We start from the raw sequence: 57,671 nt of genomic DNA on the forward strand, positions 1-57,671 counted from the left end.
ACGAACCCGCGCGGCCGCATCGTCTTCACGGGCGCATCTACCGAGCCCTCCCGATAGCGGAACGTGGTCTCGATCGTCCCGTCTTCGGCCAGCCGATAGCCCTCGATCGCATTGACCGCGCTTCGTTCCGGACGAGAAGGCACGTGGGCGATCACGTACCAGTCGCCCATGAATCGTTGCAGGTCGACGTGGTCGACCGGCGCGAGTTGCGCGTGACCACGGCAGCCTGCGGCGGCCAGGGCCAGCGACGCCACGAGGGATCGGGCCAGGCGACGCGCGCTCATGCCGGCTTGCCGAAGCGGTAGTGCGCGACCATCCATTCGCTGCCACCGGCGTATCCGAACAGCTCCGCACACGCCATCCAGAACATGCGCCAGCGTTGCGTCCAGAGTGTCGCGGCGTCGCCGTACGCGGCGCGCATCACTGGAGCGAGCGCAGCGCGCGCGCGGTCCTGGTTGCGCAACCAGTGTTCGGCGGTGCGCTGGTAGTGGCGGCCGTCGACGAGCCAGCGGCGTTCGACGTTCAGGGAGCGCTGGAACCAGAGCAGGGTGTCCGCCGATGGCATGAGGCCGCCCGTGAAGAAATGCCGCCCCATCCAGTCGTGCTCGCCTTCGGTCTCGAACGGATACATCAATGTGCGATGACAGAAGATGTGCACGAACAGCTTGCCGCCCGAGCGCAGCCAGCCCGCGATCCGCGCGAGCAGCGCATCGTAGTTGCGCATGTGCTCGAACATTTCCACGGAGACGCACCGGTCGTAGCTCGACTCCGCGAGTTGCAGTCGATTGACGTCGCAGGTGACGACCTCGACGTTCATGAACCCGCGCTCTCGGCAGCACGCCTCGATGAACGTGCGTTGCGAACGCGAGTTCGACACCGCTGTGATGCGCGCATCCGGATAGCGCTCGGCCATCCACAACGTCAGCGAACCCCATCCGCAGCCGAGCTCGAGGATGTCCTGGCCGTCGGCGAGTTCGGCGCGCTCGGCGTAGCGTTCCAGCATCGAAGTTTCCGCCTGCGCGAGCGTTTCGTCGCCGTGCTCGAACCAGCAGGCCGAGTACTTCAGGCGCGGTCCCAGACAGTGGCGGAAGAACTCCGGCGGCAGTTCGTAGTGCTGCCGGTTCGCCGCATCGACGTCGATGGCGAGCGGGCTCTCCCGCAAGGAAGCGACCACCTGCTGGAACGCGAGCTCGGCAACCTCGATGCCGTTGGCGCGTCCTTCGCGCAGCCGCGACGCACACAACCGCCGGATGCCGACGCGGACGAGCGCGTCGGGTAGAAGGCGACGTTCCGCCAGGCCGAGCAGCCCGGAGGCTGGCCGCTCCGCCGGCAGCGGGACACGACCATCGTCGATCGCGGGCGTACTCATCATTCGCTCCTCGGGAACCATGGAATCAGCATCGGGGTACTGCGCTGGTAGGCGCGATAGTCGTCACCGCGTGAACGCAACGCTTGCGCCTCGGTGAAGGGAATGCCGCTGATCCAGCGCAGGAACACGTACATCACCAGCGGGCCCGACCAGGCCATCCACGCGAGCGGCGAGCCGAGTGCCAGGAAGACGTAGGCGAACCAGTGCAACCATTCGAAGAAGTAGTTCGGATGACGCGAATAGCGCCACAGGCCAGCGCGGCATGTCCTGCCCCTGTTCGCCGGATCAGCGCGGAAGTTCGCGAGTTGCGCGTCGGCGGCGGATTCACCGGCGACCGCGAGCAGCCAGATCGCTGCCGCTGTCGCCAGCGCGGCGGCACGGACGTCGGGATTCGCCGCGACGGCGACGAACGGGACGGCGAACATGGCGACGAGCAGTGCCTGGAACTGGAAGAACGCGAACCAGCGGTACGGATCGTTGCCCCAGCGACTGCGCAGGTGCGCGTAGCGACCGTCCTCGCCTTCAGCGCGCACGCGTCGCCATAGGTGCAGCGCGAGACGCAAGCCCCAGCTGCCACCGAGCATCGCGAGCGCCGCGCGTGGCCAACGCGCGCCGTCACCGATGGCGGCCAGCACGATGGCCGAACCGCCCACGCCGGCGGCCCAGACGACGTCGACGATGCCGGCGTTGCGGTGGTGGCGTTGCCACGCCCAGGCGCAGCCCTGCGCCACCGCCGCGATGGACCAGACCAGGAGCAGGGAGCCGGCCGCATTCACGCCGTCACCTCCACCGCATCGGCAGTGCGCGACCGCTCCGAGAGCAGAGGGAGAGCCACGGCCCACGTCATTCCCACCGCGAGCAGCCCCGCGCCGTCCACGCGTATCGCGTCGACGCGCGCCGCGGCGAGATAGGCGAGGGGCGCGCCTGCCGCGCCGAGCGATGCGGCGAGCCAGGGGCGTCGCTGCAGGAATGCGAGCGAATGACCGAGGGTCAGGCCGAATGCAGACCAGATCGCGAGGATCCACAAGGGTGCGACGAGCGCGGGCAGCGGCGTCGCGTAGACGACGAGCCCGGTGTGCGCGAGCGCGCCGTCGACGACGATGCCGGCTGCGATCGATGCCGCCGCGGTCCGCAGGTCCGCGCGGCGTCGTCGCGAGAGCGACAGCTGCAGCGTGCCGAATCCGACCAGCGCCACCACTGCGGGCCACGACGATGCGCGCGCTGCACCGAACACGGCGATGAACCAGACGCATTGATAACCGACGATGTTCGCCAGCGCGCTCATTCAGGCCTCCACGCGCGAAAGACCGGCGAAGTAGCCGACTTCGCGTCGTTTCGGCTTGGCGAGCACGAGTTGCGCGACACCGATCGCGCGCTCGCGGAAGCCGCCTTCGCAGTAGGCCAGGTAGAATTCCCACATGCGGATGAAGTGCTCGTCGTAGCCGAGGTCGCGCACCTGCGGCAGGTGCGCAAGAAAGCGCTGTCGCCACGCCAGCAGCGTCGTCGCGTACGATTCGCCGAAGTCTTCCAGGTGCGTCAGCGCGAGATCGCAGCTGCGCGCCTTGGCCGCGACGAGTGCGGCGATCGACGGGATGAAGGAACCCGGGAACACGTGACGCTTGATGAAGTCGACCGAGCGCAGCGCCCGCTGGTAGCGATGGTCCTCGATGGTGATCGCTTGCAGCACGGCGAGTCCGTCCGGCGCGAGCAGATTGCCGAGCGCGCGGAAATAGGTATCGAGCCAGCGCGCGCCGATCGCCTCGACCATCTCGATCGAGACGAGCCTGTCGTAACGCCCGCGCAGGTCGCGGTAGTCCTCGAACAGTACGTCGACACGATCCCGCAGCCCGGCACGGGCCACGCGCTCGCGCGTCAGGTCGTATTGCTCGCGCGATATGGTCGTCGTGGTGACGTGGCAGCCGTGGCGTGCGGCGGCGTGCAGCGCGAAGCCGCCCCAGCCCGCCCCGATCTCGAGCACGCGATCACCGGGGCGCAGGCGCAGCTTGTCGCAGATTCGTTCGAGCTTGCGCGTCGACGCATGCTCGAGCGGCTCGGAGTCGTCGGCGAACAGGGCCGACGAGTACATGAGATCGTTCGACAGGAACAGGCGGAAGAACGGATTGCCGAGGTCGTAGTGCGCCGCGATGTTGCGCCTCGCGCCTCGGCGCGTGTTCCCGCGCATGCGATGCAATGCGCGCATCGCCCATCCGCCGATGCGCGCAGCGCCGCCCTCCATGCGGTCCAGTAGTTCGCGGTTTCGCAGCAGGAGGCGCACGAGGCCGACCAGGTCGTCGCAGCGCCAATGACCTTGCATGTACGCCTCGCCCGCACCGACGGTACCGTTGGCGGCGACCATGCGGTAGAACGCGGGATCGTCGACCGCCACGTCGACGCAGGGATGGCTCGGGTCGGCTGTGCCGAGCCGGATCTCACCGCCCGCGTCCCGCACGACCAGCGCGCCGTCCTGCAAGCCGCCGAGACGCTCGAGCAGGAACCGGCGCAGGCGGCGGTCGAACCAGCCCAGGCGAGCGGGCGCGTCGTCGATCAAAGCGTTCATGGGGTTCCCCGGAAATGGCGCGGATGGTCGTAGACGGGATTGCGCTTGAGCCACAGTCGCAGCGCCTGCCAGTGGATCGCCGCCAGCACCTGCAGGGTCATGGCCGGATAGCGACCCAACACGTGGGCGAGCGAGCGACCGTCGATCGCTCGTCGCTGCATCACGAGGTCGGCGTCGAACTCGCGGTCACCTGCGCGAAGCACGTTCATGCGCACGCGCAAGTCATCGGCGGGCGTCGTGAAAGACCAGCGGTAGCGACGCTCGATCGGCATGAAAGGTGATACATGGAAGCGCTTGTCGAAATCCCAGTGAAGGGCGCGCCCCCTGCGTTCGGCGGCACCGATGGGCAGGACGTAGGCGTGCCGTTCGCGCCATGGCGTGTTGGTGATCTCTGCAAGCACGCACTGCAGCTCGCCGCCGGCATCGTGGCAGTAGTAGAAGCTGACCGGATTGAAGACGTGGCCGAAGTAGCGAAGATGCGTGAGCAGGCGGATCGGCCCCTCGGGCGGCTCGAAGCCCTGCGACGCAATGCGTCGCCTCACGGCTTCCGCGAGGGATACCTCCACCGGTCCGAGGTAGTCCGCGCGGCGAAACTCCGCGAGGTTCGGGCCGTGGGCCGACCACAGCCAGCGCTGAGCGAAGATCCGGTCGATTTCCTCGAGGTCGAGGTACAGCTGCGCCATGCGGTACCGGAATGCGTGCGGTGCCGGCACGTGCCGCCGGTGCCGCACGACACCCTCGTAGATGCAACTGGCGAGCGGGGCGTCGTTCACGTGGGCGCCCACGCGACGTCCCGGTTGCTGGCGTCGACATGCGCCGCGGCGGACGCGGGGCTCCAGTGTACCCCGAGCGCATCCGCGATCTCGACGGCACTGCGCATGCCGTCCTCGTGGAAGCCCCAGCCCCAGTAGGCACCGGCGAACCAGGTCCGCCGCTGCCCCTGGATTTCGGACTTGCGTCGCTGCGCCGCGACGGCCGCGTGCGTGAACACCGGATGGTGGTAGCGCATGCGACGCAGCACGCGTGCGGGATCGATGTCGGCCGTGCGGTTGAGGCTCACGACGAAGGGCACCGGTGCATCGAGCCCTTGCAGGAGATTCATGCAGTAGCTGACCGTGCACGAGCCCTCGCCTTCGCGCGGCACATGAGCGTTCCAGGCCGCCCAGGCCTTGCGGTGGCGCGGCAACAGACGCGCGTCGGTGTGCAGTACGGCATCATTCGCCTGGTACCCGATCGCGCCCAGGACGTCCTGCTCGCGCTCGCTCGGGTCGCCGAGCAGCCCGATGGCCTGGTCGCTGTGGCAGGCGAGGACGACCTGGTCGTAGCGTTCGGTCGCGCCGTGCGCCTCCACGTCGACGCCGGCAGCGGTGCGAAGGACGCGATGCACGCGCGCGCCGATGCGCGCCTCCACGCGCCAACGCGATGCCATCGCGTCGACGTAGCTGCGCGAGCCGCCGCGAACGACGCGCCACTGCGGGCGGCGCGTGATCCGCAGCATCGCGTGGTTGGCCATGAATTCCGCCAGGTGCCGTGCGGGGAATTGGAGTGCCTGCGAGGAAGGCGCGGACCAGAGCGCCGAGGTCATCGGTACGAGGTGATCGTCGCGGAATGCGTCACCGAAACGATGCCGCAGCAGGAATTCCCCGAGCGTGGGGCCGTCCCCGGATTCGACGAGCAGCGAGGGCGCCAGGCGATAGAAGCGCGCGAGGTCGCGCAGCATGCCCAGGAACCTCGGCGACGCGAGGTTCCTGCGTTGGCAGAACAGGGTGTCGAGCGTCGCCGCGCTGTATTCGAGGCCGGTGCGCTCGTTGCGCACCGAGAAGCTCATCGTCGTCGGCTGCGTGGCCACGCGGAGTTCGTCGAGCAGTCGCGTCAGCAACGGGTAGTTGGCGTGGTTGTGCACGATGAAGCCGCTGTCGATGCGATAGTCGCGACCTTCCCAATGGATGTCGTGCGTGTGCGTGTGCCCGCCCAGGCGCGTGTCCGCTTCGTACAGCACGACGTCGTTCTCGCGCGAGAGCAGCCAGGCCGAGGCGAGGCCCGAGATGCCGGAACCGACGACGGCGATGCGCACGTCAGGGCCTCGCCTTTGCAAGCACCCATCCGGGCACGGGTTTCAGACGGCGAACGAGACCCAGCGCCGCGAGCAGCCGCAGTCCGTACCAGGTCACGTCGACTTCCCACCAGCGGAAGCCCTGGCGTGCCGAGCCCGGGAAGAAGTGATGGTTGTTGTGCCAGCCTTCGCCGAACGTGAGCAGCGCGAGCCAGCCGTTGTTGCGGCTGTCGTCGCGCGTGGCATAGCGCCGCGTACCGAACCGGTGCGCGAGCGAGTTGATCGTCACGGTCGCGTGGAACAGCGCGGTGGTCGAGACGAAGAAGCCCCAGACGAGCATCTGTGCCCCCGTCGTGCCGAGCGCCGGGGCGAACGCGTCCAGGAGTACGCCGGCCAGGTAGAGCAGGAGCGCGAGCACGACAGGAGCGGCGACGTCGTAACGGTCGAGCCAGCGCAGTTCCGGGTAGCAGGCGAAGTCGTTCACGCGCTGCCAGTCCGTGCGGAAGGCGGACGGGGTGAGGAACCAGCCCATGTGGCTCCACAGGAAACCGCGCAAACCGGGAGAGTGGGGGTCGAGGGCAGTGTCCGCGTGTCGATGATGGTTCCGATGGTGAGCGGCCCACCACAGCGGCCCCCGTTGCGCGGCCGTGGCACCGATCAGTGCGAACACGAACTGCACCATGCGCGACGCTTCGAACGTCCGATGCGAAAAGTAGCGGTGGTAGAAGGCCGTGATCGCGAACATGCGCGCCACGTACAGCCCGACGGCGGTCCAGACGGCGACGGCGGAGACGCCGACGAAGAAGACGCACGCGCATGCGAGGTGCATCGCCACGAACGGCGCGACGCGCAGCCAATCGATGCGCTGTGCCGCGTCACCGACTGGCTCGTGGCGAGCACTTGCATCGAACCAGGCGCGCAACGACCGCAAGCGGGCAGCAGCGGCGCTCCACCGACTTGCGTGCCCTGCCGTCATCGTCGGCTCCTCTTCCCGTTTCGACATAGGTCATACGGGCGAGGACGCGCGGCGGATGCAGCGCCGAGCCGGGATGATTTCCGGACATGCCGGCGGCACGCCCGGGTCGATCACGGCGCGCAGCGCCCAACCAGTTCCGTGCGCGCCGCGGCGACCCACGCGGTGTCGTCCGCTTCGGCGACGCGTTGGTCCCGCGGGAAGCGGATGACGACCTCCCGGTTGCGTCCATGATCGTCGCGGATCGTGCCGATGCCGCGGAATTCACGCAGGCGGCGGTCTTCGTCGTACACGAGCCACATCGTCGGCAAGGCGAAGGCATACCAGGCATCGAGCCGCACCTTCATGCGGCGTAGACGTGCCGCGCGATCGGCTGCGGTGGTGCCGTCCTCGATGCGCACGTCCACCGTGGCGAATCGGCTCGGCAGCAGCAGGTGCGCGTTCAGCGGGACGCCGGCCCAGAGCGAATCCCCGTGCGAGCGGATGAAGGCATCGAAACCGGCATCGATGACCACATCCAGTCCCGGGTGGAGCAGCTGCGTCCTCAGCGGCGTGCCGCTGCGCTCCTGCCAGTAGACTTCGCGCCCACGCGGAGTGGGGCGCACGCCTTCGCGATGTCCGTCGCGACCATCGGTGAATTCGAAGTCGGGTCGACTGGCGCCATCGACTTCGCGCAGGGTCTTGCGCGCGAATGCGCGACCGTCCGGGCAGCGATAGAGGACGAGCCGCGCCGGTACGCCGTCGTCACGATGGAGCCAATGCGTCTCGCGATACAGCAGGTTCGTGCCGTCGGCGCCATAGGCGTAACCTTCGTAGCGCAGGACGTCGCCGTTCGACCGTTCGGCCGGACGAACCTCGAAAGACGCAACGATGAGCACCGCGAGGGCAACGCAAACGCTCGCGCGGCGCGTCGATGGCGCGATTCCCGAGTGGCCGGCAGGTGACGTCATGGCCCTTCGATACGCAACGCAGAGCAATGCGGATGCGTCGGCGACGTTCAGTCGTCGCCATTCTTGTGCCGCACGGCATCGTAACCCGCGAGCGCAGCGCCGCGACTGGCGGCGAGGTCGATCATCGGCATCGGATAGCCGCAGCGTCGCAGCGTCGCAGGGTCGGTCCAGGGCCGGTGGATCGAGCGAGCGTCGATCGCCGAAAGTTCCGGCACCCAGCGGCGCACGTAGGCGCCGTCGGGATCGAAGCGCTCGCTTTGCGTGACCGGGTTGAAGATGCGGAAGTACGGCGCGGCGTCGGCGCCGGTGCCTGCCGTCCACTGCCAGCCCTGCGTGTTGTTGGCGAGGTCGGCGTCGACGAGCGTGTCCCAGAACCAGCGCGCACCCACGAGCCAGTGCTGGCGCAGGTTCTTGGTCAGGAACGAAGCGACGAGCATGCGCACGCGATTGTGCATCCAGCCCGTCGCCCAGAGTTCGCGCATGCCGGCGTCGACGATAGGGATGCCGGTGCGTCCCCGTTGCCAGCGCCGGACCTGCCGTGGTGCCGCGGGTGCCCACGGATAGGCGTCGAACGCGGGGTTGAGATTCCGTTCGGCGCTGTGCGGGAAATGGAACAGCAGGTGGTGCGAGAACTCACGCCAGCCGAGCTCGCGCAGGAAACTTTCCTTGCCGCCGCAGCGCGCCTGCTCCAGCTCCCACGCGATGCGCATCGGCGCGATCTCGCCGAAATGCAGATGTGGCGAGAGACGCGACGTGCCAGCCAGCGACGGCACGTCGCGCGCGGACGCGTAGTCGCCGATCGCTTCGTCGAGAAAGCGCTGCAACGCCGCTTCTGCGCCCGCTTCGCCGGGTTGCCAGGCGGCGTCAAATCCTGCGTCCCAACGGATGCGCGGCAGCAAGCCGAGCGCATCGATCGTCGACGTCGCCGCGCTCGCGGTCGGGATGCGCTTCGGTGCGGGCAGCGGCGGGTGCGGCTGCAGGCGCGCGCGCAGGTTGCGCCAGTACGGCGTGAAGACGCGATACGGGCCGTTCGATGCGGTCGCGATTTCCCAGGGTTCGCACAGCAGCGCGGCGTTGAAGCTCTTCGCGTCGATGCCAACGTCGCGCAATGCCTGCTTGATGTCGACGTCGCGGGCGATCGCCGCAGGCTCGTACACGCGGTTCCAGTAGACCGCGCGCGCGCCGGTCGCGACGACGAGGTCGCGCAGTTTCGCGAGGCTGTCGCCGTCCTGCACGTGCAGCGCCGAGCCGCGTGCACGCAGGTCGCGGTCGAGTGAGTTGAGCGAGTGATGCAGCCACCAGCGGCTTGCCCCGCCCGGCGACCAGGGGGCTTCCTCGTGCGGCGCATGCACGTAGACCGGCACGATGCACTCGTGCGCGGCGAGCGCCGCCGACAGCGCGGGGTTGTCGGCGAGGCGCAGGTCGCGGCGGAACCAGACCAGCGCGGTATTCATCCGGCAGACGGTCGGTTCGTGCAGACAGGTTCGGCGCGCATCGGCAGGAATCGCAGGAGATGTACGAACCTACGCAGCGGCGTGCGTTCCGGATGCAGGTCAGGACGCCTGCAGATCCTCCACGCGCGCGGCGCAGATGAGGTCGTTGAGCGAGAGTCCGCCGACGTCGTGCGTCGAGTAGTGCACGGCGCAACGGTTGTAGTGCACTTCGAGGTCGGGATGATGGTCTTCGCGATGCGCGATCGAGGCGACCGCGTTGACGAACGCCATCGTCCGGAAGTAGTCGGGGAAGCGGAACTCCTTGCGGATGCCGCTGCCGTCCGGCGTACGTTGCCAGCCGGGCAGGGCGGCGAGACCGGCAGCGACGTCGGTGGCGGCGAGGGCGGCATCCTTGCCCTTGCGCGGCACGCAGTGCTGCGCGCGCAGTGATTCGATCGAATACGGCATGTCGGAATCCCGTTGCGGAGGCGATGCGCGAGTATAGGCGGATGACGCGCGCCCAATTCAGGACTAAACTGGTGCTGTTTCTTTGCGGACGTCGTGTCCGCGAAGGAAAAGCGGCCATCCTTGGCCGCACTCTTCATCAAAAGCACAAGATCAAGGGCGTGGGCATCATGATTTCGTTGTCGGCTTCCGCGCAGGAGCACTTCCGCAGACTCGTCGAGCAGCAGGCGTCACCCGGGCTCGGCATCCGTGTCGTCGCGGTCGACGCCGGTACGCCGAAGGGTGACTGCCAGCTCGAATTCAGCGAGCCGTCCGATCGCGACGGCAGCGAGTGGGAAGTCGAGTGCGACGGCTTTTCGCTGTTCGTCGACGCGCACAGCGTGCCGTTCCTCGACGGTGCGACGATCGACTTCGCGCGCACCGCGACCGGCGGCGAACTCACGATCCGCGCGCCCGCCCTGCGCGGCAGCGTGCCGGGCGAGGACGCGAGCGTGGTCGAGCGCGTGCGCTACGTGATCGAGAGCGAGATCAATCCGCAGCTGGCCTCGCACGGCGGCCGCGTGAGCCTGCGCGAAGTGACCGCCGACGGCGTCGTCGTGCTGCAGTTCGGCGGTGGTTGCCACGGTTGCGGCATGGTCGACAAGACCTTGCGCGGCGGCGTCGAGCAGACGCTCAAGACGCGCGTGCCCGAAGTGACGGGCGTCGCCGATGCGACCGATCATGCGAGTGGAAGCACGCCTTACTACAAGCGCCAAGCCAACGCCTGAGCGGATCGAAGCGAGGGATCGGCGGGGTAGAGATCATCACGCCGCGCGGGGTTACCCGCGACGGCGCGAGGGGCGCGGCGTCGCGCCGCGCCTCGACGAATCAGTCGCCCTGCACCTTGTCGTGCAGGTCGGTGAGCTTGGTGCCCGGCAGGCTGGCGAAGTATGCCGACACGTTGACGATGTCCTCTTCGGACAGCGTCGTCGCGAACCCGGCCATGATCGGGTTCTTGCGCTCGCCGGTCTTGTACTCGCGCAGCGCGCGCTCGAGGTAGTCGTGGTATTGCCCGGCGAGGCGCGGGTACTGCGGGTCGGCGGCGTTGCCGTCGGCACCATGGCAGGCCTGGCACGGCACGGACTTGGCCTTGCCGGCTTCGATGTCGCCCTTGGCGAAGGCGGGCGTCGCGCAGGCGGCGAGCGTCGTGATCAACAGCGATGCGTGGAAACGCTTCATCTCGTGAAGTCCTGGCTCAGGGCGTGAGGCTGGAAAGGTAGGTGGCGATGTCGCGGATGTCCTGCTCGGACAGGCTCTCGCCCTGCGCGCGCATCGTCGGGTGGGAGCGCTCGCCCTTCTTGTATTCGTTCAGTGCGGTGACGAGGTAGTCGTAGTTCTGGCCACCGATCCGCGGCACGTGATAGTTCGGGTACGGGTTCTTCCAGCCCGGGATGCCGTGGCAGCCGGCACAGGTATAGACCTTGGTTTTGCCCGCGGCGGCGTCGCCTTTGTCGGCGGCGAAACAGGGCAGGGAAGTGATCAGCAGGGCAGCGGCAAAGAGAGGCGCTCGGGTCATTTTCGTTCCGGTGCGACGTTGGTTGAACTTCTCGGGCGTCAAGCCTGTGGAGTATAGCGGCCAACCGCCGTCGCCGGCCACCGCTCGCATGCATGAAGCGCGCCTCGCGCAGGCAACGTACGCGACCGTGCGAGGCGTCGGCTCGCGCAACTCTTTTGCCTCCTCGTGCATCCAAGGCCGCACGCACGTCGCGGCGTGACTACCGGCTCACGACTTCGCGCCGTTTACGGCGCAGCATCGCTGCCAGGAATCGTTACCCCCGCTGCAACGGCGGGGCAGCAAGGAAGCACGACCCAGGGGTCGAACTGCCGGGCTGCCCAGGCTATTGCACTAAGATAGTGATGTAGTCTACTATAACACCAAGTCAACCCCTCCCCAGGCCGACTCCGATGCTCCCGAACTTCGCCGTCACCCCGAATTACCGCGGTTTCCGTTTCCTGCGCACCTCCACCCTCGCGGCCGCGATCGCCCTGCTCGCCGCCTGCGGCGGCGGTGGCGACGGCATGGGCAAGGACGCCAATACCCAAGCCTCGATCCCCGTCGAAGTCGCGCCGGCGGCGCACCAGACGATCACAGCGAACTACTCCGGCACCGCCACGCTCGAGGCGGTCGGCGACGCGCAGGTCGTCGCCAAGACCACCGGCATCGTGCTGAAGCTGTTCGTCGAGGAAGGCACGCACGTGCAGAAGGGTCAACTGCTCGCCGAACTCGACAGCGACACGGCGCGCAACAAGCTCGCGCAGGCGTCGGCGACCTTGAAGAAGGCGCAGGCTGCCTACGACAAGGCCGACAAGGGCTTCGCGTTGAAGATCACGCCGAAGGCCGACTACGACAGCACCAAATACGACCTCGAGGCGCAGAAGGCGATCGTCGACGGCGCGCAGCTCGACCTGTCCTACACGCGCATCGTCGCGCCCATCTCCGGCGTGATCGCGAAGCGCTCGGTCAAGCTCGGCAACCTCGTGCAGCTCAACCAGGCGCTGTTCCAGATCGTCGACCTCGATCCGCTCGAGGCGGTGCTGAACGTGCCGGAGCGCGATCTCGACACGCTCAAGGCGGGCCAGCCCGTGCGCATGCGCGTCGACGCGCTCGGCGGCAAGCCGTTCGACGGCTCGATCGCGCGCATCGCGCCGGTCGTCGACGCGGCAAGCGGCACGTTCCGCGTCACCTGCACGTTTCGCGACACCACGTCGACGCTCAAGCCCGGCATGTTCGGCCGCGTCGAGGTCACCTACGACCAGCGCCACGACGCGCTCGTCGTGCCGCGCAATGCGATCGTCGAGGAAGACGGCGTGAGTTCGGTGTTCGTGATCGAACCGGCGCCGCCGAAGAAGGACGACAAGAACGACGGCAAGGATGCGAAGGGCGCGGTGAAGGGCAAGGCGGGCGAAGCGGTCGCGGCCGAATCGGCGAAACCGGCGCTGCCCGCGTTCGTCGCCAAGCGTCGCGTGGTCAAGACCGGCTACGCCGAAGGCGACCGCATCGAGATCCGTGACGGCCTCGCCGACGGCGAGCGCGTGATCACGATCGGCCGCAACGCCGTGCGCGAAGGCACCGAAGTGCAGGTGCTCGAGAACGCCACCAAGAGTCCCGACGCGATGGCGTCGGTCGCGTCGACGGAGAAGCATTCGTGAACCTGCCCGAGCTGGCGACCCGCCGGCGCGTCACGATCGGCATGCTGACCGTGACGCTGGTCCTGTTCGGCCTGATCGGCCTGACGGGCCTCAAGGTCAACCTGCTGCCGGACCTGTCGTATCCGACCCTCACGGTGCGCACCGACTACGAAGGCGCGGCGCCGCTCGAGATCGAGAACCTCATCAGCCAGCCGATCGAGGAAGCGGTCGGCGTGGTGAAGAACGTGCGCAAGGTGCATTCGGTCTCGCGCACGAGCCAGTCCGACGTCGTGCTCGAGTTCGCCTGGGGCACCGACATGGACATGGCGAGCCTCGAGGTGCGCGACAAGCTCGACACGGTGCAGTTGCCGCTCGAAGCGAAGAAGCCGCTGCTGCTGCGCTTCAACCCGTCGACCGACCCGATCATCCGGCTCGGCCTCACGGCGAAGGGCGAGACCGACGAGGCACGCCTCAAGCAGCTGCGCCGCTTCGCGGACGACGACCTCAAGAAGCACCTCGAGCCGGTCGCCGGCGTCGCCGCGGTCAAGGTCGGCGGCGGCCTCGAGGACGAGATCGAGGTGCTGATCGACCAGCAGAAGCTCGCACGCCTCGGCATCGACATCAACGACGTCAACACGCGCCTCAAGAACGAGAACGTGAACGCGTCGGGCGGCCGCATCGACGAGGGAAGCCAGCGCTTCCTCGTGCGCACGATCAACCAGTTCAAGACACTCGACGAGATGCGCGAGCTGCTCGTCAAGATCGACGGCAACGTGCCGATCCGCCTCAAGGACATCGCCGAGGTGCGCCAGGGCTTCAAGGAGCGCGAAGGCATCGTGCGCATCGACGGCCACGAGGCGATCGAACTCGCGATCTACAAGGAAGGCGACGCCAACACGGTCAGTGTCGCCAACTCGGTCAAGGCCGAGATCGGGCGCCTGAAGAAGACGCTGCCGTCCGACGCGAACCTCGCCATGATCGAAGACCAGTCGGTCTTCATCGAAGGCGCGCTCAGCGACGTCAAGAAGGACGCGCTGATCGGCGGCGTGCTCGCGATCCTCATCATCTTCTTCTTCCTGCGCGACTCGTGGAGCACGTTCATCATCTCCCTGTCGCTGCCGGTCTCGCTGATCGCGACGTTCTTCTTCATGGACCAGTTGCACCTGTCGCTCAACGTGATGTCGCTCGGTGGCCTCGCGCTGGCGACCGGCATGGTCGTCGACGACTCGATCGTCGTGCTCGAGAACATCGCTCGGCTGCGCGAGAAGGGCGCATCGATCCTCGAGGCGGCCGTGCGCGGCACCGCCGAAGTCGGCATGGCGGTGACGGCGTCGACCCTGACGACGGTCGCGGTGTTCTTCCCGCTCGTGTTCGTGCAGGGCGTCGCCGGCCAGCTGTTCCGTGACCAGGCGCTCACGATCACGTTCGCGATGCTGACCTCGCTCGTCGTCGCGATGACGCTGATCCCGATGCTCGCTTCGCTCAAGGGGCGCTCGCCGCTCGCTTACAAGGACGAGTCCGTCGATCCGGAATCGCTGTGGAACAAGGCGCGTCGCGGCGCGTGGGCGATCATCACGTGGCCGTGGCGGCGCGACTGGCCGCGTGCGCTGCGCATAGCTGCGCTGGTGGTTTCGTTGCCCATCAGCGTGGCCGTGGCGGCGATCTTCTTCATCGTGCTCGGCGTGATGATCGCCATTTCCGCGCTCATGCGCTACGCCACGCTGCTGGTGTTCTTCGCGTCCGGGCTGGCGCTGGGCAAGCTTCCGCTCTCGTTCGACTACGCGCGTTCGACGCTCGCCTGGGGCGCACGCAGGGCGGTCTGGCCGCTCGACGACGATTCGCCGAGGTTCCAACGGCTGCTGTGGTTCGTCGTCGCGTTGCCGGTGAAATTCGCGCTGCTCTTGCCGTATCTGGTTGCGCTCGTGCTGTCGGTCGTTTTGTTGGTACTCGTTCCGCTGGGCTGGCTGTTCCGCTTCGTCATCAAATGGGTGGGCTGGCTCGTGCTGTGGCCATACGAGCGCGCGGCGAAGGCCTACCATGGCTTCCTGCCGAACGCGCTCGCGCGTCCGTGGCCGGTGCTCGGCTTCGCCGTCATCGCGCTTGGCGCGACGCTCGCACTCGTGCCGACGCTCGGCCTCGACCTCATCCCGCAGCTCGCGCAGGGTCGCTTCAACATGACGGTCACCCTGCCGCCGGGCACGCCGCTCGCGGAGACGGACAAGGTCGTCGACGAGATCTCGACGCGCCACGCGAAGGATGCGGGCGTCGAATCGATCTACGGCGTCGCCGGTACCGGCACGCGCCTCGATGCGAACCCGACCGAATCCGGCGAGAACATCGCGCGCCTGTCGATCGCACTCAAGGACGGCGGCAGCAAGAAGATCGAGGCGGCCGAGATCGAGCGCCTGCGCGACGGCATGATGCGCGCCGACGCGAGCGTGAAGTTCGCGCGCCCCGAGCTATTCAGCTTCTCGGCACCGCTCGAGATCGAGATCCGCGGCTACGACCTCGACGCGCTCGCCAAGGGCGGCCAGCGCCTCGCCGAACTCATGAAGGGCTCGCCGCGCTTCGCCGACGTCAAGTCGACGGTCGAGGGCGGCTATCCGGAAATCCAGGTGCATTTCGACCAGGATCGCGCGGCGGCGCTCGGCCTGACCACGCGCGAGATCGCCGACCGTGTCGTGCGCAAGGTCAAGGGCGAAGTCGCCACGCGCTACGACTTCCGCGATCGCAAGATCGACGTGCTCGTGCGCGCTCGCGCCGCCGACCGCACCGGCGTCGACGACGTGCGCAACCTCGTCGTCGGCTACATCTCCGCGAAGGGTGCGAACGGTTCGAGCAATGGCTCGACCAGCAGCGCCGCGGGCGCGATGGGTGCCAGCGGCGGCAATGCGAACGGCGGCAGCGGCAACGGCAGCGGCAGCACGCTCGCCGACGCGGCGCAGTCGAGCGCCGACACGCCCGTGCGCCTGTCCGCGGTCGCCGACGTGATCGCGACCGAAGGCCCGAGCGAGATCCATCGCGTGAGCCAGGAACGGGTCGCGATCGTGTCGGCGAACCTGCGCAACGGCGACCTCGCGAGCGCGGTCAAGGAAGTCGAAGGCCTCGTCGCGAACAACCCGCTCGCCGCGGGCGTGAAGGTGCGCATCGGCGGCCAGAGCGAGGAACTCGATTCGTCGGTGCAGTCGCTGGTGTTCGCGCTCGGCCTGGCGATCTTCCTCGTCTATCTCGTGATGGCGTCGCAGTTCGAGTCGCTGCTGCACCCGTTCGTGATCATGTTCTCGATCCCGCTCGCCGCGGTCGGCGCGATCCTCGCGCTCAAGCTGTCCGGTTCGGCGATCTCGGTGGTCGTGTTCATCGGTCTCATCATGCTGGTCGGCATCGTCGTGAAGAACGCGATCGTGCTGATCGATCGCGTGAACCAACTGCGCGAAGCGGGCGTGCCCAAGCGCGCGGCGCTCGCGCAGGGCGCCGAATCGCGCCTGCGTCCGATCGTGATGACGACGTTGTGCACCCTGATCGGCTTCGCGCCGCTCGCGCTCGGCTGGGGCGAGGGCGCCGAGGTGCGCGCGCCGATGGCGCTCACCGTGATCGGCGGCCTCGCCGTGTCGACCCTGCTCACGCTGGTCGTGATCCCGATCGTGTACGACCTGCTCGACCGTCGCGGCGACGAATGGTACGTCGCGCGCGGTGAACGCCATCGCGCCAAGGTCGAGAGCACGGGCGCCGACGAAGATCTGGCGATAGAAGGCCACGGACCGCAAGGACAACACGCATGACACTCGCCGAGCTCAGCCTGAAGCGGCCCGTCACGGCGATCATGTTCTTCGTGACGATGGTGGTGATCGGACTGATCGCCGCCTTCAGGCTGCCGCTCGAACAGTTCCCGAGCATCGATGCGCCGTTCCTGTTCGTGCAGATCCCGTACCCGGGTTCGACGCCGGCGGAGATCGAGCGCACGATTACCCGCCCGGTCGAGGAAGCGCTCGCGACCTTGCCCGGCATCAAGCGCATGAACTCCACCTCGGACGCCGAGTCCGCGCAGATCTTCATGGAGTTCAAGTGGGGCGAGAGCGTCGCGATCAAGGCGGTGCAGGCGCGCGAGAAGATCGACGCGATCCGCTCCGAGCTGCCGTCGGACATGCAGCGCTACTTCGTGCAGAAATTCTCGACCTCGGACGAGCCGGTGCTGCAGCTGCGCATCGCTTCCAACGGCGCCGACCTGTCGAACGCGTACGAGCTGATCGAGCGCGAGATCAAGCGCCCCCTCGAGCGCATCCCGGGCGTCGCCAACGTGGACATCTCCGGCATCGGCAAACCCGAGGTGCAGATCGAGCTGGCCTCGGACCGCCTCAGCGCGCACAACATCAACCTCAACGACCTCTACACGAAGCTGTCGAACGCGAACTTCGCGATCTCGGCCGGGCAGGTCGATGCCGCTGGCACGCGTTTCCGCGTGCAGCCGCAGGGCCAGTGGCGCACGCTCGACGACATTCGCGCGGTGCCGCTCGACGCCAAGGGCCTCAAGCTCGGCGACATCGCGACCGTGACGTTGCGCCCCGCGCGCGTCGACTTCGCGCGCCGCCTCGACGGCAAGCCCGCGATCGGCGTCGACATCCGCCGCGAGCGCAACGCGAACCTCGTCGACGTCGGCACCGCGGTGATGGCCGAGGTCAAGAAGATCCAGGCCTCGCCCGAACTCAAGGGCATGCAGGTCTACGCGATGGAGAGCCAGGCCGAGAGCGTGACCGGCTCGCTGTCTCAGCTCGGCAAGGCGGGCCTCGAGGGCACGCTGCTGTCCGTGCTCGTGCTGTTCTTCTTCCTGCGCGACTGGCCCTCTACGCTGATGGTGTCGCTGTCGATCCCGATCTGCTTCGTGATGACGCTCGGCTGCATGTACTTCTTCGGCATCAGCCTCAACGTGCTGTCGATGATGGGTCTGCTGCTCGCCGTCGGCATGCTCGTCGACAATGCGGTCGTCGTCGTCGAGAGCATCTACCAGTACCGCGAGAAGTACCCCGACAAGCCGTGGTACTGCGCGGTGCAGGGCACCCAGGTCGTCGGCGTGGCGATCGCCGCGGGTACGCTGTCGAGCGTCGTGGTGTTCCTGCCGAACATCTTCGGCGAGGCGAACAACATCTCGATCTTCCTCGCCCAGGTCGCGATCGCGATGTCGATCGCGCATCTCGCGTCGTGGCTCGTCGCCGTCAGCATCGTGCCGATGTTCGCTGCGCGCATGCCACCGCCGAAGTTCCTCGGCCACGAGAACGTGATCACGCGCCTGCGCGACCGTTACGGCCGCTTCGTCGCCTGGACGCTCGCGCACCGGCGCTGGACCATGCTCGGCGTGCTCGCGCTCGTGATCGCCAGCTTCGTGCCGATGACGCAGACGAAGATGGACTTCTTCGGCGGCGGCGAGGCGCGCAACCTGCGCATGTTTTACCAGCTCAACGCGAACTACCGCCTGCAGGACCTCAAGCCCGAGGTCATGAAGGTCGAGAAGTACCTCAACGAGAACCGCGAGAAATTCGAGATCACCTCGGTCTACACCTGGTACTCGGAGCAGGGCCAGGCGATGACGCGCGTGCTGCTGCAGGACAAGAAGCCGGGCGTGGTCGAATGGGTGAAGGACCTGTTCGGCTACGGCAGCAACCGCGCGTCGTCGGCGATCAAGGAAGACATCCGCAAGGGCCTGCCGAAGCTCGCGACCGGCAAGGTCGGCTTCGACGGCAACGGCGACGGCGGGCTCGGCGGCGGCGTCGACATCTCGCTGATCGGCGACTCGATGGAGGAACTGCGCGACATCGCGCCGAACGTCATCAACGTGCTCTCGCACCTGCCGAGCCTGCGCGACGTGCGCGCCGAGAAGGGCAACGGCGACCGCGAGGTCGCGACCCAGGTCGACCGCATCCGTGCCAAGCAGTACGGCTTCGACGCGCAGACCGTCGCGAACTACATCCAGATCGCGCTGCGCGGCATGCCGCTCAAGGACTTCCACGCCGACGACCGCCAGTTGCCGGTATGGCTGCGCTTCCAGGGTGCCGACACGCAGAGCCTGTCCGGCCTGTCCGACTTCAAGCTGCGCGCGCCCGACGGCACGCAGGTGCCGCTGCTGACAATGCTGCGCACCGACTCGCACGAGATCGCCTCGGCGATCCAGCGTGTCGATCGCCTGACCGCGCTGAAGATCACCGCGAACCTCGGCGAGAAGAAGACGATGCAGGACGCGCGCAAGGAGATCACCGAAGCGCTCGACACGTTCGCGTTCCCGCCCGGCTACCGCTGGAGCTTCGGCCAGGGCTTCGATCGCGAGGACCAGGCCGGCCAGCAGATGCTGTTCAACACCCTCATCGCGCTCGTGCTCGTCTACATCGTCATGTGCGCGATGTTCGAGTCGCTGATCTACCCGCTGGCGATCCTCACGACCTTCGTGTTCTCGGTGTTCGGCGTGTTCTGGTTGTTCTGGCTCAGCGGCACGACGTTCTCGATCATGGCCGCGATCGGCATCCTGATCCTGATGGGCGTCGTGGTGAACAACGGCATCGTGATGATCGTGCACATCAACCAGCTGCGCCACCACGGCCATCTGCGCACGGAGGCGCTCGTGCTCGGCGCGATGGAACGCCTGCGCCCGGTGCTCATGACGATGGCGACGGCGATCCTCGGCATGCTGCCGCTCGCGCTCGGCGGTGCCGAGGCGTGGAGCGACGGCCCGCCGTACTTCCCGATGGCGCGCGCGATCACCGGCGGCCTCACGTTCTCGACGATCGTGACCCTGCTCGCGTTGCCGTGCATCTACTCGCTGCTCGACGACTCGAGCCTGTGGATGCGGCGCGTGATCGCCGACGCGAAGGGTCGCATGCGCGGGGCACCGGTCGCCGCCGCGGCCTGACGCGGCGGCTGGCGCAAGCGATTTTCCTGTGGAGCGGCGGAAGCCGCGATGCTCTCCGGGCATATCGAAGAAGAAGCATCGCCGCTTCCGCCGCTCCCACAAGAGGTGCTCCGCGACGCCGCTAGCCGCCGAGCAGCATGCGCAGCATGCGGCGAAACGTCGTCCGGTAGGGCGGGTTGAGCAGGCCGACGAGGTTCCAGCGCGCCTGGCGGAACACCGGCTTCATGCGCGAGAACGTACGGAAACCGTCCTCGCCGTGGTACGCGCCCATGCCGGACGCACCGACGCCGCCGAACGGCAGGTGATGCTGGGCGATGTGCAGGATCGTATCGTTGACGCTGACACCGCCCGCGAGCGTCGCGTCGAGCACGCGCTCGACTACCGCGCGACGATCGTCGAATACGTACAGCGCGAGCGGATGCGGATGCGCGTTGACGTAGGCGATCGCGTCGTCGATCGAGTCGTACGGGACGAGCGGCAGCAGCGGCCCGAAGATCTCCTGTTGCATGACACCCATGCGATCGTCGACGCCGGTGAGCAGCGTCGGCGCGATGACGCGGGCATTCGCCGGCACCTCGGCGAGCTCGTGCACGACCGCGCCCTGTTCGACCGCGGCGTCGCGCAGTTCGCACAACCGCGCGTGATGGCGTTCGCTCGCGATGCTGGTGTACTGCGCATTCGCGGCGAGCTGCGGATAGAGGCGCCCGACCGCCGCACGCGCGCCGTCGATGAACTCCTGCACGCGCGCGCGCGGCAGCAGCACGTAGTCGGGCGCGATGCAGGTCTGGCCGGCGTTGAGCAGCTTGCCGAGTACGATGCGTTCGATCGCGTGCGGCATGCGCGCGTTCGGGCCGACGATCGCGGGTGACTTGCCGCCGAGTTCGAGCGTGACCGGCACGAGGTTCGCCGCCGCCGCGCGCATGACCTCGTGGCCGACCGCGGTCGAGCCGGTGAAGAGCAGGTGGTCGAACGGCAGCGCCGAGAACGCGCGCGCGACGTCGACATCGCCGTTGACGACGACGACCTCGTCCGGCAGGAAATGGCGCGCGACGAGTTCCGAGAGCAACGTCGCGAACGCGGGCGTGAGCTCGCTCGTCTTGAGCATGACGCGGTTGCCTGCGGCGAGCGCGTCGGTGAGCGGCCCGGCGGCGAGATAGAGCGGATAGTTCCACGGCACGATGATGCCGACCACGCCGAGCGGCTGCGGGCGCAGTTCCGTGCGCGCCGGCAGGAACCAGAAACCCGCCCAGCGCCGCCGCGGGCGCATCCAGCGGCGCAGGTGCGAGAGCGCATGGCGGATGCCGGACAGGCTCGGGAACACCTCGAGCAGGTCGGTTTCCTCGACCGGGCGGCGGCCGAAATCGGCCGCGATCGCTTCGGCGATCTGTGCGCGATGATCGCGGATCAGCGCCTCGAGCGCGCGCAGGCGGCGCTTGCGCGTGGCGAGGTCGGGCGCGCCGCTGCGCGCCTGCGCGTCGCGCAGGCGGGTGTACTGGTCGCGCAGGAAGGGTCCGCCGTCCGTCATCGGCTCAGAATCTCACGAGTGCTTCGATGCCCCACATGCGCGGCGGCGTGATCAACGCGTACGGCGTACCGAAGACGGTCGCCGAAATGTTGCTGACGCCGGTCACGTAGCGCTTGTCGAACAGGTTGTTGACGAAGAATGCCACACCGAAGCGCGAATTGTCGGAGGTCCAGCCGATGCGCGCATCGGTGCGCTGCTGCGCGCTGCCGACGCTGAAGTTCGGGCTGATCTGGCAGGTACCCTGCAGCACGGAATCGGCGTTGCAGCGCGACTTGCCGCGCCAGGCGTGTGCGAGGTCGAACTCGACGTTGCCGCCGAGGATCGCATGCCAGGTGTAGGCGAAACCGGCCGACATCGACCAGCGCGGTTCGCCGGTCGGCTCGCCGCCAAGATCGACGCCGGAAGGCGCGATCGCGTGGCCGTAGGTCGAATTGATGTACGCGCTCGTGAAGTTGAGGCGCAGGTCGTCGGTCGGCGCCCACTGCGCCTCGACCTCGAGGCCGTCGGCCTTCTGGTTGCTGCTGCTCACGAGGTAGCGGGGCACGCCGGAACCGGCGGTGTTCGGGTCGAGCGTGAGCGACTGGCGGTTGTCGTAGTCGTAGTGGTAGATCGACGCGTTGAGCAGCAGGCCGTATTCGGGGAACGTGCTCTTCACGCCCGCCTCGTAGTTCCAGACCTTCTCGGGCTCGAAGCGCGAGGCGACCTGCACGCTGTTGTAGCCGCCCGCCTTGTAGCCCTTCGTCGCCGAAACGTACGCCATCACGTCGGGCGTGAAGCGGTAGTCGAGCACGACGCGCGGACTGGTGTCGTTCCAGCTGTCCTTGAACGAGACCGGTACGCCGACCGCGTCGGTGAACACGAGGTTCTGCTGGAACGTCTCGATCGGGATGCCGATGAGGTCGAGGATGCCCGCCGCCTGCAGCTGGGCGAGCGTCGCGTCGAGCCCGGGCGCCTGGCGCGGCGCGTTGAACCACGAGAACGTCTTCTCGTCGCGCGTGAAGCGCACGCCCGTCGTGAGGTTCCAGTTCGAGCCGAGGTGCCAGATCACGTCGCCGTAGGCGGCGAACGCCTTGAAGCGGCCGTTGTTGGAGATCTGCTCGCGCCACGGTTCGCCGAGCAGCGTGTTCGGAAAGCCGTTCAGCGCGAGCACCTGGCTCAGGTAGTTGTAGAGGGTGCCGTCCGGCGTCGGCGCGGGCGAGAGGTTCAGCGCGAGCGTGTCGATGCCGTCGGTGAAGATGTCGGTCTGGCTCGTCTGGCGCGCGTGCTCGTTGTAGTAGCTCGCGCCCGCGACCCAGTCCATCAGCGCGGTGTTGCCGGCGAACTTGAACTCTTGGTACCAGCTGCTGTTCGACTCGATGTTCGCGGTCGAGAGATAGCTCACGATGTGGTTGGTGCCGTCGTAGTCGCCGCGGTTGAGCGTGTCGAAATCACGCCACGCGGTCGTCGAGGTGAAGCTCGCCCAGCCCAACTGGTGGTCGATCGACAAGGTCACGCCGTCGAAGCGGCGCGATTCGCGCGGATCGACGGTGTCGTTGTAGAGCGGCGCGTGCAGCGGATCGAGGAACGTCGACGGGTCGGGCGGGAACGGCGGGCGCTGGTACGTGTCGTTGGCGAGCGGGACCAGGCCGATCGCGGCCTTCGGCAGCTGGTTCAACTTCTCGTGGTCCCACGACAGCAGCACGCGCGTGTCGTCGGTCGCGCTCCAGCGCCAGGCCGCGCGCGTGCCCCAGTCGTCGTCGCCGCCGTAGCGCGTCGCGTTCGCGGCGTCGCGGATCCAGCCTTCGCTCTGGTTGTCGACGACGCTGAAGCGGAACGCCATGTCGTCGCGCACGGGCAGGTTGAGCAGGCCGTCGACGTACTTGCGCCCGTAGTTGCCGACGCGCACGCGTGCGCGGTCCTCGAACGTGTTCGACGGTTCGTTCGTGATGATCGAGATCGCGCCGGCGGCGGCGTTGCGGCCGAACAGGGTGCCTTGCGGGCCCTTGAGTACCTCGATGCGCTTGACGTCGTTGAACGCGAGCAGCGCGCCGCCCGAGCGTGCCGCGTAGACGCCGTCGATGTAGACGCCGACCGCCGATTCGGTGCCGACGCCGAAGTCGTCGGTCGAGATCCCGCGGATCTGGTAGTTCGGCTGGGTCGGCTGCTCACCGCTGACGACCAGACCGGGCACGAACAGGCTCATGCGGCTGAGGTCGGTCGCCGCGAGCGTGTCGATCTGCTTCGCGGTGACGATCTGCAGCGGGATCGGCACCTCCTGCATTTCCTGCGCGCGGCTCTGCGCGGTGACCGTGATCACGTCGAGGCGCGAGGTCTCGTCGGACGGCTTCGCTTCCGCGGCGGGGTCCTGCGCATCGTCGGCAGCAAGGACGGCGTTGCTCGCGGCGAGCGTGGCGACGCCCGACAGCGCACGGCCGAGGCATAGCGCGAGTGCGCGTTTGCGGATGATCATCTCGTTCCCCTTTCTGTATGCGGGCTCTCGCCCGTCGAGTTCTTCGGTCAACCCGTGCCGCTGCAACTCCCCTGTTGCGCAGCGATCCAGGCGCGGATCAGTTCGAGTCCTTCGCGGTGCACCGTGCTCCGGCCGAGCTCGGGCATCATCACGCCCGGCTCGGCCGACTCCATGCGGAACGGCAGGATCGAGTCGCCCGGCTTGCCGGGCACGATGTCGAAGAAATGGTCACCGGTGCCGCGGCCAGCCGCGACCGGCGGCTTGCAGATGCCGAGATGGCGATCTTCCGGCGTCGCGATGTCGAGCGTCAGGGCGGTCGTGTTCGCCGCGCCCTTCGCGTTGTGGCAGTGGCCGCAATTGATGTCGAGATAGGCGCGCGCGCGCGCGTCGAGCGGTTCCCTCGCGTCGTTCCACACGGCGTTGCGCGGCGCGTCCGCGGCAGCGGGGGTGCCGGCGAGGTAGCCGATGCGCGCGAGTTCGGCGAGCTGATTGCGCTCGCCGTCGGCGTAGCGGAAGTCGCGATTGAGATGACGCGCCTTCGGCCCGATCGGCGCGATCGCGCGCGTGACCCAGTCGCGCGCGTGGCAGCTCGCGCACTGACTCTCGTCGGGCACGACGTAGTTGAACGCGTCGCGCGCGCCGTCGGCGGCGACGAGCTGGAGCGGGATCACGTCGCCGGTGCGCGCGAGCACGGCGTCGGTTTGCGCCGCGTTCCACACGTAGGGGAACGCGGCCCAGCCGTCCGCACGGCGCACGAGCAGGCGCGTCTCGACGAGGCGCACGTGGTCGAGGTCGATGCCGGACGGGCCGTAATCGTGCGCGACGTCGTAAGTGCGCGCGACCGCCGCCGGCGAGCGCGAGGCATGCTCGGGCAGCGGGTAATAGAAGGTCTTGCTGATGATCGTGCCGACCGGGAAGTCGAACGTGTCGGTCGCCGAATAGCTGGCCGACACACCCTTCGGCATCCAGATCGTACGAAGCTTGTGCGCGTAGTCGGTGAACAGCGGCGTGTTGAGGTCGTAGGGCACGACGCCGTCGTTCGGAACGAGGCGCTTGCCGGCGACGTCGAGCACGTGCCAGTCGCTGAGCAGCGGCGGACGCCCGTCGGCGTGGAAGGTGACCGGCGGCGGCGCGTGACGGCACGCGCCGAGCGCGAGCAAGGCGGCCGCGACCGACAGCGCACGCACGATCGACGACGTCGGCATCACGCCTTGCCCGCGAGCACGACCGGCGGCAGCTTGTCGAGCGTGCACTGGTACGGCTTGGTGTCGGTGCTCGGGTTCTTGTAGCTGCCCGGACCGTCCGCGTTGAGCACGCCGACGTCGCCGTTCTGCACGCAGATGCGGTCCGTCGCCGGCGGCAGGCCGTCGACGAGCGACTTGGTGTCGACATAGCCGTCCCAGACGATGTCGGGGAAATGGCCGGTCACGCCGTAGACCGCGCTCTTGAGGATCTTCAGGTCCATGCCGTCCGGCGAATCGCCGCCGCCCTTGAAGCGGTTGTCGTAGATGAAGATGCCCTTCGGGTACGGGTTGTAGTTCGGGTCGACGCCGGTCTTGTTGTAGTAGTTGGTCGAGAAGTAGCTCGACACGATCACGTTCGCGGTGCGGTGGTCGGCGATGTCGTTGTCGAAGATCTCGACGCGGTCGTTCGAATTGACGATGACGCCCGAACCGGCCGGCACGCTCGCGACCGCCGCTCCCTTCGCGGCGAAGTTGCCCGTGTTGTTGTCGTGCACCTTGTTCTTGAACACGCGCGCGTTGCGCCCGGCCTGCGACAGGTTCGGCATGTTGAACACGAGGATGCCGCCCGTGTTCTCCGTCGCCGTGTTCTCGTAGACGTCGGCGTCGACCGAGTTCTCGATCTCGATGCCGGCGACGTTGCGCTCGGCGCGGTTGCGCCGCACGACGATCGTCTTCGACTGGCCGACGTAGATGCCGGCGTCGGACGCGCCGATCACCACCGAATCCTCGATCAGCACGTTGCTCGTCTTGACCGGATAGAGGCCGTAGGCGCCGTTGGTCGTCTTCGGGCCGCCGGTCCATTCGACGCGCACGCCGCGGATCGTGATGTTCGAGCCTTCGTTGATCTTGAGCGCGTCGCCCTTGGTGTCCTCGAGCGCGAGGTTCTCGATCGTGAAGTCGCTCGCGTTGACGAGCAGTCCCTCGGGACCGACCACCTGGCCCTTGAACGACAGCACGGTCTTGTCCATGCCGGCACCGCGGATCGTCACGCCGTTGCTGCGCAGGGTGAGGCCGCGGTTGAGCGTGTAGTGCCCGGCCGGGATCTCGATCACGCTGCCGGATTTCGCATCGAGCAGCTGTTGCTGCAGGTTGCTCTGGAACGAAGCGTCGGCGCTGCTCTGCGCCGGCGGCGGGGCGGATTCACCGCAACCGGCGAGGGCGGCGGCGAGCACGATCGTGAGACAGGACAGGCGCATGGCATCGGTTCCCATTGGATCCCCCGGAGGTGCCGCGGCGACTCGACCGTGCCGTGGCGTATTGCCGCACTCTCGATGAACTCGCCGCGATCGGGGAGGGGGGGAATTTCCGCCAATGGGGGGCGGATCGGCCAACCGGGCTCCGCGCCTACGCGACCGCGTGGCGGGCGGCCTGCGGCGGCATCCCGGTCCAGCGCTTGAACGCACGACGGAATTCGCGCGGATCACTGAAACCGAGCTCGCTGCCGATCTCGGCGACACTGAGCGGACCCCGCTGCAGCAGGTCGAGCGCACGCTCGGCGCGCACGCGGTCGTGGATCTCGCGGAACACGCAGCCGCGGTCGGCGAGGCGGCGGCGCAGCGAGCGTTCGCTGAGGTTGAGCGTGCGCGCGACGTCGGGCAGGCGCGGATGTTCGCGCAGCCGGTTGCGCAGCAGGTGTTCGACCGACGTCACGAGCTCGTCGCCGTGCGCACCCGCGTTCGCGAGCTGCTGCCGGCACAGGAGCAGCGCCTGCGTCGCGGTCAGCGGGTTGTGGCTCGCGAGCGGATGCGACAGCCAGCGCGTGTCGATGACCGCGCGGTTGTGGTCGGCGCCGAAGCGCAGCTCGCAACCGAAGAACGCCACGTAGTCGTCGTGGTAGGTCGGCGCGGCATAGGTGAGTTCGAGCCGCTGCACCGCGAACGACGGGCCGACCAGTCCGCGCGCGACCGCGAACGAACTCGCGAACAGTTCCTCGCACAGGAACGGCAGCAGATCCGGTTCGCGGAAGCGCGGCCAGGCGGCCAGCGCGACTTCGCGCTCGTCGATCGCCTCGAACGTGACGTCGAGCAGGCTTCCACACACGCGGTGGTGCTCGATGCCGACGCGCATCGCGTCGCCGAACGTGCGCGAGGTCATCATCGCGAGGCCGAGCAGGCCGAAGCTGCCGACCGATTCGTTGCAGCCGACGTGAAGCCCGAGCGCGGGCTCGTCGAGTGCCTTGAGCGCGCGCCGGATCACCGTGCTCGCCTGGCGGTACGACACGCGCAACGCGGGATCGGTCAGTTGCGCGACGCCGAGACCGAGTCCGGCGAACCAGCGCTCGCTGGCGATGCCACGCGCTTTCGCGAGCTCGGTGAGATGGACGAGCACGTTCGGCGGAATATCCGCGAGCGTGTAGCGCGCGTCGGCGCTGCGTGCCGCATCCGCATTCGCGTCCGCTTCGGTCGGGTGGATCATCGAAAGGAATCCGCGCGCTGTTCCAGCCCGCTATCTAGCACGCGCGGGGCCGTCGTTGTTCACGCAGCGCAGCATGCGTGGAGGCCTCAAGGCAACGTGTCCACCGCGGCCGCGAGCGCTCGCTCTAGGCGCGCATCGAGACCGGCATCGCACGGCGCGCCGAGCTCGCTCCAGCGCTGCAGCAGCGCGGCGAGTTCTTCAGCCGGGCCGATCGCCGCGCCGCCGCTCATGCGCGCGGACAGGCGTCCGATCTGCAGGCTGCGGCGCCGTTCGCGGTCGTCGGCCGGCGAGTCGATGCCGGCGAGCAGTTCGAGCTCGACGAGGACATCGCGCTGCGCATCGCCGAGGTCAGCCGCGGCCTGCGCCGGCGTACCCGCCTGCGCTGCGTCGAAGCGCGCCTGGAGTCCGGCAGCAGCGGCGTCGTCCGACGGCATCGCCAGCCAGCGCTCGCGCGCGGCGTCGACCGTCGTCGTTGCCGTTTCGAGTGCGCGGCACACGCGATAGCGCTCGAGCCAGGCGTGGTAGCGCGCATGTCGCCGCGCGCGATCCTGTCGCCGCGCGATGTCGCGCAGGCGCTCCTGCGCGTCGGCGTAGCGACGCGCGAGCGCGTCGTCGCGCAACCGCAGCGCGTCCCAGGCCGTCTGCAGGCGGCCGACCGCACCGCGCTCGGGCGGGGCGTCGCCGGCGGCGAGCGCCTCGAGCTCGGCGCAGATCGCTTCGGCCTGTTGCCGCGACTCGACGTCGCGCGCGCTGCGTTCGGCACGCTCCGCATCGAGCTTGCCGAACACGCGGTCGATCGCCGCGCGGAAGGTGGTCCACTGTGCCTGGTCGCGCGTGCGACGGCCGTTGCCGGCGCGCTGCCAACGTTGCTGCAGTTCGCGCGCGGCAGCGACGGCGCCACGCGGTAGCGCCTCGGCGAGCGCTTCCGCTTCGGCGATCAGCGCGGCTTTCGCGCGTTCGACGTCGGCGTCGCGGCGCTCGATGCGAGCATCGAGCGCCGTCAATCCGGTCTTCAGCGATTGCGCGAGCGCCTTGCGCTCGCGCGGCTCGACGCGGTCGAGCCCACGCAGCGCTTCGACGGTCTCCCGGCGCAGGTTCGCGATCGCGGTCCAGTCCTCGCTGTCCGCGGCGAGCGCGGCATGGCGGCCGAGCAGGTCGCGGATCCCTGCCGCCTGCGACTGGCGCAGTTCGTGGCGCTTCTTGAAATACCCTTGCGCGGGCGCGAGCGCGGCGCGGCAACCCGCGTGGAAGCGCCGGTTGAGATCGCCGGCGCGCGCACTGCCGCCTTCGAGTGCATCGAGCCGACTCCATGCGAGCTGCGCTTCGCGCACCTTGTTGGCGACCGCGTCCGGATGCAGGCCGCTGCCGGGCAGGGCTTCGATGTCCTCGCACAACTGCTGGCGGTGCTGGTTGTCGGCCCAGCGCTGCCAGCGGCTGAGTTCGGCGTAGCGCGCGTCGACGTCGGCGAGTAGCGCCGTCAGCGCCTTCGGCAGTGGCGCGTCGATGCGACGGCGCAATTCCTCGCTGCGCGCCTTGGCCGCATGCCCAGCCGCACTGTGGCCCGACTCGAGCGCCGCCGCGCATTCGCGCAGCGTCGCCTCGAGTTCGCCGAGCAGCGCGCGCTGGTGTTCGGCTTGCTGGCGACGCGCTGCCTGCGCTTCGTCGAGCGAAGCGGCGAAACGCGCCTGTGCGATCAGCGGCGCGACCACCGCATCGGCATCGGCGTCGGTCGCGGCAAGCGTGTTTTCCGATTCAGGCGTCCGTACATCCGTCGTCGACGGCGTGACCGCGGCGGCGGCTTCCTCCGCGACCGCGACGACGGCCATGCGTGGCGCGACCGGTTCGCGGCTCGTCGCGAGCAGCGTGCGCGCGGTCTGGAAACGCTGGCGCAGCATCGGCGTCGCGGCCGAGTCGACCGCGGCCCACTGCTCGACCAGCTCGCGCTCGGTATCGGCGTGGTCGGGCACGCGCAACAGCTGCTCCATGCGCTCGCACAGCTGGCGTGCGCGCTGTTCGAGCGTGGCGTCGTCGCCGCGACCCATGCGCAGCGCTTCGATGCGCTCGCGCGCGCGGCGGCTGACCTGCTTGTCGGACTTGCGCGCGCGTTCGGCGAGGCGGTCGAGCATCGCTTCGTCGGCGAGGCGGTCGACGAGGGCGAGGCGGATCGCGGCATCGCGGTCGGCGAGCGCGCGCTCGAACAGCAGCGCCGGACGCACGACCTGCTCGAGCGCGGCACGCCGGAGTTCGGGCTCCGGCGCGTGGCAGGCGATGCGCTCGGCGAGTTCCGCGTCCTCCTGCGCCTTCAGCAGGCGCAGGCGTTCCGCCAGGGGCGGCGCCGAGGCGTGCGTGCCGGAGAGCAGGTCGAGCCAAAGCGCACGCGCCTGTTCGCGCACGCCGGCATCGGCGTCGTGGCGCGACAGCGTCTGCGCGATGCCGGGATCGGCGAGCCGCTTCGCGGCGGCGATGCGCACGCCGGGATCGGCGTCCTCGCGCGCGAGGCGGCCGAGGTTGGCGACGAGTTCGGCGTCGTTGTCGTGCGCGATCGCGCTGCGCCGCTGCGCGGCGTCCTTCGACTGCCAGCGCGGCTTGCTGAGGAAAGCGGGCAATTTCATCGAGCGAGGGTCACAGGAGGTTCTTGATGATATGGAAACCGGCGACGTACTCGCCGACGATGGTGCCGAGCGTGACGAACATGAAGTTGAGCAGCGTGCGCGCGATGCGGTTCTTCCACCAGCCGGTCCAGTGAGCGACGTCGTCGCGCAGGCTGTCGAAGTCGGCGACGCGCGGCTTGCGCAGCCACGCCTCGACGCCGGCGCTGAACGCCGACGCGGGCACGCCGGGCCGGAACGGCTTCAGCGGCGCGGCGATGAACGCCGCGATCACGCTGAGCGGATGCGCCGCGGCGATGATCGCGCCGAGCGCGGCGCCACCGCCGGTGAACAGCGTCCACGCGAGCAGCGCGTCGGCGCCGGCGCGCGTGCCGCGCGTGAACGCGAAGCCGATCGCACCGGCGATGACGAGGAACACGCCGAACGCGAGCCACTTCGGCCAGCGCGACGCCGGCGGCACCTGCGACAGCTTCTCGACCAGCGGGCGCGGCATCTCGTTCTGGTTCGACAGCTCGCGCTGGATGCCGGCGAGGTGGCCTGCGCCGATGACGACGAGCACGCGGCGCGCTTCGCCCGCTGCGGCCTGTTCGCGCAGGCGCGCGGTCATGTAGCGGTCGCGCTCGCCGATCAGCGCGTCGTAGAGCGGCGGCGATTCGCGCGCGAACTCGCTGAACATGCTGCCGAGCAGGTCGCCGCGCTTGAGTTTCTCGATCTCGTCCTCGCTGACGTCCTCGCGCGTCAGCACGCTCGCACCGAGTCCGCCGACGATCGACAGGCGATCGAGGAAGCCGACGCTGTGGTAGGCGCGCTTGAGCGTGACGCCGATCTCGCGATCGACCAGCCAGACCGGCAGCCCGCGCTCGTCGGCGCCGTCGATCGCCGCCTTCATCTCCGCCCCCGGCTCGATGCCGAACTGTTCGGCGAGGCGGCGCTGGAACGCCGACAGCGCGAGGTTCGCGGCGACGAGGCCGACCTTGCCCTGGCGGATCACCTGGAACAGGTCGAGGCGACGGAACGCCTCCGCGTCGCGGATCGACTGGTAGCGCGGTTCGCACAGCTCCACCGCGACCGCGTCGAACGCCTCGCGCTGCAGGATCGCGCGGACCGCGTCGGCGCTCACGCGCGACACGTGCGCGGTGCCGAGCAGCACGTATTCGACCTCGCCGCGCCGCACGCGGGCGATCGGTTGTCCGGCGAGCGCATCGGTCGGCGCGGGAGGCGTGTTCATCGGTTCGTGCGGCGCGGCGTCGGCGTTCAATCGCGGTACCGCCGTGTCAGGTCGGCGTAGGCGTCGATGCGCCGGTCGCGCAGGAACGGCCAGATGCGCCGTACGTCCTCGCTTCGGCCGAGGTCGACGTCGGCGAACAGCAGCTCGCGGCCGTCGGTCTTCGCGCGCGCGAGGAATTCGCCCTGCGGCCCGGCGACGAAACTCGAACCCCAGAACTGGATGCCGCGCGCGCCGTCCGGCGCAGGCTCGAAACCGGTGCGATTGCAGGCGAGCAGGGGCAGACCGTTGGCGACCGCGTGGCCGCGCTGCACGGTGATCCACGCGTCGCGCTGGCGGTCCTTCTCGTCCTGTGCGTCGCCCGGATCCCAGCCGATCGCGGTCGGGTAGAGCAGGAGGTCGGCGCCGGCGAGCGCCATCAGGCGCGCGCCTTCGGGATACCACTGGTCCCAGCAGACGAGCACGCCGAGCCGGCCGACCGAAGTCGATACCGGTTCGAACCCGAGATCGCCCGGCGTGAAGTAGAACTTCTCGTAGAATGCAGGGTCGTCCGGGACGTGCATCTTGCGGTACTTGCCGGCGATCGCGCGCGAACGGTCGAACACGACCGCCGTGTTGTGGTAGAGGCCGGCGGCACGGCGCTCGAACAGCGAGGCGACGACGACGAGGCCGAGTTCCTCGGCCAGCCGGCCGATGCGCTCGGTGCTCGGGCCGGGGATGGATTCGGCGCGGTCGAACTCGCCGACGTGTTCGTGCTGGCAGAAGTACGGCCCGTTGTGCAGCTCCTGCAGCAGCACGAGCCGGGCGCCCGCCGCGGCGGCTTCGCGCAGGCCGGCCTCGATCGCGTCGAGGTTCGCCTCGCTGCTGCCGCGGTCGGTCTCCTGCAGCAGGGCGACTTTCAGGGTTTTCGTGGGCATGGTGTCGGAGCGGGAATCCAAACCGGGGATGTTAGCGCGGATCGTGGACGGGGGAACGACCATGGGGGCGGGGCGCCAGTTGTGGAAGAGGCCGCGTCAGTGTAGGAAGGCGGCATGACCGGAACAGGCAAGGCGAATGCCGCACTCGAGGTCCTCGTCGTCGTCGGCAGCGCCGACGAGGCGGGCCTGCGCGCGCTGCTCGCCGACGCCGCGGTCGTGATCACGAGTTGCCCGGGAACGCACGAGGCGGTCGCGCGCCTCGTGCACAAGGCGTTCGACGCGGTCATGCTCTACGTCGCCGGCGGACGCCAGCTCGAATCGGTCGCGAAGCTGCGCGCGCGCGCCACGGACGTCGCGTTGCTCGCCCTGGTCGGGCGGCAGGACCGGACGCTGTGCGAACTCGCGGTCGCCCGTGGCGCCAACGACGCCCTCGCGCTGCCGGGGCTGCAGCCGCTCGTGCTGCAGTACGCGCTGCGCCTCGCCGTGCAGGGCCTGCAGCGCGAACGCGAGCAACGCACGCAGAGCCTCGGCCTGCGCACCGTATTCGACCTCGACGCTCATCCGGTGTGGGTGTGCGATCCGAACACGCTGCGTTTCCTCAGCGCGAACCGCGCGGCGCTGGAGACCTACGGCTACACCGAAGCCGAGTTCGCCGAGTTGAGCGTGCCGGACCTGCGACCACGTGGCGCCGCGGTCGGTCCCGACCTTCCTCCGCCAGGGCGCACCACGGTCGGCCGCCACCGCACCAAGGACGGGCGCGAAATCGAAGTGGAATCGTTCGCCGAGCGCACCGTGCTGTCGGGACGCGAGGTGTTGCTGCTGCGCGCGCGCGACGTCACCGCGGAGCGGCGTGCGATGCGCGCACTCGAAGCGAGCGAGCGGCGCTTCCGCGACTTCTTCGAACACAGTACGGGTTTCATCTGGATCCACGAGCTCGACGGCACCTTGCTCTCGATCAACCCGGCCGCGGCGAGCGCGCTCGGTCGCAGCGTCGCCGAGTTGCTCGGCACGTCGCTGCGCGACCTCGCGCCTCCGCATCTGCGCTTCCTCATCGACCAGTACCAGCAGCGCATCGCGCGGGCGGGCGAGGACGCCGGCCTCCTGCGCGTGCAGAACCGCGACGGCGCCGAGCTCGTCTGGCAGTACCGCAACCGGCTCTATACCGACGCCGACGGTTCGGCCTACGTGATGGGCTATGCGCAGGACATCACGGCGATGCGTGCGGTCGAGCAGGCGCTGCAGCTCAGCGAACAGCGCCTGCGCACGGTCGCCGACACCTTGCCGGTGAAGATCGCCTACGTCGACGCGCAGCTGCGCTTCGTGTTCGCCAACCAGGCGTTCCGCCGCGCCTACGCGGCGAACGCCGAGACGATCGTCGGCGAGGACGTGCGCAGCGTGCTCGGCGAAGCACGCTACGCGCGGCGCGAACCGTACCTCGGGCGCGCGCTCGCCGGCGAGCGCGTGACGTTCGAGGACGAGGAAGGCGACGGCGACGAGTACCAGTGCGTCGAGATCACGTTCATCCCGGAAACGGCGGAGAAGGACGGCAGCGTGATCGGCGTGCACGCGATGGTGCAGGACATCACCTCGAAGAAGCGCGAGGAGCGGCGCCTGATCCACCTCGCGCGCATCGATCCGCTCACCGGCCTGATGAATCGCGCCGCGTTCTACGAGCGCCTCGACGCGGCGATCGCGCGCTCGCGCGAGAAGGAATGGCTGCTGTCGGTGTTCTACCTCGACGTCGACCGCTTCAAGCAGGTCAACGACACGCACGGCCATGCGGTCGGCGACGCGCTGATCCGCGCGTTCGCGACGCGGCTCGGCGAGAACGTGCGCGCCTCCGACGCGGTCGCCCGCCTCGGTGGCGACGAGTTCATCGTCGTCATGGAGGGCATTCCGGACGTCAAGCGCGTGCGCACGATCGCGACCAAGCTCGTGATGGCGATGTCGCGCCCGTTCGACCTGCGCAGCGAGGGCCTGACCCTCGCGATCGGCGCGAGCATCGGCGTCGCTGCATGCCAGGCATGCCCGCTCGCCCCGGCGCAGCTCGTCGCGCGCGCCGACGCGATGCTCTACGAAGCGAAGCAGGCCGGGCGCGGCACCTACCGGCTCGAGCTCGTCGCGCCGATTTCGCCGGACCAGGCCAACGCCTGAAGGCTCAGGCGGCGAGCGCGCCGGCCGGCAGCTGCATCGTGAGGCAGTGCACGCTGCCGTTCTGCCAGATCAGTTCACGCGCATCGACCGCGACAACGTCACGCCCCGGGTGCGCCGCCGCGATCACGCGCGCGGCGGCCGCATCGGACGGATCGCCGTAGGCGGGCATGACGACGCCGCCGTCGACGACCAGGTAGTTCGCGTAGGAGGCCGCGAGGCGGCGGCCGCCGTCGACGATCGCGCGCGCCCACGGCAGTTCGTGCAGGCGATAGGGGCGACCGTCCAGGGTGCGCAGCGCGGCGATTTCCTCGCGCATGCGCGCGAGTTCGGCATGGTGCGGATCGGCCGGGTCGTCGCAGGTCTGCAGCACGATCGCGTCGCCGGGCGCATAGCGCGCGAGCGTGTCGATGTGCGCGTCGGTGTCGTCGCCCTCGAGATAACCGTGTTCGAGCCAGAGCACGCGCTCGACCGCGAACGCGTCGCGCAGCAGCGCGTCCATCTCGGCGCGATCCATGTGCGGATGGCGCTGGTGCAGGCAACGCCAGGTCGTCAGCAGGCTACCCTTGCCGTCGACTTCGATCGCGCCGCCTTCGAGCGCCCAGTCGATGCGCCGGTGCGACGCGTCGCCGAACAAGCCGCGCGCGTGCAGCGTCTCGACGAGGCGATCGTCGCGACCGCCTTCGTACTTGCCGCCCCAGCCGGTGAAACGGAAGTCGAGCAGTTGGAAGCGCCCCGCGGCAGCGAGGGTGAGTGGTCCGGAATCACGCAGCCAGGTGTCGTCGTAGGCGATTTCGACGAAGCGCAGGCGCTCGTTCGCGACGCCCGCCTCGGCGAGCAGCGCGGTCGCGCGCGAGCGCACCGCCGTGTCGGCGACGCAGACCACCAGCGGTTCGAAGCGCGCGATCGCCGCGGCGAGGCCGACATAGGCACGCTCGATGCGCGCGAGGCGCGGGCCCCAGTCGGTGTCCGCATGCGGCCAGGCGATGATCACCCCTGCCTGCGGTTCCCACTCGGCAGGCAGGCGCAAGCTCGACGCCATCGATCAGGACTTCGGCGCCGGCGGCGCCTCGTCGACGACGTTGTGCAGCACGCGATTGCGTTCGAAATAGACCGTGTAGCCGTTGTAGCGCCAGCGGTTGATCGTCGGGTGGCGCGCCGTGTCGCCGCCCGCGGGCGCGAGCTTCTCCGCCGGTGCGCCGAAGCGCTGTTCGACCTGGGCCATCGTCATCCCGCGCGCGGGCAGGTTGGCGCCTTCGCTGGACGTGCCCCGGTGGTGGTGGCGTTTCGTGGCCTTCGTGTCGAGCGTGTCGGCATGTGCGGCCGGGGCGATCAGGACTGCCGCCGCGAGGCTGGTCGCCGTTGCGAGAACAAGCTTTACAAACATGGCTCAAATCCTTGTCGGGAAAGGAGGAACTGCCACTGATCCATACCAGCAGCCGCCTTTTTAGCAGAAGCCTGCTGGCGGTTCCATGACTGCGCCGACAGATGTGCGAGCGGGGCACGCGGCGCGCCAAAGAAAAAGGGCCGCAGAGCGGCCCTTTTCACGAATCCGGGAGCTGTGCCCCGCTCAGCGCTGACGCGCCTTGAAACGCGGGTTGCTCTTGCAGATCACGAACACTTTGCCACGACGACGCACGACCTTGCAGTCGCGATGGCGCGTCTTGGCGGACTTGAGGGACGACAGCACTTTCATGGAAACGCCTCGCAACGGTTTCTGAACGCGGAAAGCGTGGAATTCTAAAGGAATTTCCGCGGCATTGGAAGCGGGGGGCGAAACGGGGGTGAGGAACACGGCCACGCCGGGGGCCAGCGGCCCCGGCCGAGGCGACCGGACCACCTGGATCGCCGCCGGATGGGGCGATCCGGGGGAAACCAGGGCCTCAGTCGATCGAGAACGACTGCAGGTCGACCGGGTTGGTCACGCTGATCGAACCGACCATGCCGGAGGCCTGGTGTGCTTCGCAGTGGAAGCCGATCGAGCCGTGCGCCGCGGCCTGGCTGATCGTGATCGTCGCGCTCCACGCGGCGTTGCTGATGTCGCCGTTGCCGCCATTGCCGTCGCACCCGTTGGCGCAGCGGAACGCGAGCGGCGCGCCCGCATCGGACGCGACGTTGTGGAAACCGCCGTCGTTGACGAAGGTGACGGTGTCGCCGACGAGCGCCTCGATGTTCGACGGCGTGAACACGAGGCCGGCGCCGCCGACGTGGATCGTGTGGTCGATCGCGCAGGCGGGGCCGGCGGCGGCGAGGAGGATCGCGGTGAGCAGGGAGGTGGACTTGCGCATGGTTTCGTACTCCTTCGGGTTGCGAGCGTGCCCTGTTCCGGGGCTCGTATCAGCGCGTCCCGTCCCGGGATCGCGTCGTTCGCCGCCGGCGCCCGCCGGCGGCTCGGGTTCGTTCGGCTACGGCGCGCCTGCCTCGAGCCAATGCGCGATGGCATCGACGCTCGCGGCATCGAGCGTGCGCGCGATCGGCGCCATCACATGGCTCGTGCTCGTGAACGGCGAGGCGTCGGCCGCCAGATCCTTGATCCGCTGCGCGATATAGGCCGCATGCTGGCCGCGCAGCATCGGATAGACGCGCAAGCGCGGATCACCATCGGCACCGGCGCGGCCGCGCGCGTCCGCACCATGGCAGCCCTGGCACGGCGGTACGCCGGCCGCAGGATCGCCGTCGCGGTAGATCGCCGCGCCGGGCATCGTGCCGGTGCCCGCGGTGCCTGCCGCCGGCGGCAGGCTCGCGAAATAGGCGGCGAGGTCGCGCATCGAGGCGTCGTCGAGGTTCGCCGCCTGCGCCGTCATCGGCGATTCGGGCTTGCCGGCCCGCTTGAACATGACGAGGCGCCAGTAGAGGTATTCGGCCTTCTGGCCTGCGAGGTTCGGGAACGTCGGCACGATCGCGATACCGAGCGGCCCGTGGCACGCGCTGCAGACGCTGGCCTTCGCCTTGCCCGCGGCGGCGTCACCGTGCACGGCGTCGATCGCGCGCAGGTCGACGGGGCCGTTGCCCGCGTGCGCGAGCGGGATGCCGGCGAGGGCGGTCGCGAAGAGGAAACGGCGCAGGCGTTCGATCGCGGTCATGGCGGTTCCCGTCACAGGCGCACGTCGAGCAGCAGGCCGACGAGATTGGCGTCGTAGCTCTGCGGCCCGCCGTCGGTGTACACGCGGTGGTCGAACGCATGCGTCGCGTCGAAGCCGAGGTAGTGCCAATCGCTGATGCGGCCGCGTTCATAGACGTCGAACACGCGCAGCGCGACGCGCTCGTGCAGCGGGATGCGCACGCCGATGCTGAGCGAGTCGATGCGGTAGGTCATCGGCGCGAACGTGCCGCCGCCGGGGCCGTCGCCGATCACGGTGTCGGCCCAGGCGAGCGCGAGCGGCGAGGCGAAGCGGTAGTCGGTCGTGCCGCGCGCATACAAGTAGTTCCAGCTCGCGTCGACGCGCACGCGGCCGAACGCGTGCGCGAAGACGACGCCCGCGTTGTGGTTGCGCTGCGTGTCGTCGGCCCACCAGCGGCCGATGTCGACGTAGGTGTTGCCGCCGATGCTCGGATTCGATCCGCTGTCGTTGATCTCGTTGATGTTGGCCATGCGCAGCTTCGAGCGGTCGTACGCGTAGTAGACGCTCGCGTTGCTGCCGGGCGCGGGCTGCCATTCCCACTGCACGGTCGCGCCGAGCGTGTCGTAGCCCTGGCGTCCGAGCTCGGCGTCGTAGTCGCTCCAGTCGCCGCGCAGCGAGGCGCTGACCGTCATGTCCTCGCGCGGCATGAACGTCGCCATGAAGTCGAGCTTGCGTTCGTTGCGGCTCGAGACGTCGTACTTGCGCAACGCGTCGACCGTGTGCGCGGGCACGCCGGTCGGTGGCGCGACGAAGCCGGGCAGGTCGATCGAATAGGTGAAGTCGTACGGATCGTAGTCGTAGCGGTCGCCGTCCTGGTGCAGGAACGTGACGTTCGCGCGCAGCGTCAGCCAGTCGAGCGCGCGGTTCGTCCAGCTCAGCTTGAGGCTGCCGTCGTCGACCGTGCTGCGCTCGCGATGGGTCGGCTCGTAGCGGCTGAACGCGAGTGTCGCGCCGAGCGTGTCGCGCGCGCCGAGTTTCCAGTCGGCACCGATGTTCGCTTCGGTCGTCTGCATGTCGAGCGGCAGGCTGCGCACGCGCGTGATCGCCGAAGGATCGCTCGGATCCCAGATGCCCGACTCGCCCGGCACGACGCTGCCTTGCGAGCCGTTCTCGCTGACGTAGCCGTACTGCCCGGTGAGCGGGTTGTAGGCGAGGTAGACGTTGCGATAGTCCTCGCGCTCGTAGCGCAGGCCGCCGCGCACGGTGAGGTCCGTGGCCGGCTGCAGCACGATGCGCGCGTCGAGCAGGCTGGTGTCGATGCGCATGTCGGCGGACTTGCGCGACAGCGCGGCCGGCGTGTTCCAGTTCGCGCAGTCGTACAGGTACGGATTCTGCGGCCCCGTCTGCAGGCTGCCGTCGAGGCCGATGCCGAAAACGCCTTGGCATGCGACCGGCGGGATCAGCGTGTCGTCCTGGCTCATGCGGCCACCCGACGCGGTGATCGACAGCTCGCCGTTCATCGGCAGCTTGCGCGTGAACGCGGCCTTGAGGTTGTGGTAGTCGTTGTCGGGCTCGGTCGCGAACTGGCCGGTCGTCAGCGGCGCCGACACCGCATTGGGAACGAGCGGACTCAGCGCGAACGGCGTCTCGTAGGTGTAGCGCGTGTAACGGTCGCGGTAGAACGACCCGCTGTAGCCGAAGTCCATGCGCCAGACGCGGCCCGCGTAGCGGAAGCCACCCTCGAGGTTCACGGTCGAGTCGTCGATCGGCTTGACCGTCTCGAGCACGCCGCCGTTGTCGGGGAACGGGAAATTGAAGAAGAACGGGCCGCCGAAGGGCCGCGCGCCATGGCGCTGCTCGTCGGTCGCGTTCGCATACGCGGTCCATTGCGGCGTGAGGTAGACGCTGAAGCCGAGTCCCTGCTTCTCGCGCGTGACGCCGAGCGTGCGCTCGGGCGTAGCCGCCGACAGCGCGGCGATCGCGGCGGGCGAACTCGCGCCGGCCGCGTATCCCGCGGGCAGGGTCAGATGGTCGGTACCGACGCCGTTCCAGATCGGCTTCGCCGTGTTCGTGACGAGGTTCGGCATGTCGCGCAGGAACGCCTGCACCTTGTAGCTGCCGGCGCGACCGAACACCGCCTGATAGTACTCGTCGTCGTCGCTGACCCGGCTCGCGCGCACGCTCGCGTAGGTGCCGTCCGCGGCGCGTTCGGCGTCGAACGCGAGCAGGGCGAGCACGATGCCGCCGTCCCAGTCGACGTAGCGGTTCCACAAGGCGTTGCCGTCGTCGCCACCGGTCGCGACGGCGCCGATGCTGAGCACGCCGGACGTGCGCCATTCGCCGTGCCCGGCCGTCACCGGCGGCGGCGGCGGACATGCGTACAGGTTGCCGGTCGGGCTCCGGTGCACGCCGGCTTCGAGCCAGCTCGTGCCGCGTTCGTCGCAGCCGTCGATCGTCGCGCCGCCGGTCGGGTCGAGCTTGTTCGCGCGCCAGGTGTCGACGCCGACGCCGCTGTCGGCGTGCGCGCGGGCGACGACCGTCGCGATCGCGACGGCGAGCGGCAGCGGGCGGAGCAGGCGAGGTGTGCGCATCGATCCTCCCGCGGTGTCATTCGTGGAACTTCGGACCCGACGGCGCGTTCGAGCCGTGGATGTTCGCGTGGCAGGTCACGCAGGCGCGTCCCATGGCGCGCTCGTCCGGGTGCTGACCGTTGCCGAGCGAACCGGGCGTGTGCAGGTCGTTCGGATGGCGCAGGCCCGAATGACATTGCTGGCAGAGGAATGGCAACGGCGTCACGAGCAGCGTCTGCTGGTTGGAGCCGTGCGGCGTGTGGCAGTTGAGGCAACTCTCGCGTACCGGCGCGTGTTCGAACAGGAACGGCCCGCGCTTCTCCGCATGGCACTGGTAGCAGGTCTCGTTGACCGTGTTCGTCTTCAGCAGCGGGCTGGTGATCGAGCCGTGCGGGTTGTGGCAGTCGTCGCAGCTCATCTGGCCTTCCGGCAGCGGCATGTGCGAGCGCCGGTTGAACTGCAGGCGTACGTCGCGATGACACTGCGCGCAGGTGTCGTTGATCGAGGCCTTCGCCATCAGGCCTTCGGCCGAGAACTTCGCCATCGGGTTGTGGCAGTCGCTGCAGGAAAGGCCGTTGCGCTGGTGCACGGAGCCGAGCCAGTGGTCGCGCGGGCCGCCTTCATGGCAGGTGAGGCAGGTCTTCGTCTGCGTCTCGATCGGCGTACCGGAATCCTTCGTGTAACCGATGATGAGACCCTTCGCACCCGGGTCCTTCGCATGCGCCGATCCGGGGCCGTGGCAGGTCTCGCACACGGGGATCGACGCATCGGCCTTGTTCGCCGCGTGCAGTCCGAGTGCATGGAACGTGTGGGTGAAGTGTTCGCTCTCGAGCTGGTGGCAGGCGATACAGGTGCGCTCGCCGACCGCCGTCGCGTCCGGCGCGCCAGGGTTGTCGGCGACCTTCGCCTTGGCGAAACCCGGCGCCGGCGCGGCGTTCATCATCGACGCGCCGGCCTGCACGTCGCCGCCGGTCAGGTTCGTCGACGGCAACGACCGCGCGAGGTCGTCGCGGCTCTGCTGCGCCAGCGCCGGCACCAGCGTCGCGCATCCCAGCACGAGCGCCAGCAGGCGCCGGATCGCATCAGTGCTTCGCATGGGCCAGTCCCGTTCCCGTGGTCGACGAATCACAGCCTTCGCTCTTGCGCGTGAGCGTGCGCACCGCCGCGCACGCGTCGATCGATGCATCCACGCTGCGACTGGAGCCGTCGAGCAGAGCGAACAGCGCCTTCGCATCGAGGCGCGGATCGAGTTCGAGCAGCAGCGCGACCGCTCCGGTCACGTGCGCGGTCGCAAGCGAACTGCCGGACGCGTAATCGTAGTGGCCGCCGGGTTCGAGCGTGAGGATGTCGCGGCCGGGCGCAGCGAGGGCGGGGCGCGCCGCGGCCGGCGAGTCGCTGCTGCGCACGGCGATGACGCCGTCGACGTCGACCGGGAAACCGTCCATGCGCGCGTCGGGCGGCACCGCGCCGACGACGATGATGCCGCGTTCGACTGCCTTCGCGACGAGCTGCTCGAGCAACGGATCGGACGGACCGCCCAGGCTGAGGTTGATCACGCGCGCACCCGACGAGATCGCCGCGCCGAGCGCCTGCGCGAGCGTGAACGTGTCGCAGCGCGCGGCGCTGGCGTTCGCCTGCACGGGCCAGCACGCGCGCAACGCGCGGATGTGCGTGCCGGGCGCGACACCGACGATGCCGACGCCGTTGTTCGCGACGGCGGCGATGACGCCCGCGACTTCGGTGCCGTGGCGGTCCTGGTCCGCGGGTGCGGAGACCGCCGTCGTGAAATCGCGTTGCGCAACGACGCGGCCGGCGAGATCGGGATGCGAAGCATCGACGCCGGTGTCGACGACCGCGACTTCGATCCGCGCGCCACTCGCCCAGCGCTGCGCGGCCGCGGCACCGATGCGCGAGAAACCTTGCTGCAGGCCAACGTAGGGATCGTTGTAGCCGGCGGCTTCGTGGCCGCTCGCGGCAGCCGGAGAAGCCTCCGGCGTCGTCGAATAGGTGTGGAATTCCTGCAGCGGTTCGGCGAGGCTCACGCGCCGGTCGCTGCGCATGCGCGCGAGCGCGGCACCGCGGTCGCTGCCCGCGGGAAGTTCATAGAGCATGCAGCGCAGGCGCAGTGCGTCGATCGTCCACGCCGACACTTCGCGCAGGGCGTAGTCGTCCGCGATGCCGCGCGCGGTCGCGCGCGTGCGTTCGCCACCACCGACGTAGTCGGGCAGTCCCGAGTAACCGCGTGGCGTCGCTCCCGCGGACGGTGCGGGATCGGGCTTGTCGGCGATCGCGACGACGATCAGGCGTGCAGCAGCGTCCCCGGCCGGTCCTTCGACCGCGCGCACGTGCGGCGCCACGAACGCGAAACCAGCGAAGGCGAGGGCGGCGACGCCGCGCACGAGTCGGATCGTCCAGTGGGAGCGCGGCTGCATCGTCCGGTCACCTCGTGTTCGAGATCGGTTCCACCAGCAGCACGCCCGCTGCAGCGCGCAGGCGCGCGACGACGTCGGGATCGGAATGTCCCGGCACGACCGGGGCAAGCGTGTAGATCGTACCGCTGTCGTTGGTGCCGACGACATGCAGGCCGTTTTCGCCGAGCAGGCGCTGCAGCTGGCCGACGTTGAGTTCGGGCGAGGGCACGAAGCGCAGGCTCGCATTCGCAGGCATCGCTTCGGGCGTGCTCAACGTGCGGTAGGCCGGCGCTTCGTCGACGCGATGCCGCTCGATCGACCAGGTCGCGAGTGCCGCGAGGCCGATCGCCTGGACCACGACCGCCGCGGCGAGCCCGCGCAACAGGCGCCGCTGCCGCGCGGCCGGCAGGGTGCCGGTCTCCGCCGCCTGTTCGGCGTCGATGCGCTCGAGCAGGCGATCGAACGCGGGCTGGACCTCGCCGGCGACACCCGCCTCGACGCCGAGTCCCGCATGCACGCGGAACTGGAACGCGTATTCGTCGCGGCAGTCCATGCACGCGGCCAGGTGCGTCTCGGCGAGCGCGCGGTCGCTCGCCGACGCGGTTCCGTTGACGAGCCAGGGAATCAGATCCCAGGTCTGGCGATGTTGCGGAGACTGCATGGTCAAGCCTGTGCCGAATGGGTGGGGGGGGAATCTTCGCCGCCGAGCTCGGGCAGCGTGTTGCGCAAGCGTACGCGTGCGTGGAACATGCGCGCCTTCACCGTGCCGACCGCGCAGTTCATGATCGCCGCGATCTCCTCGCAGGACTGGCCGAGGTAGTACGCGAGCTCGATCGTCATGCGCTGTTCGTCCGGCAGCAGCGCCATGCCGTGTCGCAGCCAGTCGCGCAGTTCCGCCTGGCGCGCCTCGGATTCGTCCGGCGCTGCTTCGTGCAGCGCTTCCTGGTCGCGGTCGCCGGCGCCGTAGGTCGGCTCGGCCGGGTGGTCGCGCAATTGCTTCATGAGGCAGCGGTAGGCGATGCCGATGATCCAGGTGCGGACCTTCGACTCGCCGCGGAAGCTGCCCGCCGTGCGCCAGACCACCCACAGCGTTTCGTTGACCATTTCCTCGATCACGTCGCGGCGCGAGGTGAAGCGTGCGAGGAAACGCGAAAGCAGGCCGTGGTACTGTCGATACAGGTGCTCGAAAGCGACGCGGTCCTGGCGCGCGATCGCCCGTAGCCATTCGAGCTCCGTCGCGGAACCCGTGGCATGGTCTTGGTCTGTCCTTCTCTGGCTCACGCGATCCAGGCTCCGCCGATGGCCGTCCTCGAGCATGGGTACCCGCTGCACGCCAAAAGGTTGCGCCGTGAGCCGCCCGGGTGCAATGGTGGCGGCTGCCGACGGATCACGGTCGCGATTCGAGCCAGGGATCGCACGCCGCCACTGCCTGGGGATGACAGCGTTTGCGGCACGTTCTCGGAAAATCGAAAGTCTTCGTCGTACTTTCGTGGCCGCCCGTGGTCGGTGCGGTCCTGCTCGCCCTGGCGCCGGCGGCACACGCGGTGGGGCCGTGCGGCGGGGCGGTCGGCCTGTCGTCCGACAACGTGTATCGCGGCATCAGCCTGACCGGCGGACGACCCGCCGCGCTCGCCGACACGCATTGCGAGTTCGGTGACGGTTGGGTCTTCGGCGCCGGCGCCACGTCGGTGCACCTGCCCGGGCGCTCGCGCAACGCCCAACTCGCCCTCTACCTCGACCATCGCTGGCAGATCGACGACGACTGGAGCGCGAAGGTCGGCGCGGTCCATTACGACGCATTCCGCCACGGACGCGAGGACGGCCTGCGCTACGACGAAGTCAACGTCGCGCTCGGCTATCGTGGCTTCTGGCGTGCTTCGATCGCGTGGTCGCCGAACGCGACCGACATGTACTTCGGCGGCTCGGGCAAGACGCACCGGACCACGTGGGTGGAAACGACCTTCCATCGCCCGCTCGTCGGCCGTCTCTCGGCCGACCTCGGCCTCGGCATCGCGATGCCGGGCGGGCGCGGCGAACACAGCTATCGCTACGGCAGCATCGGCGCGAGTTACGGCATCGGCGACGTCTACCTCTATGCGAGCCGCATCTGGACCGACTCGCTGACCTGGTCCTACGACTACTTCGGCCAGACGTACACCGCGACGTTGCCGTCGGAAGCGACGTGGGTCGGCTCCGTGATCTGGAGTTTCTGATCGCGTCACGTTCGCCGATCCGTCGTCGCCGCTTCCGCGCGACCCACCCGGCTCCTCATCCACGCGAATCTCCATCCGGCGACCGAAGCACGATCGGCCGTGCAGCGCATGCGTCGATTCCATCCCCGCGCGATGCGGCAATGCATGATTCATTTCCACTATTTGTTTAGCGATGCTTTGCAGCTTCTAACCAATAGTATTGCGTTGTCCATCACACAACTAATTCACAAATATTCCGAAGCGCGGTAGTAGCATCGGTCGGACAAGAATCGGCGACGACGCGTGACGCTTCGCTCGTGAACGGTACGGAAATCGCCGGATTCACCCGACGTGGCGCACGCGAACGATCAGGGACGGCAGCAGCGCATGGGCAACAGAACCGTTGCGTTCGGCTTCGAAGACGACCCGCTCGCGTTCCTCGACGGCGAGTCCGGCTCGTCGGCGGCCACCGTCGAGGTGCGCCCGAACGAATACTTCCTGCGCGACGCGATCGAAGCGCGCTCGGTGCTGCGCAACGACGACGGACGCTATCGCGAGCACTCGGATTTCTTCCACACCCGGCACGGTCTGTTCGAACCGGAAGCGGCGCGGCTGAAGATCCGCCGGGAATCGCGCGAACTCGTGCGCGCGCGCATCGAGCAAGGCAGGGCGCAGCTCGCCGATTTCATCGCCGCGCGCCTGCCGACGACGAGCGAGTGGCCTGATTGCGGCAATCGCCTCGTCTACGCCTTCCTGTCGTCGGTGCTGCTGTCCCCGGATTCACCGCCCAAGCTGCGGCGGCTGCTCGACGAGATCGTCGAGCGTGCGGTGCTCGCCAATGCACGCGCGAACCAGTCGCGCTGGCGCCGCATGCTGCTGCAGTTCCGCACGACGCTGCAGTTGTCGCGCGCGATCGAAGCGCGCCAGGCCGCGCCGCGGGACCCGCCGGTCGACCTGCTCGACGTCGTCGCCGCATCGATCGAGCCAGGCCGCCGGTTCGACGAACTGGCCGAGGTATATCTCTCGTTCGTGTTCGCGATCGCCGGTTCGGTCGGGTTCCTGCTCGGCTGGTCGCTCTACCTGCTCGGCATGCACACCGTGCAGGGCGTGCCTTCCGGATGGATCGTGCAGGAGGCGCTGCGACTGTGGCCGGTGGCCTGGCAACTCGGACGCGAACCGTCGCAGGAGCACGTGCTCGGCGACGTGAAGGTGCGACCCGGCGACGACGTCGTCGTGTGTCCGTACCTCGTGCATCGCAACGAGAACTACTGGCCGCAGCCGCACGCGTACGAGCCGAACCGCTGGTCCGATCCGGAGAGCTGGCGCAATCCCGCATTCATCCCGTTCGGACACGGGCGCCACCGCTGCGTCGCCGCGGACCTGAGTCCCCGGCTCGTCGCGGACATGCTCGACGCGATCACCGGATCGAACACGCTGTCGATCGAAGCGATCGGCGGAAAGCCGACGGTCGCAGCGGCGCTCGCGCCGCCGCGCTTCCGCCTCGAGCTGCAGGCACGAACGCCGTGAAACCACGGCACGGAACCATCGCGGACCGCCGTGCGGCCGCGCAAGGAGCACCGGTGGCGTGCCGGATCGTCCGGCGCGGCACGGCGCAAACGCAGTGAAATCATCCACACGGAGAGGTATTTCGTCATGAGCAAGGCAATCTGCGCGTTGAAAGCGGCTCTCGGCGTTCGCGGCAATTTCTGTCAGCTCGGCCAGTGGCGCTGGTACGTCTACCACAACATCTGAGAGGCCGACGGCGGGCCGCGATGCGGCCCGCCGTCCTTCGGCATGGATCGCCGACCGATACGCAATCGCTTCGTCCGCACGCCACGCGGCGGACGACAAGGAGCACCGGTGGCGAGCCGTGCATGCCGGCCCGCCGAGGCGCGATGCGTGGCCATCAAACCATCAAGAGGAAATAGTCATGAGCAAGGCAATCTGCGCGTTGAAAGCGGCCCTGGGTGTTCGCGGCAACGTCTGCCACCTCGGCACCTGGCGCTGGTACCTGTACCACAACATCTGAGTCGTCGATGGAGGGCCGCATCGCGGCCCTCCGTCTTTGCGCAAGGATGCGTTCGCGCCGGGCGGCGTGGAAGGCGAGGCGTGCTTCTTCGCCGCTCGGAAACTGGTCACGACCGTCGAGAGGCATCGTCATGAGCAAGGCAATCTGTGCATTGAAGGCCGCCCTGGGCGTACGCGGCAACTTCTGCCACATCGGTTCCTGGCGCTGGGTGCTGTACCACAACATCTGATTCGCCAAGGGAGGGCCGCTGCGCGGCCCTCCTTCCTTCTTCGCGATGGACCGAACGATGAGCGATCCGACGATCGTCGAAACCGAACACCTGCGCGCGTTGCGCGCACGTCGACAGGAAGAAGGCCCGATCTTCCGCGTCGGCGAGAAATTCTGCGCCGTGCTCGATGCCGACGCGGTGCAGCGCATCGAAGCGGCGAATTACGCCGACCTCACGATGCAAGACGGCTTCGTCGATACCGTGCGCGGGCGGACCAGCGAGGATTTCTCATGGGCACGGCTGCGTTCGGCCTGGTCGAAGCAGATGCGCCACCTGACCGCGACGGCGAGCCTGCGCGACCTCGCGCGGCGCATGGCAGACCTGCTCGATGCGGAAGTCGGTCGGCCGCAGGATCTCGTATGGCTTGCCGAGCGCGCCGTCGTCGATCCGTTGATCCCGATGATCGTCGGTGGACTCGCCCCACGCGCGCAACGGCGCGTCGTGCGCGAGGTGCACAGCAAGGTGAGCTGGGTGTTGTCGGACGTCGACACGCACCGCGCGCCTCGCGGACACCGCGTGCGCATGATGCTCCACCAGCTCGTCGCCGGCCTCGAGGTGCGACGCGAACTCAGCGGTCGCGCGCACGGCACGCGCGAGCGCCGGCAGGATCTCGCCGACCCGGTCGTGGACATGCTCGGCACGCTCGGCATCGGTCGCGCCGTCGACGCGGTGACCGCATTGCTCACCGCGATCACCGGCTCGCCCGGCGCGGCCGGCGCCTGCCTCCTGCTCGAACTGAGCCGCCGGCCGGAATGGCAGGCACGCCTCGACGCGGAACTCGGCGCGATCCCGCTCGACGCATTGTGCGAGGCGCCGACGCGCCTTGCGCCGTCGGCGACCGCGTTCGTGAAGGAGATCCTGCGCATCTGGAGCTCGCCGCCGTTCGTGACGCGCACCGTGCGCACCGACATCCGCGACGAGCGCGTGTCGATGGAGCAGGGTGAGGTCTATCTGCTCAGCTCGTACCTCATCCACCACGACGCCGACACCTGGACCGACGCCGACGTGTTCCGCCCGGAACGCTGGATGGGCAGCGAGAACGGCGCGCGCTGCCCGCACGGGCCGTACGTCCCGTTCGGCTGGGCACCGAAGTCGTGCATCGGCGCCAACCTCGGCATGGCGCAGCTCGTGCTCTTCATGCACCTGTTCTGCACGCGCTACCGCCTGCAGGTCGCGAACCCCGAACGCGCCCAGATCGCGGTCGCATCGGTCGTCCGGCCGAAGGATTTCCACGGCACGCTGGTTCGGCGCGAGGGCACTGCATGAAGGATCTCACCCAGGGGTCGATCACCGCGCACCTGCTGCGGATGGCGGGCGCGTTCCAGCTGAACATGGCGGCGACGACGCTGCTGTCGCTCGCGAACATCTATTGGCTCGGGCGCCTCGGCGCGACCGCGCAGGCGACCGTGACGCTCGCGGGCATCCCGATGATGTTGCTGCTTTCGCTGATGCCGATCATCAGTGTCGGTTCGGGCATCCTCATCGCGCAGGCCGTCGGTGCACGCGATCGCGAACGGGCGAACGGCATCTTCAACGAGGCGTTCGGTTGTTCGCTGATCGTCGTCGCCGTGATCGGCGCGATCGTCTGGATCGGGCGCGGCACGTTCGGCGCATGGCTGTCGTCGGACCCGGACGTCGCCGCGTCGATCGCCCGCTACGTACGCTGGCTCGTCCCGTCGCTGGTCGTGCAGGTACCGATCATCGTGCTGTCGGGCGCACTCGACTTCACCGGCAACGTGCGCGTCGGCGTGTTCGCGCAGACCTGCATGGTCGTCCTCAACGCGGTGTTCACGCCGATCTTCGTGTTCGGCTGGCTCGGCGCGCCACGCCTCGACGTCGAAGGCGCCGCGTTCGCGACATTCGCGGCCGGGACGCTGGTGATGACCGGGCTCGTCGTGTATTCGATGCGCGGCGCTTCGTACCTGACGCTCGCGCCACGCACGTGGCTCGCGCGGCCTGTGCTGCTCAAGGACGCCTTGAAGATCGGCTTGCCGGTCGGCATCGAAGGCGCCGTCGCGGCGACGTACCTGCTCGTGATCGCGATGCTGCTCCGTTCGTTCGGCCAGGACCAGCAGGCCGCGTTCGGCATCGGCCAACGCGTGTTCCAGGCCGTGCTGATTCCGCTGCTCGCGTTGAGCAACGCGACGAGCGTGCTCGCGGGGCAGAACCACGGCGCGGAGCGCGAGGACCGCGTGCGCGAGACGCTGCGCACGAGCCTCAAGCTCGGCCTGCTCGCCGCACCGCTGCTGGTCGTCGCGATCGAAGTGTTCGCACCGGCGATCGGCGGCCTGTTCTCGAACGATGCGGCGGTGACGGCGATGGCGGCGACGTTCCTGCGCATCGTCGCCGCGGGCCTCGTGCCGCTGGCATGTGCGTACGCGGTGTTCGCGGTGCTGTCGGGGATGGGCAATACGCGTTCGAGCCTTTACACGCAGATCGCCTGCGCGGCGCTGATCGTCACCGCCGCGGCGCTCGCGTCGCGGCTGCCCGGGTTCGAGCCGAGCCGGCTCTGGTGGATCCTCGTTGCAGGCAATGCGCTGCAGGCCTTGCTCGCCTGGCAATTCGCCCGTCGGCAGTTCGGGCACCGTCCGCGACAGCCGCTCGGCGCGCCCGCAAGCGACGCTGCGCGGTGACCATCGTGCACGGCGACAGCGCGATCGTCGATTTACCAGCCGAACCGACCTTGGCGGCGGCGTCGCCGCTGCAGCCCGTTCGTCGCGTCGGCGGCATCGATGAATACCGCTCCGCGGGCAATGGCTTGCGCGTGCTGCACGCACCGTGGCACGCCGCCCCGGTCGCCGTGCTCATGCTCACCTACGATGTCGGCAGTCGCCACGATCCCGTCGGCCGGAAAGGCATGAGCCACCTGCTCGAGCACATGATGTTCAAGGGCAGCCGCGCGTTCGACCGGCGCAAGCGCGCCTCGATCCTCGACCTGCTGCCTGCGGTCGGCGCGAAGGTGAATGCGACGACGTGGCTGGACCGCACCAACTACTTCGATCTCGTGCCGATCGCCGAGCTCGACCTCGCTGCAGCGATCGAAGCGGACCGCATGTGCGACCCGCTGCTCGACGCGGACGACCTCGAGGTCGAGCGTGCGATCGTGCTCGACGAGTTCGACCTGCGCGACGGCGACCCGAACGAGCGGCTGGCGCAGGCGGTATGGAGCGCCGCATTCGCCGATCATCCATACGCTGTCCCGGTGATCGGCGTGCGCGAAGACATCTTGGCGATTTCGCGCGAGGACCTGCGCGAGCACCATCGGCGCTACTGCCATCCGGGCAACGCGACACTCACGATCGTCGGCGATCTCGACACCGCGCGCGTTTCGGCGATCGTCGCCGCGCATTTCGCGGGCATTCCGGCGCGCGGGAACGCGGACGCACACGTTCCCGCTCCGCCGACGCATCCGGCCAGGCGCCGCGTCGACGTCGCTTCGTCGGACGCGATGCCGATGGTTGCGCTCGCATACCCGATCCCGCACGGCCTGCATCGCGACACGGACGCGCTGGAACTGCTCGCGCTCGTGCTCGCGGGAGGCATGCTGTCGCGCCTGCACGCTGATCTCGTCGCACTCGGCCTCGCCGTCGCCGTATCGGCGCGCGTGTCGCGCCTGCGTGGCCCGGGCCTGTTCGAAGTGCAGGCGGCGTTCGACGACGCGGCCGCATTCGACCGCGTCGAACGCGCGTTGCTCGCTGCCGTCGCGCGGATCCGCGCGCAGGGCGTCGATGCCGACGAACTTGCGCGCGTGAAAGGCCAGGCACGCGGACAGTTGCTCACCTCGCGCGACGGCCCGATCGCGATCGCGATGCAGCTCAACGAGGCGATCGCCGCGGGTGACTGGACGTCCTATGCGACCGCTTCCGAACGCCTCGCCGCCGTATCGACGCAGGACGTGCAGCGCGTCGCGGCGCTCCATCTGCGCGACGATGCGCACGTGCTCGCCCGATTCGTCGCAGGCAGCGGGGACGCGGCGTGAACGCGAAGCCATCGTTCGATCGCGCACCGCCGCGGCGCGCGGCCCGGGATCTCGCGCTCGACTGCGGCCGTTTCGTCGGCATGCGCTTCGACGAGTCGCCACTCGCCGCACTCACCGGCTCGTTCCGCACGCCGCGCGGCGACGGCCGGATGGCGTTGCTGCAGCAGCTGACGACGCGGTTGCTCGGCTGCGGCACGGTGCGGCGTGATCGACGCAGCATCGCCGACGCGCTCGAGCGCCGCGGTGCATCGTTGTCCTTCGAAGCAGGCACGGCGAGGATCGCATTCTCGGCGCTCGCGTGCGCCGACGACCTGCCGATGCTCGCGCCCCTGCTCGCACAGTGCCTGCGCGAGCCGCGTTTCGACCCGGAGGACGTCGTTCGCGAACGCGCGCAGCTCGCCGCCGAACTGCGCTACGCCGCGCAGGATCCGCACATGCTGGCCTCCGCCGTGTTGTCACGGCGCCTGTTCGAGGCGGGGCATCCGCACCACGAGCCGTCGCTCGAGCAACGAATCGACTGGCTCGAAGCGCTCGGCGTCGACGACGTGCGCGCGTGCCACGAGGCACTGTTCGGCGCCAACGAGCTGCTCGTCGTCGCACTCGGTGGATTCGATCCATCTTCGTGCGCGGTCGAATTCGAGCAACACCTGCGTACCTGGCGACCGCCGCGCAGGCCAATCACAGGCACCGATGCGGGCGCGATCCCGCCGCGCGGCGAAACGACGCGCATCCCTCATTCCGGCAGCACGAGTTCGAGCGTGCTGATCGGTACGCGACTCACGTTCGATGTGGCCGACGGCGTGACTGCGTGGCTCGCGAACCGGATCCTCGGCGGCAGCTATGCCTCACGCCTCGTCGCGAGCCTGCGGGAACGGCAGGCGCTCACGTACTCGGTGCGCTCGGAGCTGATCGACCCGCAATCCGACCTCGACGGCCTGTGGCGGGTCGCCATTGCGCTCGGCGAGGACAAGCTCGAGCGCGGCATCGCCGCGACGCGAGCGGAACTCGAACGCTTCGCCGACGGCGACATCGCGACGGACGAGCTCGATCGACAGCGACGAGCGGCGATCGGCGCGCTGCTCGTCGATGCGGCGAGCCTGCAGGGCATGGGCGCCTTCCTGCTGCGCAATCTCGAGCGCGGCGCCGGCGTCGTGCACGTCGACGCCTTCGTCGAGGCGCTGGCCGCGGTTTCGACGCCGCAGCTGCAACGTGTCGCGGCCGCGCTGCAGCCGGCCAGGCTCGAAACCGTGATCGTCGGGCCGGAACCGGAAGCCTGAACGGCCGCGGTCTTGCTCGCCGTCTCGGCCGCCGGCGGCATCACGATGGCGCTGATCCGCTTCGGCGGCAAACCGCATCCGCCGATCGCGCTCGCGATGCTCCACGGTTTCCTCTCGGCCGCGGCGGTGACGCTGCTGCTCTACGCGGCGCTGACGACGGGATTGCCCTCGCTCGCGAACGGCGCATTCCTGCTATTCCTCGTCGCCGGGGTCGGTGGTGTCACGCTGAACCTCAACTTCCACTGGAAGGCGATTCCGCTGCCGAAATGGCTCGTGCTCGTCCATGGCGGGATCGCCGTGTGCGGATTCCTGTGACTGCTCGCAGCGATATTCCGTTCGCCTGCCGCGTAGATCGACGCGCACCCCCGTCGCGCGACTTCAGCGGGCGCGAACCGGCGTGGGTCCGTTCCGACGCCACGCGATCACCGCGACGGCGATGAACAGCAGCAGGACGACGCCCTGGGCGATCGCGAACGGAGGTTCCGCGCCCTTCGGTGCGAGTTCGTGCAACGCCGGCACTTTAAGGAACGATTGCGCGACGAGCACGAACACGTTGAACCACTGGCTCACCGTCGCCCCGAGGACGAACGTGCGCCTCCAGCCATTGGCCAGACGATACGGCTGCCATGCCAGCCAGGTCGGCACCATCACGAGCAGCGCGATCGCGCCGACGATGTGCGAAGGCAGGACGTGGTCGCGCTGGAACAGGTAGCCGGTCGCGCTCGTCAGTGCCGTCGTCACCAGGAACACCCACACGGGACCCGGACGGAATCGCGCCTGCAGGAAATCGCGCATCACGACGAATCCGCTGATGATGCCGACCAGGCTGAGCGCAACGTGCGGATAGAGGAGGGCGATCGGGTCCATGGCGAGCTCCGTGGGTGGGGTCAGGCGGGAGGAGAAGCGTGACGTCATCTCGGTTCGTTACCGCGGATCGGTCGTCGCGCGAACGGCCCCGACACGGCAGGGATCGTTCGCGCGAACCATCGCGTGCGATCGGCGGTGCTGCGCCGATCGCACTCACCATCGCCGACTCAGCCCTTGATGAACGCGAGCAGGTCCGGATTCACGACCTGCGGATGCGTCGTGCACATGCCGTGCGGGAGGCCTTTATACGTCTTCAGCGTACCGTTTTTCAGCAGCTTCGCCGACAGCAGTGCCGAGTCGGCGATGGGCACGATCTGGTCGTCCTCGCCGTGCATGACCAGTGTCGGCACGGCGATCTTCTTCAGGTCCTCGGTGAAGTCGGTCTCGCTGAATGCCTTGATGCAGTCGTAGTGCGCCTTCGCGCCGCCCATCATGCCCTGGCGCCACCAGTTCCAGATCACGCCCTGATCGACCTTCGCTCCGGCGCGGTTGTAGCCGTAGAACGGCCCGCTCGGCACGTCGAGGTAGAACTGCGCGCGATTGGCGGCGAGCGCGTTGCGGAAGCCGTCGAACACTTCGAGCGGCAGGCCGCCCGGGTTCGCGGGCGTCTTCAGCATGATCGGCGGCACGGCGCCGATCAGCACGGCCTTGGCGACGCGACCCGCCTTCGCGCGCGCGACGTAGTGCGCGACTTCGCCACCACCGGTCGAATGTCCGACGTGGATCGCGCCCTTGAGATCGAGATGGTCGGTGAGCTCCTGCACGTCGGCGGCGTACGTATCCATCTCGTTGCCGCTGTCGGTCTGCGTCGACCGACCGTGCCCGCGACGATCGTGCGCGATCACGCGGAAACCCTTCGACAGGAAGAACAGCATCTGGTTGTCCCAGTCGTCGGCGCTGAGCGGCCAGCCGTGATGGAACACGATCGGCGTGGCGTCCTTCGGACCCCAGTCCTTGTAGAAGATCTCCACGCCGCCCTTGGTCGTGATGGTCGAGCTCATCGGGGATACTCCTGCGCTATGGGTAGGGGAAGGGGAGTGTGCCCGTGCTGGCGCGGTGCCCAGCAGCGGCGACAGCACGATGCCCGCGCCGATCGCAGCGCCGGCAGCGAGCACCTGGCGTCGCGCAGCGTCGGGTGAAGCGGAGTCACGGATGGAACGCGTCATGGCTTGTTCCTCTCGACCAGGTTGACGGAAACTCAGGACGCCGGCTGCGGATGACAGGACGATCCGGATCGCATCCGCGGTCCAAAACGAGCATGCGTTGCGTATCGAGGTAGACGCAGGGGGCGATGCGCGCCGGCATGCTCCGCCCCTTTTTGGGGCGCGGCAACGACCGCACGACGCGGGCGCGCAACATCGGGGTAGTCGCACACCTCCCCAGCGGGTCGTGGACCGCGAGCATCCTATTCGCCGATCGCCGGTTTGACGATCAGACCATCGTCGAGTATCCGCCACCGCCATTCGCCGCGAGACCCGCGTGCCACCGTTGCAATACGGCACACGAGGCGCATCATGCCCACGGATGGTGCGAACGCGGGACTCGTACCATGCGTCGCCGATCCCTCTTGGTGGACTCACGCCCGCGGCGCTCGACGAGAACCTGTGGGCGCAGCGCTGAAGCATACAAACGTCATCATGACCGGCAGGAGACACCCTATGCGCGCCATCTTCGCAAGCGGCGGAACTTCGTCCACGCATTCGCCGGACATCGGCCGTCGCACATTCGGTCTCTCGCTCGCCGTGGGAGCCGCGTTGTCGCTGGTTCCAGGACTCGTTCGCTCCGCTGCCGGTCACGGCGCGAAGAACGTCGTCCTCGTTCACGGCCTCTTCGCCGATGGTTCCTGCTGGAGCGAAGTGATTCCCCGGCTGCAAGGCGAGGGCCTGAACGTGACGTCGGTGCAGAACCCGCTCACGACGCTCGATGATGCAGTGGCGGCGGCGCAGCGCGTGCTCGCGCGCCAGGAGGGACCGACCGTCCTCGTCGGGCATTCGTTCTCCGGCATGATCGTGACCGAAGTCGGCGCCGATCCGAAGGTGTCCGCGGTGGTGTACGTAGCCGCACGCGCGCCCGATGTCGGCGAAGATTACGCCGCACTCGCGAAACGATTCCCGACGCCGCCGGCCTCCGCCGGCATCGTCTTTGACGGCGACGAAGGTCGACTGTCGGAGGCCGCGTTCCTGCGCGACTTCGCAGGCGACCTGCCGGCTGCCCGTGCGAAGGTCCTCTACGCAGCGCAGGCACCGTTTCAGAAGACGTTGCTGACCGGCATGACCCGGCACGCCGCATGGCGCTCGAAGCCGAGCTTCTACGCGGTTTCCAAGCGGGACAGGACGATCGATCCCGACCTGCAGCGCTTCATGGCGAAGCGCATGGGTGCCACGACGATCGAGGTCGACGCGAGCCATCTGTCGCTGATATCGCATCCGCAGGAGATTGCGGGGCTGATCATTCGCGCCGCGGCTGTCTGACGCCTGCGATCACGACGGAGTAGCGGGTTTTCTTGGGTAGGCGCCGGCGTGGCGGTCAGGTCCATTGCTGGTGCGCTTATTATTTTACATAATAGGCATTGCGAACTATTCAAAGCACGGGCGACCTCGATGGCAGCGGTCGGTCGGCCTCAACGGCGCGAGCGGAAGAAGCGCGTCAGCAATCCCGCCGCTTCCTCGGCGAGTACGCCGCCGACGACCGCGGTGCGGTGGTTATGGCGATCGCTGACGAGCGTATCGAACACGCTGCCGGCCGCGCCGGTCTTCGGGTCGGTCGCGCCGTAGACGACGCGCGCGACGCGCGCGTGGATGATCGCGCCGGCACACATCACGCAGGGCTCGAGCGTCACGTACAGCGTGGAGCCCGGAAAACGGTAGTTGCCGAGCCGGCGGCCGGCATCGCGCAGCGCTTGCACTTCGGCATGCGCGGTCGGGTCGTCGAGCGTGATGTTGCGGTTCCAGCCTTCGCCGACGATCGCGCCGTCGAGCACGAGCACGGCGCCGACCGGCACTTCGCCATCGTGTTCCTCGGCGTGGCGCGCGAGTTCGAGCGCGCGCCGCATCCACGCGGCATCGGCGTCCGCTCCCGCATTCATGCCGGGATCGCGCCCGGACGCCATGGTTTGGTCCATTTCCCCTTTCACGAAAAACCGTCACGCATGTTCGACATTTCGATAATATTGTCTGGGACGCGGAAGCGGCACACGTCGGCTGCATCCGGCACGCGTATACCCGTCGTTCGGCGCGCGCCAGCCACTGGGCATGATTTGAATCCTCAGGTGCGGAATTATGCCGCACAAATGCCCCTCGCTCGCCAAGGCACCACGTAGCCACGGCTGGCCCCCATGGATCGAACTCGCATGTCGAGGCTTGATCGGCGATTCGATTCGCGCTGACTTATCCTTTTCCTGCAACGAGGCTCGCGATGGCGTCGTCGATCCCGATGCGGCCCTTGCGTGCATGTGCACCCTGGTCGCGGAAGTCGATCCAGCCTTCGTTGAAACCGTCGAGCATCTGCATGCGCGGCACGGGGTTGTTCATGCCTTGGGCCCGGAAGATCGCCTCCCAGGTCTCGCGCGCGACGATCTCGGCCTTCACATCGCGTCCGAGCGCCTTGCCGAATGCGGCGGCGATCCGGTTCGGCGACACGCGTTCCCCGGCTTGCAGTTCGACCACGCGCTTGCCGTTCCATTTCTCCAGCAGCAGTTCGGCCGCAGTGCGGCCGACGTCAGCGATTGCAATCATCGGCACGGGTCGCTCCAGCGGCTGCAGACAGGATCGGATGACGCCCTCGTCGCGCGCCGAGGCGATGTCCCACTCGGCGTTCTCCATGAACCAGGCCGCGCGCAGGAACGTGAGCGGCATCTCCAGGCTTGCCAGCGCTTCCTCAAGGAAGCGAAGGCCACTGAGCAAATTCGGCTGCATCGCATCGGCGCCGATCGTCGAAAGGACGACTGCCTTCGGCGGAGCGGCCTGCTCCAGGGCTTCGCGAATGATCGCGATCATCGCGCGTGTTTCGGGGAAGCCGGGGCTCGGATCGAACAGCGGCGGCAACAGGATGAAAGCACCCTCGACTCCTGCCAATGCCTGTGTGAGCGGCCCCGCATCGTTCATGTCCGCGATGGCGATATCGCAGCCTCGGGCAGCCCAGGGCTCGCCCTTGTTCCTGTCGCGGACCACGGCGCGGACGCTCTGCCCCTTCGACAGCAGTGTTTCGGCGAGTGCGTCGCCGACGCGGCCAGTGATTGCGGTGATCGCGAACATGTTTCGTCCTTCTGGTTGGAAGCGGTGGAGGCAGGCGTGCTGCCGATCCAATCCATCTTTCCAGAGACCATTTAGCGACTCCAGCGCCGTTATGTCACTATTGAATGGATTTCAAGTAAGGAATATCCATGGCATACGACGGGCGGCTGCTCTCGGGCGTGACGGTGCTGATGGCCGTGGTCGAAGCAGGGTCGATGACGCGCGCGGCCGACGGGCTCGGGCTGACGCCCTCCGGCGTCGGCCGGGCGATCCAGCGCCTCGAATCCCGCATCGGCGTGCGAATGCTCGACCGGACGACGCGAACGATGCACCTCACCGACGAGGGCCGCCGCTTCTACGAACGACTGGGCCCGCTGCTTGACGGCATC

At 68.5% G+C, this 57,671-nt stretch carries 48 protein-coding genes and 2 pseudogenes (2 of these 50 only partly in view); 15 read left to right on the forward strand and 35 right to left on the reverse strand.

Features of this window, described 5'->3' with window-relative positions; genetic code table 11:
* The 11 genes from FHW12_RS01865 to FHW12_RS01915 all read right to left on the reverse strand — a co-directional run.
* Nucleotides 1–284, reverse strand: the 5' end (the start) of a protein-coding gene (locus FHW12_RS01865) for a lipocalin family protein (RefSeq protein WP_182529288.1). 286 nt of this gene lie to the left of the window's left edge; 284 of the gene's 570 nt are visible here — the first part of the coding sequence; the start codon lies at nt 282–284; its stop codon lies beyond the left edge, outside the window.
* Nucleotides 281–1,369, reverse strand: coding sequence for an SAM-dependent methyltransferase (locus FHW12_RS01870; protein WP_182529289.1), 1,089 nt, complete (start codon nt 1,367–1,369; stop codon nt 281–283). Before FHW12_RS01870 ends, FHW12_RS01865 begins: the two co-directional genes overlap by 4 nt.
* Complete coding sequence (locus tag FHW12_RS01875; protein ID WP_182529290.1) at nt 1,369–2,145, reverse strand: DUF1295 domain-containing protein; 777 nt, start codon at nt 2,143–2,145, stop codon at nt 1,369–1,371. The genes FHW12_RS01870 and FHW12_RS01875 overlap by 1 nt, the downstream gene beginning before the upstream one ends.
* Nucleotides 2,142–2,654, reverse strand: a complete 513-nt coding sequence (locus FHW12_RS01880) for a DUF2878 domain-containing protein (protein WP_182529291.1) — start codon at nt 2,652–2,654, stop codon at nt 2,142–2,144. The genes FHW12_RS01875 and FHW12_RS01880 overlap by 4 nt, the downstream gene beginning before the upstream one ends.
* A complete protein-coding gene (locus FHW12_RS01885) occupies nt 2,655–3,926 on the reverse strand; it encodes an SAM-dependent methyltransferase (protein ID WP_182529292.1) in 1,272 nt (423 codons plus the stop codon).
* Nucleotides 3,923–4,699 carry a DUF1365 domain-containing protein gene (locus FHW12_RS01890; RefSeq protein ID WP_182529293.1) on the reverse strand — a complete coding sequence of 259 codons (777 nt, stop codon included), beginning with the start codon at nt 4,697–4,699 and terminating at the stop codon, nt 3,923–3,925. The genes FHW12_RS01885 and FHW12_RS01890 overlap by 4 nt, the downstream gene beginning before the upstream one ends.
* Nucleotides 4,696–6,000 carry an FAD-dependent oxidoreductase gene (locus tag FHW12_RS01895; protein WP_182529294.1) on the reverse strand — a complete coding sequence of 435 codons (1,305 nt, stop codon included), beginning with the start codon at nt 5,998–6,000 and terminating at the stop codon, nt 4,696–4,698. Before FHW12_RS01895 ends, FHW12_RS01890 begins: the two co-directional genes overlap by 4 nt.
* Nucleotide 6,001: 1 nt before the next feature.
* Nucleotides 6,002–6,955, reverse strand: a complete 954-nt coding sequence (locus FHW12_RS01900; protein ID WP_182529295.1) for an acyl-CoA desaturase — start codon at nt 6,953–6,955, stop codon at nt 6,002–6,004.
* A 110-nt stretch (nt 6,956–7,065) separates the two neighbouring features.
* Nucleotides 7,066–7,902, reverse strand: a complete 837-nt coding sequence (locus tag FHW12_RS01905) for a hypothetical protein (RefSeq protein WP_182529296.1) — start codon at nt 7,900–7,902, stop codon at nt 7,066–7,068.
* A gap of 47 nt (nt 7,903–7,949) precedes the next feature.
* Nucleotides 7,950–9,356: a cryptochrome/photolyase family protein gene (locus tag FHW12_RS01910; RefSeq protein WP_182529297.1), complete on the reverse strand. Its 1,407-nt coding sequence runs from the start codon at nt 9,354–9,356 to the stop codon at nt 7,950–7,952.
* Nucleotides 9,357–9,455: 99 nt separating this feature from the next.
* Nucleotides 9,456–9,803 carry a 4a-hydroxytetrahydrobiopterin dehydratase gene (locus FHW12_RS01915; RefSeq protein WP_182529298.1) on the reverse strand — a complete coding sequence of 116 codons (348 nt, stop codon included), beginning with the start codon at nt 9,801–9,803 and terminating at the stop codon, nt 9,456–9,458.
* Between the two features lie 167 nt (nt 9,804–9,970).
* Between FHW12_RS01915 and FHW12_RS01920 the strand changes: the two genes are divergently transcribed.
* On the forward strand, nt 9,971–10,567 hold the full coding sequence (locus tag FHW12_RS01920) for an NfuA family Fe-S biogenesis protein (protein ID WP_182529299.1): 597 nt from the start codon (nt 9,971–9,973) through the stop codon (nt 10,565–10,567).
* A gap of 100 nt (nt 10,568–10,667) precedes the next feature.
* Here FHW12_RS01920 and FHW12_RS01925 read toward each other — a convergent pair whose 3' ends face one another.
* Complete coding sequence (locus FHW12_RS01925) at nt 10,668–11,018, reverse strand: c-type cytochrome (protein WP_182529300.1); 351 nt, start codon at nt 11,016–11,018, stop codon at nt 10,668–10,670.
* Nucleotides 11,019–11,034: 16 nt separating this feature from the next.
* Nucleotides 11,035–11,355: a c-type cytochrome gene (locus FHW12_RS01930; protein ID WP_182529301.1), complete on the reverse strand. Its 321-nt coding sequence runs from the start codon at nt 11,353–11,355 to the stop codon at nt 11,035–11,037.
* Nucleotides 11,356–11,744: 389 nt separating this feature from the next.
* On the opposite strand from FHW12_RS01930, the gene FHW12_RS01935 reads away from it, so the two are divergent.
* The 4 genes and pseudogenes from FHW12_RS01935 (at nt 11,745) to FHW12_RS01945 (ending at nt 19,860) form a co-directional block, all read left to right on the forward strand.
* Nucleotides 11,745–12,989: an efflux RND transporter periplasmic adaptor subunit gene (locus FHW12_RS01935; protein ID WP_182529302.1), complete on the forward strand. Its 1,245-nt coding sequence runs from the start codon at nt 11,745–11,747 to the stop codon at nt 12,987–12,989.
* A pseudogene (locus tag FHW12_RS21740) lies at nt 12,986–14,725 on the forward strand (efflux RND transporter permease subunit); the annotation flags it as partial. The gene FHW12_RS01935 and the pseudogene FHW12_RS21740, both read left to right, overlap by 4 nt.
* A gap of 240 nt (nt 14,726–14,965) precedes the next feature.
* Nucleotides 14,966–16,747 (forward strand): annotated as a pseudogene (locus FHW12_RS21745) (efflux RND transporter permease subunit); the annotation flags it as partial.
* Entirely contained in the window at nt 16,744–19,860 is a 3,117-nt protein-coding gene (locus FHW12_RS01945) for an efflux RND transporter permease subunit (RefSeq protein ID WP_182529303.1), read from the forward strand. The pseudogene FHW12_RS21745 and the gene FHW12_RS01945, both read left to right, overlap by 4 nt.
* A gap of 121 nt (nt 19,861–19,981) precedes the next feature.
* On the opposite strand, the gene FHW12_RS01950 is transcribed toward FHW12_RS01945, so the two are convergent.
* The 8 genes from FHW12_RS01950 to FHW12_RS01985 form a co-directional block, all read right to left on the reverse strand.
* Nucleotides 19,982–21,385, reverse strand: coding sequence for a coniferyl aldehyde dehydrogenase (locus FHW12_RS01950; RefSeq protein ID WP_182529304.1), 1,404 nt, complete (start codon nt 21,383–21,385; stop codon nt 19,982–19,984).
* 4 nt (nt 21,386–21,389) lie between these two features.
* Nucleotides 21,390–23,834, reverse strand: coding sequence for a TonB-dependent receptor (locus tag FHW12_RS01955; protein WP_182529305.1), 2,445 nt, complete (start codon nt 23,832–23,834; stop codon nt 21,390–21,392).
* Nucleotides 23,835–23,881: 47 nt separating this feature from the next.
* Nucleotides 23,882–25,039 carry an SO2930 family diheme c-type cytochrome gene (locus tag FHW12_RS01960; RefSeq protein WP_182529306.1) on the reverse strand — a complete coding sequence of 386 codons (1,158 nt, stop codon included), beginning with the start codon at nt 25,037–25,039 and terminating at the stop codon, nt 23,882–23,884.
* Complete coding sequence (locus tag FHW12_RS01965) at nt 25,039–26,274, reverse strand: parallel beta-helix domain-containing protein (protein WP_182529307.1); 1,236 nt, start codon at nt 26,272–26,274, stop codon at nt 25,039–25,041. The genes FHW12_RS01960 and FHW12_RS01965 overlap by 1 nt, the downstream gene beginning before the upstream one ends.
* Before the next feature lie 148 nt (nt 26,275–26,422).
* Nucleotides 26,423–27,493 (reverse strand): AraC family transcriptional regulator, encoded by a 1,071-nt coding sequence (locus FHW12_RS01970; protein ID WP_182529308.1) that lies wholly within the window; start codon nt 27,491–27,493, stop codon nt 26,423–26,425.
* Nucleotides 27,494–27,579: 86 nt separating this feature from the next.
* Nucleotides 27,580–30,105: a DUF349 domain-containing protein gene (locus FHW12_RS01975; protein WP_182529309.1), complete on the reverse strand. Its 2,526-nt coding sequence runs from the start codon at nt 30,103–30,105 to the stop codon at nt 27,580–27,582.
* 10 nt (nt 30,106–30,115) lie between these two features.
* Complete coding sequence (locus tag FHW12_RS01980) at nt 30,116–31,330, reverse strand: TraB/GumN family protein (RefSeq protein ID WP_182529310.1); 1,215 nt, start codon at nt 31,328–31,330, stop codon at nt 30,116–30,118.
* Nucleotides 31,331–31,356: 26 nt separating this feature from the next.
* Entirely contained in the window at nt 31,357–32,244 is an 888-nt protein-coding gene (locus FHW12_RS01985; RefSeq protein ID WP_182529311.1) for a carbon-nitrogen hydrolase, read from the reverse strand.
* A 114-nt stretch (nt 32,245–32,358) separates the two neighbouring features.
* Here FHW12_RS01985 and FHW12_RS01990 point away from each other — a divergent pair, with 114 nt between their 5' ends.
* A complete protein-coding gene (locus FHW12_RS01990) occupies nt 32,359–34,398 on the forward strand; it encodes a sensor domain-containing protein (protein ID WP_182529312.1) in 2,040 nt (679 codons plus the stop codon).
* 4 nt (nt 34,399–34,402) lie between these two features.
* Here the strand turns inward: FHW12_RS01990 and FHW12_RS01995 are convergent, their stop codons facing one another.
* The 10 genes from FHW12_RS01995 to FHW12_RS02040 all read right to left on the reverse strand — a co-directional run bounded on the left by FHW12_RS01995 (nt 34,403) and on the right by FHW12_RS02040 (nt 43,719).
* Entirely contained in the window at nt 34,403–35,437 is a 1,035-nt protein-coding gene (locus FHW12_RS01995) for an agmatine deiminase family protein (protein WP_182529313.1), read from the reverse strand.
* Nucleotides 35,438–35,440: 3 nt separating this feature from the next.
* Entirely contained in the window at nt 35,441–35,782 is a 342-nt protein-coding gene (locus FHW12_RS02000; RefSeq protein ID WP_182529314.1) for a hypothetical protein, read from the reverse strand.
* A gap of 183 nt (nt 35,783–35,965) precedes the next feature.
* The gene (gene ykgO / locus FHW12_RS02005; RefSeq protein WP_005913193.1) at nt 35,966–36,091 is read right to left on the reverse strand and encodes a type B 50S ribosomal protein L36; all 126 of its coding nucleotides are present in this window, start codon (nt 36,089–36,091) and stop codon (nt 35,966–35,968) included.
* A gap of 187 nt (nt 36,092–36,278) precedes the next feature.
* Nucleotides 36,279–36,683, reverse strand: coding sequence for a cupredoxin domain-containing protein (locus FHW12_RS02010; RefSeq protein ID WP_182529315.1), 405 nt, complete (start codon nt 36,681–36,683; stop codon nt 36,279–36,281).
* A 117-nt stretch (nt 36,684–36,800) separates the two neighbouring features.
* Nucleotides 36,801–37,478, reverse strand: coding sequence for a c-type cytochrome (locus FHW12_RS02015; RefSeq protein ID WP_182529316.1), 678 nt, complete (start codon nt 37,476–37,478; stop codon nt 36,801–36,803).
* 11 nt (nt 37,479–37,489) lie between these two features.
* The gene (locus FHW12_RS02020) at nt 37,490–40,048 is read right to left on the reverse strand and encodes an MtrB/PioB family outer membrane beta-barrel protein (protein WP_182529317.1); all 2,559 of its coding nucleotides are present in this window, start codon (nt 40,046–40,048) and stop codon (nt 37,490–37,492) included.
* A 16-nt stretch (nt 40,049–40,064) separates the two neighbouring features.
* On the reverse strand, nt 40,065–41,123 hold the full coding sequence (locus FHW12_RS02025) for a DmsE family decaheme c-type cytochrome (RefSeq protein ID WP_182529318.1): 1,059 nt from the start codon (nt 41,121–41,123) through the stop codon (nt 40,065–40,067).
* The gene (locus tag FHW12_RS02030) at nt 41,110–42,459 is read right to left on the reverse strand and encodes a S8 family peptidase (protein ID WP_182529319.1); all 1,350 of its coding nucleotides are present in this window, start codon (nt 42,457–42,459) and stop codon (nt 41,110–41,112) included. Before FHW12_RS02030 ends, FHW12_RS02025 begins: the two co-directional genes overlap by 14 nt.
* A gap of 7 nt (nt 42,460–42,466) precedes the next feature.
* Nucleotides 42,467–43,099 (reverse strand): zf-HC2 domain-containing protein, encoded by a 633-nt coding sequence (locus FHW12_RS02035; RefSeq protein ID WP_182529320.1) that lies wholly within the window; start codon nt 43,097–43,099, stop codon nt 42,467–42,469.
* A 2-nt stretch (nt 43,100–43,101) separates the two neighbouring features.
* On the reverse strand, nt 43,102–43,719 hold the full coding sequence (locus FHW12_RS02040; protein ID WP_310735113.1) for a sigma-70 family RNA polymerase sigma factor: 618 nt from the start codon (nt 43,717–43,719) through the stop codon (nt 43,102–43,104).
* A gap of 218 nt (nt 43,720–43,937) precedes the next feature.
* On the opposite strand from FHW12_RS02040, the gene FHW12_RS02045 reads away from it, so the two are divergent.
* The 7 genes from FHW12_RS02045 to FHW12_RS02075 all read left to right on the forward strand — a co-directional run bounded on the left by FHW12_RS02045 (nt 43,938) and on the right by FHW12_RS02075 (nt 52,498).
* Nucleotides 43,938–44,651 carry a TorF family putative porin gene (locus FHW12_RS02045; RefSeq protein ID WP_182529321.1) on the forward strand — a complete coding sequence of 238 codons (714 nt, stop codon included), beginning with the start codon at nt 43,938–43,940 and terminating at the stop codon, nt 44,649–44,651.
* Between the two features lie 366 nt (nt 44,652–45,017).
* Nucleotides 45,018–46,157: a cytochrome P450 gene (locus FHW12_RS02050; protein WP_182529322.1), complete on the forward strand. Its 1,140-nt coding sequence runs from the start codon at nt 45,018–45,020 to the stop codon at nt 46,155–46,157.
* 788 nt (nt 46,158–46,945) lie between these two features.
* Nucleotides 46,946–48,193 (forward strand): cytochrome P450, encoded by a 1,248-nt coding sequence (locus tag FHW12_RS02055; RefSeq protein WP_182529323.1) that lies wholly within the window; start codon nt 46,946–46,948, stop codon nt 48,191–48,193.
* A complete protein-coding gene (locus FHW12_RS02060; protein WP_182529324.1) occupies nt 48,190–49,560 on the forward strand; it encodes an MATE family efflux transporter in 1,371 nt (456 codons plus the stop codon). The genes FHW12_RS02055 and FHW12_RS02060 overlap by 4 nt, the downstream gene beginning before the upstream one ends.
* Nucleotides 49,557–50,906, forward strand: a complete 1,350-nt coding sequence (locus tag FHW12_RS02065; RefSeq protein ID WP_182529325.1) for a M16 family metallopeptidase — start codon at nt 49,557–49,559, stop codon at nt 50,904–50,906. Before FHW12_RS02060 ends, FHW12_RS02065 begins: the two co-directional genes overlap by 4 nt.
* A complete protein-coding gene (locus FHW12_RS02070) occupies nt 50,903–52,183 on the forward strand; it encodes a M16 family metallopeptidase (protein ID WP_182529326.1) in 1,281 nt (426 codons plus the stop codon). The genes FHW12_RS02065 and FHW12_RS02070 overlap by 4 nt, the downstream gene beginning before the upstream one ends.
* A 12-nt stretch (nt 52,184–52,195) precedes the next feature.
* Nucleotides 52,196–52,498: a hypothetical protein gene (locus FHW12_RS02075; protein ID WP_182529327.1), complete on the forward strand. Its 303-nt coding sequence runs from the start codon at nt 52,196–52,198 to the stop codon at nt 52,496–52,498.
* Nucleotides 52,499–52,561: 63 nt separating this feature from the next.
* Here the strand turns inward: FHW12_RS02075 and FHW12_RS02080 are convergent, their stop codons facing one another.
* On the reverse strand, nt 52,562–53,050 hold the full coding sequence (locus tag FHW12_RS02080; protein WP_182529328.1) for a hypothetical protein: 489 nt from the start codon (nt 53,048–53,050) through the stop codon (nt 52,562–52,564).
* A gap of 167 nt (nt 53,051–53,217) precedes the next feature.
* Nucleotides 53,218–54,051 carry an alpha/beta fold hydrolase gene (locus tag FHW12_RS02085; RefSeq protein WP_259392798.1) on the reverse strand — a complete coding sequence of 278 codons (834 nt, stop codon included), beginning with the start codon at nt 54,049–54,051 and terminating at the stop codon, nt 53,218–53,220.
* 657 nt (nt 54,052–54,708) lie between these two features.
* On the opposite strand from FHW12_RS02085, the gene FHW12_RS02090 reads away from it, so the two are divergent.
* Complete coding sequence (locus FHW12_RS02090) at nt 54,709–55,521, forward strand: alpha/beta fold hydrolase (RefSeq protein ID WP_182529330.1); 813 nt, start codon at nt 54,709–54,711, stop codon at nt 55,519–55,521.
* A gap of 149 nt (nt 55,522–55,670) precedes the next feature.
* Here the strand turns inward: FHW12_RS02090 and tadA are convergent, their stop codons facing one another.
* Both tadA and FHW12_RS02100 read right to left on the reverse strand, forming a co-directional pair.
* Nucleotides 55,671–56,171 (reverse strand): tRNA adenosine(34) deaminase TadA, encoded by a 501-nt coding sequence (gene tadA / locus FHW12_RS02095; RefSeq protein ID WP_259392799.1) that lies wholly within the window; start codon nt 56,169–56,171, stop codon nt 55,671–55,673.
* Nucleotides 56,172–56,436: 265 nt separating this feature from the next.
* Complete coding sequence (locus tag FHW12_RS02100; protein ID WP_182529331.1) at nt 56,437–57,303, reverse strand: NmrA family NAD(P)-binding protein; 867 nt, start codon at nt 57,301–57,303, stop codon at nt 56,437–56,439.
* Nucleotides 57,304–57,431: 128 nt separating this feature from the next.
* Here FHW12_RS02100 and FHW12_RS02105 point away from each other — a divergent pair, with 128 nt between their 5' ends.
* On the forward strand, nt 57,432–57,671 hold the 5' end (the start) of the coding sequence (locus tag FHW12_RS02105) for a LysR family transcriptional regulator (protein ID WP_182529332.1). It continues 672 nt past the right edge of the window; only the first 240 of its 912 coding nucleotides appear in the window; the start codon lies at nt 57,432–57,434; the stop codon falls past the right edge of the window.

Origin of the sequence: Dokdonella fugitiva (genome assembly GCF_014138265.1) — a bacterium.
Classification (GTDB): Bacteria; Pseudomonadota; Gammaproteobacteria; order Xanthomonadales; family Rhodanobacteraceae; genus Dokdonella_A; species Dokdonella_A fugitiva_A.

Bases quoted from the DNA above. Each gene is read 5' to 3' on its own strand.
- FHW12_RS01870 (WP_182529289.1), bottom strand. From the start codon at position 1,369: ATGAGTACGCCCGCGATCGACGATGGTCGTGTCCCGCTGCCGGCGGAG.
- FHW12_RS01880 (WP_182529291.1), bottom strand. From the start codon at position 2,654: ATGAGCGCGCTGGCGAACATCGTCGGTTATCAATGCGTCTGGTTCATC.
- FHW12_RS01885 (WP_182529292.1), bottom strand. From the start codon at position 3,926: ATGAACGCTTTGATCGACGACGCGCCCGCTCGCCTGGGCTGGTTCGAC.
- FHW12_RS01900 (WP_182529295.1), bottom strand. From the start codon at position 6,955: ATGACGGCAGGGCACGCAAGTCGGTGGAGCGCCGCTGCTGCCCGCTTG.
- FHW12_RS01905 (WP_182529296.1), bottom strand. From the start codon at position 7,902: ATGACGTCACCTGCCGGCCACTCGGGAATCGCGCCATCGACGCGCCGC.
- FHW12_RS01910 (WP_182529297.1), bottom strand. From the start codon at position 9,356: ATGAATACCGCGCTGGTCTGGTTCCGCCGCGACCTGCGCCTCGCCGAC.
- FHW12_RS01915 (WP_182529298.1), bottom strand. From the start codon at position 9,803: ATGCCGTATTCGATCGAATCACTGCGCGCGCAGCACTGCGTGCCGCGC.
- FHW12_RS01920 (WP_182529299.1), top strand. From the start codon at position 9,971: ATGATTTCGTTGTCGGCTTCCGCGCAGGAGCACTTCCGCAGACTCGTC.
- FHW12_RS01925 (WP_182529300.1), bottom strand. From the start codon at position 11,018: ATGAAGCGTTTCCACGCATCGCTGTTGATCACGACGCTCGCCGCCTGC.
- FHW12_RS01930 (WP_182529301.1), bottom strand. From the start codon at position 11,355: ATGACCCGAGCGCCTCTCTTTGCCGCTGCCCTGCTGATCACTTCCCTG.
- FHW12_RS01935 (WP_182529302.1), top strand. From the start codon at position 11,745: ATGCTCCCGAACTTCGCCGTCACCCCGAATTACCGCGGTTTCCGTTTC.
- FHW12_RS01945 (WP_182529303.1), top strand. From the start codon at position 16,744: ATGACACTCGCCGAGCTCAGCCTGAAGCGGCCCGTCACGGCGATCATG.
- FHW12_RS01950 (WP_182529304.1), bottom strand. From the start codon at position 21,385: ATGACGGACGGCGGACCCTTCCTGCGCGACCAGTACACCCGCCTGCGC.
- FHW12_RS01955 (WP_182529305.1), bottom strand. From the start codon at position 23,834: ATGATCATCCGCAAACGCGCACTCGCGCTATGCCTCGGCCGTGCGCTG.
- FHW12_RS01960 (WP_182529306.1), bottom strand. From the start codon at position 25,039: ATGCCGACGTCGTCGATCGTGCGTGCGCTGTCGGTCGCGGCCGCCTTG.
- FHW12_RS01965 (WP_182529307.1), bottom strand. From the start codon at position 26,274: ATGCGCCTGTCCTGTCTCACGATCGTGCTCGCCGCCGCCCTCGCCGGT.
- FHW12_RS01970 (WP_182529308.1), bottom strand. From the start codon at position 27,493: ATGATCCACCCGACCGAAGCGGACGCGAATGCGGATGCGGCACGCAGC.
- FHW12_RS01975 (WP_182529309.1), bottom strand. From the start codon at position 30,105: ATGAAATTGCCCGCTTTCCTCAGCAAGCCGCGCTGGCAGTCGAAGGAC.
- FHW12_RS01980 (WP_182529310.1), bottom strand. From the start codon at position 31,330: ATGAACACGCCTCCCGCGCCGACCGATGCGCTCGCCGGACAACCGATC.
- FHW12_RS01985 (WP_182529311.1), bottom strand. From the start codon at position 32,244: ATGCCCACGAAAACCCTGAAAGTCGCCCTGCTGCAGGAGACCGACCGC.
- FHW12_RS01990 (WP_182529312.1), top strand. From the start codon at position 32,359: ATGACCGGAACAGGCAAGGCGAATGCCGCACTCGAGGTCCTCGTCGTC.
- FHW12_RS01995 (WP_182529313.1), bottom strand. From the start codon at position 35,437: ATGGCGTCGAGCTTGCGCCTGCCTGCCGAGTGGGAACCGCAGGCAGGG.
- FHW12_RS02000 (WP_182529314.1), bottom strand. From the start codon at position 35,782: ATGTTTGTAAAGCTTGTTCTCGCAACGGCGACCAGCCTCGCGGCGGCA.
- ykgO (WP_005913193.1), bottom strand. From the start codon at position 36,091: ATGAAAGTGCTGTCGTCCCTCAAGTCCGCCAAGACGCGCCATCGCGAC.
- FHW12_RS02010 (WP_182529315.1), bottom strand. From the start codon at position 36,683: ATGCGCAAGTCCACCTCCCTGCTCACCGCGATCCTCCTCGCCGCCGCC.
- FHW12_RS02015 (WP_182529316.1), bottom strand. From the start codon at position 37,478: ATGACCGCGATCGAACGCCTGCGCCGTTTCCTCTTCGCGACCGCCCTC.
- FHW12_RS02020 (WP_182529317.1), bottom strand. From the start codon at position 40,048: ATGCGCACACCTCGCCTGCTCCGCCCGCTGCCGCTCGCCGTCGCGATC.
- FHW12_RS02025 (WP_182529318.1), bottom strand. From the start codon at position 41,123: ATGCGAAGCACTGATGCGATCCGGCGCCTGCTGGCGCTCGTGCTGGGA.
- FHW12_RS02030 (WP_182529319.1), bottom strand. From the start codon at position 42,459: ATGCAGCCGCGCTCCCACTGGACGATCCGACTCGTGCGCGGCGTCGCC.
- FHW12_RS02035 (WP_182529320.1), bottom strand. From the start codon at position 43,099: ATGCAGTCTCCGCAACATCGCCAGACCTGGGATCTGATTCCCTGGCTC.
- FHW12_RS02050 (WP_182529322.1), top strand. From the start codon at position 45,018: ATGGGCAACAGAACCGTTGCGTTCGGCTTCGAAGACGACCCGCTCGCG.
- FHW12_RS02055 (WP_182529323.1), top strand. From the start codon at position 46,946: ATGAGCGATCCGACGATCGTCGAAACCGAACACCTGCGCGCGTTGCGC.
- FHW12_RS02060 (WP_182529324.1), top strand. From the start codon at position 48,190: ATGAAGGATCTCACCCAGGGGTCGATCACCGCGCACCTGCTGCGGATG.
- FHW12_RS02080 (WP_182529328.1), bottom strand. From the start codon at position 53,050: ATGGACCCGATCGCCCTCCTCTATCCGCACGTTGCGCTCAGCCTGGTC.
- FHW12_RS02085 (WP_259392798.1), bottom strand. From the start codon at position 54,051: ATGAGCTCGACCATCACGACCAAGGGCGGCGTGGAGATCTTCTACAAG.
- FHW12_RS02090 (WP_182529330.1), top strand. From the start codon at position 54,709: ATGCGCGCCATCTTCGCAAGCGGCGGAACTTCGTCCACGCATTCGCCG.
- tadA (WP_259392799.1), bottom strand. From the start codon at position 56,171: ATGGACCAAACCATGGCGTCCGGGCGCGATCCCGGCATGAATGCGGGA.
- FHW12_RS02100 (WP_182529331.1), bottom strand. From the start codon at position 57,303: ATGTTCGCGATCACCGCAATCACTGGCCGCGTCGGCGACGCACTCGCC.